This is a genomic window from Streptomyces sp. NPDC042364, assembly GCF_056437585.1.
The window spans coordinates 57,672-109,085 of sequence record NZ_JBWKAJ010000027.1; the positions used below are offsets into that span (position 1 = coordinate 57,672).

A 51,414-nucleotide genomic window follows, 5' to 3' on the forward strand; every position below is an offset into this window, starting at 1 on the left:
CACCGACCGGGCGTTCACGCTCATCGGCGACGGTCGTTACGAGGACGCGGGAGCGCTGCTGACCCGTGCCGCGGACCTGGAGCCGTGGCTGTCCGAGTCCTGGTTCAACCTCGCCCTGCTGCACAAGTTCCGGCACGACTGGGAGCAGGCCAGAGCGGCCGGGCTCAGGGCCGTCGCGCTGCTCGACCGGGAGACCGGGGCGCCCGACTGGTGGAACGTGGGCATCGCCGCCACCGCCCTGCAGGACTGGCCCCTCGCACGCCGCGCCTGGCAGGCCTATGGACTGCGGATGCCCGGCGGCTCGGGCCGGCCGAAGCCCGGGGGTGCCGCGGACACCGGTGAGCCGGTCGGCATGGACCTGGGCAGCGCGGCCGTACGGCTCTCACCGGAGGGCGAGGCCGAGGTCGTGTGGGGGCGCAGGCTAGACCCGGCGCGTATAGAGGTGCTCTCCATTCCGCTGCCGTCGTCCGGGCGGCGCTGGGGCGAGGTCGTCCTCCACGACGGCGTACCGCACGGAGAGCGGACCACGGCCGCCGGACACGCGTACCCGGTGTTCGACGAGATCGAACTGTGGGCACCGTCGCCGGTGCCCACCTGGGTGGTGCTGCTGGAGGCCGCCACGGAGTCCGACCGGGACGCGCTGGAGCGGCTCGCGGCCGACGCGGGCTTCGCCGCGGAGGACTGGTCGTCGTCGGTGCGGCTGTTGTGCCGGCTGTGCTCGGAGTCCCGGATGCCCTCCGTCGAGGGCGACGGGGACCACATGGACCCGCACGATCACAGCGAGCCGGGGCATCCGGGGCCGCTGGGGCACGTCACGGACGGACAGTTGTGGGTGCCCGAGCGGGAGTGCGGCATCGCCGCGCCGGCATCGCTGGTCCGGGGGCTGCTGGACGGCTGGGTCGCGGACAGTCCGGACTCCCGGGACTGGCGCGATCTGGAAGAGGTCTGTTAGGAGGCCGCGGGGTCGTGCGCCGGGCCACGCGCCGTCGCCGGCCGGTCACGCGGTCGGCCACGCTCCTCCTCCGCGCTGCCCGTACCCTGTATCAGCAACTCACCCCTTGTTCTTTGAGGAAGGCGTACGTCTGTCATGGCTCAGCAGGACACCGAACAGCAGCACGTGGGCGTGCTCCCCGTCGATGACGAGGGGTTCGTCGTCGACACGGAGAACTGCGAGGAGCGCGAGCAGGCGTACCGCGAGCGCGGCACTTCGCGGCCCATCACCGTCGTCGGGAACCCGGTGCTGCACAAGGAGTGCAAAGACGTCACCGAGTTCGACGACGAGCTCGCCGAGCTTGTCAACGACATGTTCGCCAGCCAGCGCACCGCCGAGGGCGTGGGCCTCGCCGCCAACCAGATCGGCGTCGACCTCAAGGTGTTCGTGTACGACTGCCCGGACGACGAGGGCAACCGCCACGTCGGCGTCGTCTGCAACCCGAAGCTCGTCGAACTGCCCGCCGAGACGCGCCGCTTGGACGACAGCAACGAGGGCTGCCTGTCGGTGCCGACCGCTTACATGCCGCTGGCCCGGCCCGACTACGCCGAGGTGACCGGCCAGAACGAGAAGGGCAACCCGATCAAGGTGCGCGGCACCGGGTACTTCGCGCGGTGCCTCCAGCACGAGACCGACCATCTGTACGGCTACCTGTACATCGACCGCCTCTCCAAGCGCGACCGCAAGGACGCGCTGCGGCAGATGGCCGAGAACGAGCCCCGCTACCCCGTCGTCGCGAACGACTGAACCACCGGACCTACACCCCGGGCGCGCGCCGGGCGGCTGCGGTCCGCCCGCACGCGCGCCCGGCGTCGTTCTCAGGCGGCGGCCTCCGGGCCCCGGAAGGTGCGGCGGTAGGCATGCGGGGTGGTGCCCAGGGACCGTACGAACTGATGGCGCAGGGTGGCCGCCGTGCCGAAACCGGTGCGCCAGGCGATCGTGTCCATCGTCTCGTCCGTAGCCTCCAGCAACCGCTGTGCCAGCAGCACCCGTTGACGCAGGATCCAGCGGTACGGGGTGGTCCCCGTCTCCTGCTGGAAGCGGCGGGCGAACGTACGCGGCGCCATATGGGCGCGCTCCGCGAGCTGCTCCACGGTGACCTCCTGATCGAGATGGCGCTCCATCCACGCCAGCACCTCACCGACCGTGTCGCACTGCGAGCGCGGCAGCGGGCGCTCGATGTACTGGGCCTGGCCCCCGTCCCGGTGCGGCGGCACGACCATGCGCCGGGCGATCTTGTTGGCGACCTCCGGCCCCTGCTCCTTGCGGACGATGTGCAGACAGGCGTCGATGCCGGCCGCCGTGCCCGCCGAGGTGATCACCGGGTCCTCGTCCACGTACAGCACGTCCGGCTCCACCACGGCGCGCGGATACTGCCGGGACAGCTCGTCGGAGTGCCGCCAGTGCACCGCGCAGCGCCGGCCGTCCAGCAGTCCGGCCGCACCGAGCACGAACACCCCCGAGCACACGCTCAGCACCCGGGCGCCCCGATCGGCGGCCCCGCGCAGCGCGTCCAGCAGATCCGCCGGATAGATCCGCCGCACATAGCTCTCTCCCGCCGGGACGACGATCAGGTCGGCCTCGTCGAGCCGGTCCAGTCCGTACGGCGTCGAGATCGTGAATCCGGCGTGTGTGCGCAGGATCGGGCCCTCCGCCGACGCGACCGCGAAGTCGTACACCGGCAGGCCCTCGTCACTGCGGTCCAGACCGAAGACCTCGCAGACGACGCCGAGTTCAAAGGGGTGCACGCCGTCCAGGAGGACGGCCGCCACGTTTCTGAGCATGCCCCCAGTGTGCCTCGGAAGTGGCAGTAATTGGAGGGCGTGCGGCAGTACTGCCACTGTTTGTCAGGAGTGTTCCGCGTGACAGTGGTGTCCATGAACGCCACACAGTTGCAAGCGCTCATCGGAACACTGGCCGTACTCGCCATGCTCGCTCTGGTCGCGCTGCCCGCCGTCATCGGTGTCGTCCACGACCGGCGCGTGGACCGGCAGCTCAGGGAGGCGGCGGAGCGCCAGGCCGCCGTCGAGGGGGTGCGGCCCGAGCGGCGTACCCGCGGCTCCGCCTGGCGCCGCATCGCCGGCACGGCCTGATCGCATATCTCTACGACGCCTCTCTCCTCCCGTGTGTAGCCTCTCCCCGACCACAAAGGGGAGGAACATGAGACACGGAACGCGCCCCGCACACGGCCGCAGCCTGGCCGTGGCGGGCGGGGCGGCGGCCCTGGTGCTGCTGGCGGCGACGGGGGCCCAGGCGGAGGGGAAGGGCGACGTCCGGGTGACGAAGACGGTCGTCAACGGCGGCGGGAACGTCATCGTGGGGACGTCGAAGACCATCACGTACCCGATCGCCGTCACCGTCAAGGACAACTCGGGCGTCAAGAAGATCACCGATCTGAGCACCTTCAACCGGTCCAACGGCTACGGGTTCATCACCTGGGACGACGACTCGTCCTGCAAGAAGAAGAGCGCGACGACATCGGTGTGCACAGGAACGATGAGGGTCGACCCCGGCTGGATCGCCGACAGCGACGACATCGACTCCAATCGCGTCGCCGGGGTCTGGCAGGTCAACGCCACCGTCAAGGCCAACGACGGCGACTACTGGATCTCCGACAACATCGCCCGGTACAAGGTCAAGCGTGCCTCGAAGCTGACCACTGCCATCGCGCCCGACAAGGTCGCCAAGGGCTCGAAGGTCACCGTCACCGGCGCGCTGTCCCGCGCCAACTGGGAGACCCTCAAGTACCAGGGATTCAAGGGGCAGTCGGTCCGGCTCCAGTTCAAGAAGAACGGCGCCGCCCGCTACACCACCGTGAAGACGGTGCAGTCGGGCAGCGCCGGACGGCTCAGCACCAGGGTGACCGCCGACGCGGCGGGCAGCTGGCGCTGGTACTTCCCCGGCCTGACGTCGACCGCGCGGTTCGCCTCGGCCGGGGACGCGATCACGCTCAAGTGACCCCGGCGGGCCGGAGTCGGCCGATCAGCCGGTCCTAGAAGTCCTCGTCCAGGTCGACGGTGCCCTCCACCGCGACCTGGTACGCGGACGGACGCCGCTCGAAGAAGTTGGTCAGCTCCTGGACCCCCTGCAACTCCATGAAGGAGAAGGGGTTCTCCGAGCCGTACACCGGTGCGAAGCCGAGCCGGGTCAGCCTCTGGTCTGCGACGCACTCCAGGTACTGCCGCATGGAGTCGGTGTTCATGCCCGGAAGGCCGTCACCGCACAGGTCGCGCGCGAACTGCAGCTCGGCCTCCACCGCCTCCCGCAGCATGTCCGTCACCTGCTGCTGGAGATCATCGTCGAAGAGGTCCGGCTCCTCCTTGCGGACGGTGTCGACCACGTCGAACGCGAAGCTCATGTGCATCGTCTCGTCCCGGAACACCCAGTTGGTGCCCGTCGCCAGACCGTGCAGCAGGCCCCGGCTGCGGAACCAGTAGACGTACGCGAAGGCGCCGTAGAAGAACAGGCCCTCGATGCACGCCGCGAAGCAGATGAGGTTGAGCAGGAAGCGACGGCGGTCCGCCTTGGACTCCAGGCGGTCCAGCTTCTCCACCGAGTCCATCCACGTGAAGCAGAACTCTGCCTTCTCGCGGATGGACGGGATGTTCTCCACGGCCGCGAAGGCCGCCGCCCGGTCCTCCGGGTCGGGGAGATAGGTGTCCAGCAGCGTCAGATAGAACTGGACGTGGACGGCCTCCTCGAAGAGCTGACGTGACAGATACAGCCGCGCCTCGGGGGAGTTGATGTGCTTGTACAGCGTCAGCACCAGGTTGTTCGCGACGATCGAGTCGCCCGTCGCGAAAAAGGCGACCAGACGGCCGATCAGGTGCTGCTCGGCGGGGCTGAGCTTCGCGAGGTCGGTGACGTCCGAGTGGAGGTCGACCTCCTCCACGGTCCAGGTGTTCTTGATGGCGTCCCGGTAGCGGTCGTAGAAGTCCGGGTAGCGCATGGGGCGCAGAGTCAGCTCGAAGCCGGGGTCGAGAAGGTTCTGGGTGGTCATCGCAGTCGGCGCGGAGCGCCGTCCTCCAGGAGTGGTGGTCGGGTGGCGGGCGGGAGTTACTGGCAGGCTTCGCAGGACTCGGGGTTCTCCAGGGAGCAGGCGACGGCATCGGGATCGGCCGCCTGCTGGACGGGGATGGTCTTCTCGGGCTGGGCGGGCGGCTGTGCCTGGCCCTGGCCCTGGGCGGCGCGGGCGATGCGCGTCGCCGGGCGCGAGCGCAGGTAGTACGTCGTCTTCAGCCCCGACTTCCAGGCATACGCGTACATCGAGGAGAGCTTGCCGATGGTCGGCGTCTCCAGGAACAGGTTCAGCGACTGGGCCTGGTCCAGATACGGGGTGCGGGCGGCGGCCATGTCGATCAGACCACGCTGGGGGATCTCCCAGGCCGTGCGGTACAGCGCCCGGATGTCGTCCGGGACCCACGCGAAGTCCTGAACCGAGCCGTTCGAGTCGCGCAGCGCCTCACGGGTGCGTGCGTCCCAGACGCCCAGCTCCTTGAGGTCCTTCACCAGATAGGAGTTGACCTGGAGGAACTCACCGGAGAGGGTCTCGCGCTTGAAGAGGTTGGAGACCTGCGGCTCGATGCACTCGTACACACCGGCGATGGAGGCGATGGTCGCCGTGGGCGCGATGGCGAGGAGCAGCGAGTTGCGCATGCCGACGGCCGCGACGCGCTCGCGCAGGGCCGCCCAGCGCTCCGGCCAGGTGAACTCGACGCCGTAGTGGTCGGGGTGCAGCACACCGCGGGCCGTACGGGTCTTCTCCCAGGCCGGCAGCGGGCCGTTGCGCTCGGCGAGGTCGGTGGAGGCCTCGTACGCGGCGAGCATGATGCGCTCGGCGATCCGGGTGGACAGGGCCTTCGCCTCGGCCGAGTCGAAGGGCAGACGCAGCTTGAAGAAGACGTCCTGGAGGCCCATCGCGCCGAGGCCCACGGGGCGCCACTTGGCGTTCGAACGACCCGCCTGCTCGGTCGGGTAGAAGTTGATGTCGACGACCCGGTCCAGGAAGGTCACGGCGGTGCGGACGGTCTCGTCCAGCCGCTGCCAGTCGAGGTCACCGGTCGCCGGGTCGACGAAGGCGCCCAGGTTCACCGAGCCCAGGTTGCAGACCGCCGTCTCCCCGTCGTCCGTGACCTCCAGGATCTCCGTGCAGAGGTTGGAGGAGTGGACGACGTGGCCCGGTTCGGCCGTCTGGTTGGCGGTGCGGTTGGCGGCGTCCTTGAACGTCATCCAGCCGTTGCCGGTCTGCGCGAGCGTCCGCATCATGCGGCCGTACAGGTCACGGGCCGGGATGGTCTTCCGCGCCAGCCCGTCCGCCTCCGCCTTGCGGTACGCCGCGTCGAACTCCTCGCCCCACAGGTCGACCAGCTCGGGCACGTCGGCCGGGGAGAACAGCGACCACTGCTCGTCCGCGTTGACCCGGCGCATGAACTCGTCCGGGATCCAGTGGGCCAGGTTCAGGTTGTGCGTACGGCGGGCGTCCTCACCGGTGTTGTCGCGCAGCTCCAGGAACTCCTCGATGTCGGAGTGCCAGGTCTCCAGGTAGACCGCGGCCGCGCCCTTGCGCCGGCCGCCCTGGTTCACGGCGGCGACCGAGGCGTCCAGGGTCTTCAGGAACGGCACGATGCCATTGGAGTGCCCGTTGGTGCCACGGATCAGCGAACCGCGCGAACGGATGCGGGAGTACGACAGCCCGATGCCGCCCGCGTGCTTCGAGAGACGGGCCACCTGGTGGTAGCGGTCATAGATGGAGTCCAGCTCGTCCAGCGGGGAGTCGAGGAGGTAGCAGGACGACATCTGGGGGTGCCGCGTACCCGAGTTGAAGAGGGTGGGGGAGGAGGGCAGGTAGTCGAGGCGGCTCATCAGCCCGTAGAGCGCGGCGACCTCGTCCACGGACCGAGCGGTGTCGTCCTCCGCGAGACCGCTCGCCACCCGCAGCATGAAGTGTTGCGGCGTCTCCACGACCTTGCGGGTGATCGGGTGCCTGAGGAGGTAGCGGCTGTGCAGCGTGCGCAGCCCGAAGTAGCCGAAGCGGTCGTCGGCGGCAGGGTCGACGAGCGCGTCGAGACGCTCGGCGTGCAGGCGCGCGAATTCCGCCGTGCGGTCGGCGATGAGCCCTTCCCGGTGGCCCACGGCGACGGACTCCGTGAACGTCGTGACGCCCTGGGAGGCGGCCTCGGCGCGGATGGAGATCGTCAGCAGACGGGAGGCCAGCTTCGAGTAGGCGGGGTCCTCGGAGATGAGGCCGGCGGCCGCCTCCGTGGCCAGCTCGCGCAGCTCCGTCTCGTCCGCCCGTGCGGACCGGCCGCGCAGCGCGGCGGCGGCGACCCGGCCGGGGTCGGCGTCGGGGAGGTCGGAGGTCAGCTCGGTCAGGGTCCGCAGCAGGGCGGCACCGGGACCGTCGGTCTCCGTCGCCGGGGTGGCGGAAGCCGGTCCGGCGTGGGCCGGGGCGGCTGAAACCGGGTCGGCTGGCGCGATGGTCACGTGGGGGCTCTCCCTCGCTCGGCACGGGGCCCTGCGGAGGGCAGGCAGCAGCACACGAGCGCACGGGGGCGTCGCGTCCACCGGCCCACTCCACGAGGCCCGGACGTCAGGGCACCCGGACCGGACGGCCGGGCGCACTGTCGGCAGGTCCTCGGACTGGACTCGCGTGCGAACGCACGCAAGTACACCGTTGCGGGACAGTTCCGGATTCGCACCGGATTCCCCTGCGGCGACAGCGAGCATGAGCATACATCTTGTGTTGGGCTGCCGCTCCACCCCCAGATGTTGTGTCGTGGTGACTTCGGAGCGTGTCATGGCGTCAACTCATAGGTGAGCATCGTGAGGTCCGGGAAGTGCGGGGCCCGCACCGGGGCCTCGCCGATGCCACGGCCGTGGGCCGCGTGGTCGCCCGCCGGGATCGGGATCTCGGCCTCGCCCGCGGCGGCGATGTCGGCCATGGCGCCTCCGGCCGGGACGAAGGTCACGCCTCCGGCCACCCGTCCGTCCGTCGCGGGGACGAGCACCTCGGCCGCGGCGGCCCGCTTCGCCACGTCCCGAAGCTCCCCGAGGTAATCGTCGCTCTCGCCGAAGTCCAGCAGTCCGTCCGGGAGGTGGGCCTGGGTGGTGATCTCGCCGAGGTCGGCGTAGGCGTCGGGGGAGATGTACCTGATCGTGATGTCCATGGATCGCAGTCTGCACGAGGGGCCGGTCGGCAGGTCTGCGGTTGTCCACAGGGACGGTTGATCTTGTGATTGTCGGCGCGGGTGGGTCTGTGACGCCGCGTGAGGTGTTCGGACCGGGCGGCCGTTCGGACCGGGTGGGTCGGTCAGGCCACCGCCGGCCAGTGCGGCAGCGTCGTCACGAAGTGCTCGCTGAAGTCGTGGGGGCCCGGGCCGAGGGCGACGCGGCCGGTGGCGCGGAGGCGGGCGGTCAGGGCGGGGGACTCGGAGTAGTAGATCCGCCGGGCGTCGGCGGGCACGAACACGGTCTGGCCCCGAGTGAGTTCGCTCGCACACTCCACCACCACGGCCCCTTCGGCGGTCGTCACGAACGCCTCGTCCCCGCACACCCCCACGGCCAGCGGATCGTGCAGCGGACACGTACCGTCCCCGCCGTGACGGGTGTAGGCGTTCATGTACGTCCGCATCAGCCGGGCGGCGAGGGCTGCGCCGGGCCCCGCCGCCTCCAGTGCCGCGAGGTCCGCGGGGCGGAACAGCCGGCCGTGGGATGCGTCCAGGTCGACCATGGTGAAGGGGATGCCGGAGGAGAGCACGATCTCGGCGGCGTCCGGGTCGGCCCAGATGTTGAACTCGGCGACCGGCGTGAAGTTCCCCGGCACCTGCGCGGCGCCGCCCATGAACACGAACTTCCCGACGCGGCGGGCGAAGCCGGGATCCTCCAGCAGCGCGATCGCGACGTTCGTGAGCGGGCCGGTGGCGCAGACCGTCAGCTCGCCCTCGTACTCGCGGGACAGGCGCAGCAGGGCCTGCGCGGAGGACTCCGGGGCGTGCGGGGCGGTGGAGTCGGGCAGCGATTCCTCGCCGAGGCCGGCCGGGCCGTGGAAGGCGGATGCCTCGCGGTAGGGGAGGCGGGAGAGAGGGCGGCCCGCGCCTCGGTGCACCGGGACGTCGGTGTCGATGCGGAGGGCGCGGGCCAGGGCGCGGGCGTTGCGGTAGGTGGCGTCGGCGGGGAGGTTGCCGCCGACCGAGGTGTAGGCCTTGAGGTCCCACAGGCCCGTGCCGAGCAGGTACTGGAGGGCTACGGCGTCGTCGATACCGGGGTCGCTGTCCAGGACGATCGGTGTGCGGACGGTCACGGGGTCAGGGTAGCCGGGTGCGGGTTCGCCGTGGTTGTTCGCGCAGTTCCCCGCGCCCCTTTCGGGCCTTCGGCCCGTCGCGGGGCCTCTGCCCTGCGGAAGGCCTCGGCCCGGCACACGGGCTTCGGCCTTTCCCGGGGGCGCGGGGTCCTTCACGTCCTATGGATCAGTGGCTCGAACCCGCTGTCGCCGGAGGCAGTTCCACCTGGACGCCCGCGTCACCCGCGTCGGCCGTGTAGTCGCTCGGCTTGGTCTCGTCGATACCGTCGGGGGCCTTGGCCGCTCGCAGGACGAAGGTGAGGACCACGGTGACGACGGCATTGAGGACGAAGGCGGTGAGGCCGATGTAGCCGATCTCACCGATGCCGGGGATCTCCGCCGAGGAGCCGCCGAAGTGCTTCTGGGTCGGCGAGGAGACGTTCCACGCGGCGACCGTCCCGTAGATCATGCCGACCGCCCAGCCGGCGAGGAGTGCCCAGCGGTGGCACCAGCGGGTGAAGAGGCCGCCGACGAGGGCCGGGAAGGTCTGGAGGATCCAGATGCCGCCGAGGAGCTGGAAGTTGATGGCGACGGTCTTGTCCATCGTCAGGACGAAGACCAGCGCACCGACCTTCACCAGGAGCGACACCAGCTTGGAGACCTTGGTCTCCTGCGCGGGCGTGGCGTCCGGCTTGAGGAAGTCCTTGTAGATGTTGCGGGTGAAAAGGTTCGCCGCGGCGATGGACATGATCGCCGCGGGAACCAGGGCGCCGATGCCGATCGCCGCGAAGGCCACGCCCGCGAACCAGTCCGGGAACATGGTCTCGAACAGCTGCGGGATCGCGAGCTGGCCGTTCTGCACCTTGACGCCGGCCGCGATCGCCATGAAGCCCAGCAGGGCGAGCAGGCCCAGCATCAGCGAGTACAGCGGCAGGATCGTGGTGTTGCGACGGATCACCTCACGGCTCTTCGAGGACAGCGTCGCGGTGATCGAGTGCGGGTACATGAAGAGCGCGAGCGCCGAGCCGAGGGCCAGGGTCGCGTACGTCCACTGGTTGGCGTCGCCCGGGACCAGTGCCCCGCGGGGCGCGCCCGTCGCGGGGTTGGTCTGGCCGTAGGCCTCGCTCGCCTTGGCGAAGATGTCGTCGAAGCCGCCCAGCTTGATCGGGATGTAGATGATCGCCACCGCGATGACGATGTAGATCAGGGTGTCCTTCACGAACGCGATCAGCGCGGGGGCGCGCAGGCCGGAGGAGTAGGTGTACGCGGCCAGGACGCCGAAGGCGATCAGCAGCGGCAGGTCCTTGATGAACCAGTTGGTGTTCTCGCCACCGCCCACGCCCATCACGTCCAGCACGGCCTGGATGCCGACGAGCTGGAGGGCGATGTATGGCATCGTTGCCAGAATGCCGGTCAGGGCCACCGCCAGCGACAGGCCCTTCGAACCGAACCGCCCGCGGACGAAGTCCGACGTGGTCACGTACCCGTGCCGGTGCGAGACCGACCACAGCCGGGGCAGGAAAGTGAAGATCAGCGGGTAGACCAGGATCGTGTAGGGCACCGCGAAGAACCCGGCCGCGCCCGCCGCGTAGATCGCCGCCGGGACGGCGACGAAGGTGTACGCGGTGTAGAGGTCGCCGCCGAGCAGGAACCAGGTGATCCAGGTGCCGAACGACCGTCCGCCCAGGCCCCATTCGTCCAGGCTGTGCTCGTTCTCGGCCTTGCGCCAGCGGGCGGCCATGAAACCCATGACCGTGACGGCCAGGAAGAAGAAGATGAAGACGGCGAGTGCCACGCCGTTCACGCCGTCCTTCACCGCGCGACACCCCCGTCCTCGGACGTCTGGGACTTGCGGGCTCGCTGGTCACGCTGCCATAGCGCGTAGGCGGCGGCCGTGAGCGCGGTGGAGATCAGCACCCAGGCCATCTGGTACCAGTAGAAGAACGGGATGCCGATGAACGCCGGGTCCGTCTTGGCGTACGAACCGACCCAGAGCATCGCCACGAACGGGGCGAACAGGCACAGGGCGATGACCACTCTGACAGGTGTCACCGCCGGTGTCTCCGGTGATTTCACGTCGGGCGCATTGGACATACCAGGGCTCCGTCCCCTCACTGATCACCTGAGTAATGCGCAGGAAATCTAAGGGACCGCCCCGCCGCACGTAACCCCTGTTCGCATAACGGATGTGGGGAGACGCCGCGTCCCGTGCGTCACCCGTGGCGCACGGGACGGCCACCGTTGTGGACGGTTCGTGTGGTCGGCTGCCGCCGTGAACAGCCGGTGGCCGCGGACCGGTCAGTCCTGCGGACGCTTCAGCCGCGCCACGAACTTGTAGCGGTCGCCCCGGTAGACGGACCGCACCCACTCCACCGGCTGTCCCTCCTTGTCCACGGAGTGACGGGAGAGCATCAGCATCGGCAGGCCCACGTCCGTGCCGAGCAGGCCGGCCTCGCGCGGGGTGGCCAGCGAGGTCTCGATGGTCTCCTCCGCCTCGGCGAGATGGACGTCGTACACCTCGGCGAGCGCGGTGTAGAGGGACGTGTACTTGACCAGCGACCTGCGCAGGGCCGGGAAGCGCTTGGCGGACAGATGGGTCGTCTCGATGGCCATCGGCTCGCCGTTCGCCATACGGAGCCGCTCGATGCGCAGCACCCGACCGCCCGCCGTGATGTCCAGCAGTCCGGCGAGGGTGTCGTCGGCGGTGATGTAGCCGATGTCCAGCAGCTGGGAGGTCGGTTCGAGGCCCTGGGCGCGCATGTCCTCGGTGTAGGAGGTGAGTTGCAGGGCCTGCGAGACCTTCGGCTTGGCGACGAACGTGCCCTTGCCCTGGATGCGCTCCAGACGCCCCTCGACCACCAGTTCCTGCAGTGCCTGTCGCACGGTCGTGCGCGAGGTGTCGAACTCGGCGGCAAGGGTCCGCTCCGGCGGGACCGGTGTGCCGGGCGGCAGGGTTTCGGTCATGTCCAGCAGGTGCTTCTTGAGGCGGTAGTACTTGGGCACGCGTGCGGTACGGACGTTCGCCCCGTTCTCGTTCTCCGCACTGCTGACGTCGGTGCTCATGCTCCGCCTTCCCGGCTCCTAGTGGCGTGATCCTTCTGTATACCCGCACAGCCCCTGCTGGTCTAGTCCATGGAGGGGGCTCCGCTGGTCTACCCCGGGAAGGTGCAGTGGTCTACCCGAAGAGTGTGACTCAGCCGCTCGGTTTTCGCTGCCTTCTTACATAAAGGTTCTTGCATATGTAGGTCACATAACGGCTGGTGAGAGCGGGTTCGCGCACCCTTGACACACCGATTGGTCTGAGCCAAGCTCCGGCGTACTGGTCTACACCATTGGTCCAGGTCCCGGCCCCATGGGCGGTACGTCTGTCACCGCGGGGAGCAGGGGGGTTTGTGGCATCCCTGAGGAATGGCATCCCTGAGGAGGGTGGCGTGAAGCGCAAGCTGACAACCGCGATTTGTGTCGTGGGCATGATGGTCTCCATCGCGGCGTGCGGGGGCGAGAACGGGGGCTCGGACAAGGCGGCGGACACCAAGGAGCTGACCGTCTGGCTCACGGTGGACGCACAGAACAACTGGCCGGAACTGGTCAAGGCCGCGGACGCCGCGGTCAAGAAGAAGCACCCCGGCATCAAGATCAAGCACGAGTACTACGGCTGGCCCGACAAGAACGCCAAGCTGGACGCCGTCCTCGCCACCGACAAGGCCCCCGACGTCGTCGAGATGGGCAACACCGAGATGCTCGCCTACATGGTCAAGGGCGCTTTCGCCCCCCTGGACCCGGCGAAGTTCGACAACTCCGGCGCCTGGCTCGACGGCCTCAAGGCTTCCGTGACCTACGAGGGCAAGACGTACGGCGTCCCGTACTACGCCGGTGGCCGCGTCGCCAACTGGCGCAAGGACGTCTTCGCCGCTGTCGGCGTCAAGACTCCGCCGAAGACGTACGACGAGCTGACCGCCGCCCTCGACAAGGTCCAGAAGAAGCAGGGCGACAAGTTCAGCGCGTGGTACCAGCCCACCCGTGACTGGTACGCGGCCATGTCCTTCGTCTACGACGCGGGCGGCTCCATAGCCGTCGAGTCGGGCGGCCAGTGGAAGGCGAACCTCTCCTCCCCGGAGTCCGTCAAGGGCCTGGAGGAGTTCCAGAACGTCGTCGACGGCTATATGCACGGCGACAAGACCAAGGACGAGTCCGACCGTTACATCGTCTACGGCCAGGGCAAGTCCGGCATGATCTTCGCCCCCGCCTGGGAGGGCGCGACCGCCGCGGCCAAGGAGAACGACAAGACCGGCAAGCTCGCCGGCAACGTCGAGAACTTCGTGATGCCCGGTCCGTCCGGCAAGAGCCTGCCCGTCTTCCTCGGCGGCTCGGACCTCGCCGTCCCCGTGAAGTCCGACGCGCAGGGTGTCGCCGCCGAGTGGATCAACGCCTTCACCGGGCCCGCCGGCCAGAAGGGTCTGATGGAGAAGGGCAACCTGCCCAACAACAAGACCGACCTCGCCACCCTGAAGGACGACCCGGCGACGGCGGTCCCGGCCACCGCGGCCGAGTCCAACTGGTTCGTCCCGATGGCGCCCGGCTGGGGTCAGGTCGAGAAGGCCCAGATCCTCCAGACCATGCTGCAGAACATCGGCACCGGCAAGAAGACGGTCGAGAAGGCCGCGAAGGACGCGGACGCCGCGATCGACAAGGTCATCAACACCAAGTGACGGTCGACCCCGGTCGGGCCCGGCCACGGCGCCGGGCCCGACCGGGGGTGCCACAGAGCCCGGCCGGCGGGTGCCACGAGTCGAGCCGGTGGGCGGATCACGACAGTGCCGCGACGGGGCATGGGGTCGCCGCCCGTGCGTCGTGGCTGGTCGCGCGGCTCCCCGCGCCCCTCCTCGGGTGCATCACCGGCCGGCTCCTGACGGGGCGAGACCGGCGGGGTGCTGATCGGCCCCTCTTCATTTGCCTTAGGAGCGCGCGATGAGTGCCGCAGACACGACCACTCCGACCAAGGTGCCGCCACCGCGGCAGGTGCCGCATGGGCCGCCTGCCGCCCTCGGCAGGCCCTCCGGCACGAAGCGTTCCGGCGGAACCGCGGTTCCTTGGGCGCTGCTCGCACCCTGCCTGCTGATCCTCGCCGTCGTTCTCGGCTATCCGCTGGTCCGTCTGGTCACCCTCTCCTTCCAGAACTTCGGCCAGTCCCAGCTGTGGGGCTTCCAGCCGGCGGAGTCGGCCGGCTTCGACAACTTCGCGAAGGTGCTGGGCGACGGCGAGTTCTGGACGGTCGTCGTACGGACCATCGTCTTCGCCGCCACCTGCGTCGTCTTCACCATGGTCATCGGCATGCTGATCGCGCTGCTGCTCCAGCGGGTCTCCGGCTGGGTGAAGACCCTCATCAACATCGCGCTGGTGGCGAGTTGGGGCATGCCCATCATCGTGGCCACCACGGTCTTCAAGTGGCTCTTCGACTCCGACTACGGCATCTTCAACGCGCTCCTCAGCAGGCTTCCCGGTGTCGACATGATCGGCCACAACTGGTTCGCCAGCGGCCCCGAAGGACTCGCCGTCATCACACTGCTGGTGGTGTGGGGCGCCGTGCCGTTCGTCGTCATCACCCTCAGCGCCGGACTCACCCAGGTGCCCAAGGAGTTGGAGGAGGCCGCCCGCCTGGACGGCGCCGGCGCCTGGGGCGTCTTCCGCTATGTCACCCTCCCCATCCTCAAGCCGATCGTCGTGATGCTCACGACCCTCTCGGTCATCTGGGACATGGGCGTCTTCCCGCAGGTCTTCGTGATGCGCAACGGCCACCCGGAGGCCGAGTTCCAACTGCTCACCACCTATTCGTACGACAGGGCCTTCGTGGTCAACGACTACGCGCAGGGCTCCGCGATCGCACTGCTCACCGTGCTGTTGCTGCTGGGAGTGATCGGCGTCTACATGCGCCAGATGCTGAAGATCGGAGAGGTCGAATGAGCACAGCAGTCTCCGGTCGCCGCGGGTCCCGGCTCGGCTGGAACCTCCTCGGCCTCCTCGTCTTCGTCACGGCCGGCTTCCCCGTCTACTGGATGCTGAACACCGCGTTCAAACCGGCGAAGGACGCCATCGACCCCGACCCCAGCCTCCTGCCGACCTCCCTCACCTTCTCCAACTTCGGCCGCGCGCTGGACATCGCAGACTTCTGGGGCCCCGTCGGCCGCAGCCTCGTGGTGTCCCTCACGGTGGTCGTGATCGGCATCGTCGTCGGCATGCTGGCGGCCCTCGCCATCTCCCGCTTCGCCTTCCGAGGCCGGAAAGTGGTGATCGTCGGCATCCTGGCCGTCCAGATGGTCCCGCTGGTCGCGATGATCATCCCGGTCTTCCTGCTCCTGAACGACCTGGGCCAGTACGACCGTCTCACCGGCCTCATCATCACCTATCTGACCTTCATCCTCCCGTTCACGGTGTGGACCCTGCGCGGCTTCATCGTCAACATCCCGCGCGAGCTGGAGGAGGCCGCCATGGTCGACGGCTGCTCCCGCACCACCGCCTTCCTCCGTGTGGTCTTCCCTCTGCTCGCGCCCGGCATGGTGGCGACCTCGGTCTACGGCTTCATCCAGGCGTGGAACGAGTATCTGTACGCCCTGATGCTGATGAGCCAGCAGAACCAGACCGCCACGGTCTGGCTCGGCAACTTCACCACCAAACACGGCACCGAATACGCCCCGATGATGGCCGGCTCCACCATGATGGCCGTGCCGATCGTCGTCCTCTTCCTCCTCGTCCAGCGCAAGATGGCCGCGGGCCTCACCGCGGGCGCCGTGAAGGGATAACCACCGATGACGACATTCGCCACCGGCTCGACGGGCTCCCACTCGGGGCAGGACGGCCTCACACGGGACGCGCTGACGGTCCTCCAGCCCGGATTCACGGGCACCACCGCCCCCGACTGGCTGCTGCGCCGCCTCGGCGAGGGCCTCGCCTCCGTCGGCCTCTTCGGCCGCAACGTCACCTCCCCCGAACAACTCTCCGCGCTCACGGCCCAGTTGCGCGCCGAGCGTGAGGACGTCCTGGTCGCGATCGACGAGGAGGGCGGCGACGTCACCCGCCTGGAGGTCCGGACCGGCTCCTCCTTCCCCGGAAACCACGCTCTGGGCGCCGTCGACGACGCCGACCTCACGCGGGACGTGGCCTTCGCCCTCGGCCGCCGTCTCGCCGCATGCGGTGTCAACTTCAACTGGGCCCCCTCGGCCGACGTGAACTCCAACCCGGCGAACCCCGTCATCGGCGTGCGCTCCTTCGGCGCCGAGCCCGACCTGGTCGCCCGCCACACGGCCGCCTATGTCAGCGGTCTTCAGGCCGCCGGGGTCGCCGCCTGCACCAAGCACTTCCCGGGCCACGGCGACACCGCCGTCGACTCCCACCTGGCCCTGCCCCGCATCGACGCGGACCGCCCCCTGATCGAGGCGCGGGAACTGGCGCCCTTCCACGCCGCCATCGCCGCCGGCACCCGCGCGGTCATGAGTGCCCACATCCTCGTCCCCGCCCTCGACCCCGACCGTCCCGCGACGCTGTCCCACGGCATCCTCACCGACCTCCTCCGCGGCGAACTGGGCTATGACGGCCTCATCGTCACCGACGGGATGGAGATGCGGGCCATCGCCGGTACCTACGGCATCGAACACGGCAGCGTCCTGGCCCTCGCCGCCGGCGCCGACGCGATCTGCGTGGGCGGCGGCCTCGCCGACGACGACACCGTGCGCCGTCTGCGCGACGCCCTGGTCGCCGCCGTACGTTCCGGCACGCTCCCCGAGGAGCGCCTGGCGGACGCGGCGAACCGAGTCCGGGCGCTGGCCGAGTGGACCAGGGGAGCGGCGACCCGGGAAGCGGAGGCCGGAGGCGCGGAACTCGGGGAGATCGGCCTCGTCGCCGCGCGACGCGCAGTGGAGACGGTCTTCGCGCAGCTGCCGTACACGCCCCCTGTCCAGCCCCTGTATGTCGCGGCCTTCACTCCGGTGGCGAACATCGCCGTCGGCGACGAGACCCCCTGGGGCGTCGGCGCGGAACTCGCCCGTCTCCTCCCCGGTACGGAGACCGGCACCTTCGCGGGTGACAGCGCCGGCGTCTCCGCCCTCGCGGTGGCCGGCACGCGCCGCATCGTGGCCGTGGTCCGCGACGAGCACCGCCACCCCTGGATGACCGACGCCCTCGACGTCCTCCTGGCCACCCGGCCCGACACGATCGTCGTAGAGATGGGCGTCCCCCAGTCCCCGCCCCGCGGCGCCCTCCACATCGCCACCCATGGAGCGGCAAGGGTCTGCGGAAGAGCGGCGGCCGAGGTCATCATGAGCGTCCGGTAGCGCGCCGCGCCGCCCGACGGCCCCGGAGCGGGAGGGCGGGGGAGACACCCCCCGCCCCCCCACCCCGAAGGCAGGGCACGCAGGCCGCATCCGTACGACACAGAGGCGCCACAGCCCCTCCTTCCCAGGCCGTGGCGCCTCTGCGCATCCCCAGCCGCGTCAGATCCCCTGCCAGTCGGGCTTGTTCGTGTAGGTGTGCCGGAAGTAGTCCGCGAGCTTGAGCTTCGACGCCGCTCCCTCGTCCACCACCACCGTGGCGTGCGGGTGGAGCTGCAGCGCCGATGCCGGGCACACCGCCGCCACCGGTCCCTCCACGGTGGCCGCGACGGCGTCCGCCTTGCCCTCGCCGGTGGCCAGCAGCACGAGGTGGCGTGCCTCCAGAATCGTGCCTATGCCCTGCGTGATGACGTGGTGCGGCACCTGCTCGATGTCCCCGTCGAAGAACCGCGCGTTGTCGATCCGCGTCTGCTGGGTGAGCGTCTTGATCCGGGTCCGGGAGGCGAGGGACGAGCACGGCTCGTTGAACCCGATGTGTCCGTCGGTCCCGATCCCGAGCAGTTGCAGATCCACGCCGCCCGCCTCGGCCAGCGCCCTGTCGTACGCCTCGCACGCCCCCGGTATGTCCTCGGCGGTGCCGTCCGGCCCCATGAACGCGTCCATGCCGAGCCCCAGCGGCTCCAGCACTTCCCGGCGCAGCACCGAGCGGTACGACTCGGGGTGGTCGGCCGGCAGCCCCACGTACTCGTCGAGCTGGGCGATCCGCGCCCGCGAGGCGTCCACGGCGCCCGAGCGCACCTTCGCCGTCAGCGCCTGGTAGATGGGTAGCGGGGTCGACCCCGTGGCGACGCCGAGCAGCGCGTCGGGCTTCCGTCGGAGCAGCTGCGCCATCGCCTCAGCTATGAGTTCGCCACCCGCCTTGGCATCCGGAACGATGACAACTTCCACGCTGGGCCTGCCGATCTGGGAAGAGGGACTCGACTGGGAGTCGGAAGAACTGTGTGGTTTAGACCAATCTAGCAGAGCGGGCCCTGTGCGGATGTGGCCCACATCACGCCCATGCGACCTCATTCCCCCGGCGGCCCCGCCCTTACGTCAGGGAGCCTCCCGTGGCGTCCACCCAGCTCCCCGTCACCCATCTGCTCTCGTCGGACGCCAGGAACGCCACCACGTCCGCGATGTCGTCCACCGCTCCCACCCGGCCCAGTGCCGATATCTCCTCGGCCGTCGCGCGGCCCGCCTCGGTGCCCAGGAACTCGGCGGTGTTGTCGGTCGCGGTCAGGCCCGGTGCCACCGAATTCACCGTGATACCTCGCGGGCCGAGCACCTTCGACAGGTCGCGGGAGAAGATGTCCAGCGCGCCCTTCGTCATCGCGTATGCCATGTTGTGCGGCATCACGGCGGTCCGGGCGAGCCCCGACGAGATGTTGACGACGCGGCCGCCGTCACGCAGTCGGGTCATGCCGTGCTTGACGAGGAAGAGCGGTGCCTTCACGTTCACCGCGAAGAGCCGGTCGTACTCCTCCTCGTCGATCTCCTCGATGGGGCGGGAGCTGCCGATGGCCGCGTTGTTCACCAGGATGTCCAGTCCGTCCGCCTGTCGGTCGAACTCCTCCCACAGGGCCTCGACATCCCCCGGCCGGCCGAGCTCGGCCCCCAGGGTGAAGGCGGAGCCGCCCGCGGCCTCGATCGCGGCCGCCGTCTCCTTCGCGGCCGCCTCGTTCCTCCCGTAGTGCACCGCGACACGTACGCCGTCGCGGCCCAGCCGCTCGGCGATGCCTCGTCCGATGCCCCTGCTCGCGCCTGTGACAAGTGCCGTCCTTCCGGTGAGCACACCCATGTCGACGCCCCCTCCATTTTTTCTAGCGGTCGCTACAAAAATGACCGTAGAGCAGCCCGCTGACAGTTGTCTAGTGCCCGCTATAAAATCCCCCGCATGGTGACCAAGGAGAGCAAGCAGCGCGGCCGTCCCCGCTCCTTCGACCGCGAGACCGCCCTGGAGAAGGCGATCCTGGCGTTCTGGGAGAACGGATACGAGGCCACCTCGGTCGCCGATCTCACCCGCGTCATGGGTATCGGCGCCCCCAGCCTTTACTCGGCGTTCGGGGACAAGCGGGCCCTCTTCGACGAGGTGGTCCGTGAGTACGGCAGCCGCTACGGCTCGTTCACCGACCGGGCCCTGGAGGAGGAGCCCACCGCACGGGCCGCCGTCGAACGGATGCTGCGCGAGGCCGCCGTCGAGTACACGGACCCCGCCCACCCCCACGGCTGTCTGGTCATCCACGCGGCGACCAACTGCACAAGCCGTGAGGTCGAGGAATCCCTCCGCGCCCGGCGCAACGCGTGGATCGCCGTCTTCGAGAGCCGCATAAGAGCGGATATCGCGGCCGGTGAACTGCCCGCCGGTACGGACGCCTCCGCACTCGCCCGTCACACCGGTGTGATCATCCAGGGCATGTCCCAGCAGGCGCGGGACGGCGCGACCAGGCAGGAGCTGGAAGCGGTCGCCGAACTCGCCATGACGATCTGGCCCCGGTCCGACCGCACCCTCGGACCGGCTCGGACCTGAACCCTCCAGCACACCGCGCCCGCAGGGCCACCCGCCCCGGCGCAGCGCGCGACCCGATGCCGGCTTTTCCCGGTATCCGGCCTGCCCCGGTATGCCGAACCCCGGAAGCGTCCTGCTCCGGAGTTCCGGCCCGCGGCACTCGCGAACCGGGCTACTCTGCGTGCAAGGGCCTCCACGTCCTCGCCCCACCTCGCCGGACGGCGGGGGAGGGAACAGCAACAAACATCCGCCAACGCATGGACACACGCAGTGGTCTAGTCAAGAATGGCGTGGTAGGTCATCTGATCGATCAGCGCTACGTCACTGGCGATCACTTGTGAACAACACAGGCCTCCGTCTTCCCCGCACAGGAAGGCGGACCGAGGAACCGGTGCTCTCTGCCCTGACTGCTCCGGCTCCTCATCCTTCGGTCGCTGGGACCGCACACCCCACGGCCGATGTTGCTCCGGGCTGCGGTGCCGGGAGGGTTGAGGGTCCCTCTCAGGCGCCGCGGCCCGCGGGTGTTCTCGGGGGCGTGGCCGTTGTCCCCGGGGCGCGGTCCGGAAGGGCGCAGCCCGCCGTTTCCGGGCATGTCCGTACCGCCAGGTACGCTCGCACACGTGCCCTCCATGAACGAACTCGTCCGCCAGCACACCGCTCTCAGCGACTCCGACCTGGAGTGGCTGCATCTGCTGGTGTCGGAGTGGCAGCTCCTCTCCGACCTCTCCTTCGCCGACCTCGTCCTCTGGGTCCCCACCCGTGACGGCACACGCTATGTCTCCGTGGCCCAGATGCGCCCCAACACCGGCCCCACCTCCTACCAGGACGACATGGTTGGCCACCTGGTCCCGCGTGGCCGCCGGCCCCTCCTGGACGTCGCGCTCGACGAGGGCCGGATCGTGCGCGAGGGCGACCCCGAGTGGCGCGAGGAAGTCCCCGTACGGGTCGAGTCCATCCCCGTCCGCAGGGAAGGCCGGGTTCTCGGGGTCATCGCGCGCAACACCAACCTGCTGACCGTCCGTACCCCGAGCCGGCTGGAGCTCACCTACCTCCAGAGCGCGTCCGACCTGGCTCAGATGATCGCCGTCGGCGCCTTCCCCTTCCCCGACCAGCAGGTCGACATGGACGCCTCGCCGCGTGTCGGGGACGGGCTGATCAGGCTGGACGCGGACGGCATCGTCCAGTACGCCTCCCCGAACGCCCTGTCGGCATACCACCGGCTGGGGCTCGCTGCCGACCTCGTGGGCTGCCACCTCGGCCGTACGACCGCCGAACTCGCCCCGTCCCGCGGTCCGGTGGACGAGGCGCTGGCGAAGGTGGCGAGCGGATGGGCGCCACGGGAGTTCGAGATCGAGTCGAACGACGGAGTGATCCAGTTCCGTGCCATCCCCCTCAAACCCAAGGGCCCGCGCATCGGTTCGCTCGTGCTCCTTCGTGACGTCACCGAACTGCGCCGTCGTGAACGCGAGTTGATCACCAAGGACGCGACCATCCGGGAGATCCACCACCGGGTGAAGAACAACCTGCAGACGGTCGCCGCGCTGCTGCGCCTCCAGGCCCGGCGCATCGAGTCCGAACGCGGTCGCGAGGCCCTCGAAGAGGCCGTGCGAAGGGTCGGATCCATCGCGATCGTGCATGAGACGCTGTCCCAGAATCTGGACGAGCGGGTGGAGTTCGACGAGATCGCCGACCGGGTTCTCGCCATGGTCGCCGAGATCTCACCGGGGAAGGTCACCGGCCGGCGCACCGGACGCTTCGGCATCCTCGACGCGGAGGTGGCCACCCCGCTGTCCATGGTCCTCACCGAGATCCTGCAGAACGCCCTCGAACACGGCTTCCGCGAGGGGGACACCGGCACCGTGGAGGTGTCGGCCGTACGCGGCGGGACCACCAAGGAGACCCGTCTCCTCGTCACCGTCCAGGATGACGGCGTGGGCCTGCCCGAGGACTTCGACCCGCACCGCTCCGGCAACCTCGGCCTGCAGATCGTACGGACGTTGGTGGAGGGCGAGCTGGGCGGCACCTTCGACATGGTCCCTGCCCCGGACCAGGGCACCCGGGTCATCCTCGACATTCCGGTGCGCGCCCAGAAGTAGGAGCGTGCGCGGGGCCGTACGCCGTCGGGGGCGTTCGTTCCGGCAGGCGCACGGAGAGGAACACCGGGCGCGGTGCGACCCATGGCGAACAGCACTGAGCCCCGGACCATCGTGTGGTCCGGGGCTCAGTGTCGTCGCTGATTAGGCGCACCGGGGGCACTGCGCGCTGCGGCTCGGGGGCGGGAGATGCGTACTCGCTGTACGCGCCGCCAAGCTCAGGCTATTGCTGGGTGGGATTGTCAGGCGGAGGCCTGACGGGCCCGGTTGCGGGCGGCGCGGCGCTTCATGGCGCGGCGCTCGTCCTCGCTGAGACCACCCCAGACGCCGGAGTCCTGGCCGGACTCAAGCGCCCACTGCAGACACTGCTCGATAACCGGGCAGCGGCGGCAGACAGCCTTGGCTTCCTCGATCTGCAGCAGCGCAGGACCGGTGTTGCCGATGGGGAAGAAGAGCTCGGGGTCTTCCTCGCGGCAAACGGCGTTGTGACGCCAGTCCATGGCTGCTACCTCTCCTTGGTATTACATGCACGTTGCTTGTGAATGTGAACGCTTTCACGAATCCCTCAACAAGTGAAGGGCCGATCACCAGGCGGACTGGTGTGGTCCTGTGATTTGAGGAGGGGTTCTGGCGCTTGCTTGAGCCGGTGTTGCGGGCTGTCCCGAGCGCCACGTAGAGACTCGCAAACCTCAGCGGCGGATACAACCCCTTCCGGAAAGTTTTTTTTGATTCCTCGGTGTCGACTGTGTCACAGCCGTACTTCCATGGGGTGGACCCTGGCCTAAACGTTCGAGTGGAAGGACTTTTGCCCGTTCCGCTCACACAATCACACGCAGTGCACGGCGTACGCCTGTGAACGTCACGCTCGTACGCAGCCCGAGGTGGTCGCCGTCCATCTGGAGGGGGAGGGGCACCTTCGAATGCAAGGTGAAGTCGGTCAAGTCGTGCACGGTGGTGGCGTGCTTGCCGTGAGGCCCCCGCTCGGGGGACGAAGTGAGCAACTGCGTGGCATAACGGGCAAGTGCGGCCGTCGACATCCGGCTGAGACCAAGCACGTCGAGACCTTTATCGAACGAGGCCTTAGGTGACGCGTACACCGGGCGATTGCCGAGAAACGTCCAGGGGGACGTGTTGCAGACTATGGACAGCACAAGATCGGAAATCGGTTCCTCGCCGGCCCGCTCCAGGGTGATCGTGCCGTTCCTGCGGTGCGGCTCTTCCAGGAACTGCCGGAAAGCCTGACGCAGGTAAAGGGCGTGTGTGGATTTCCGTCCGCGCTCGCGCTGTTGCTCGACCCGGCCGATCACACCGGCGTCGAAACCGAGGCCGGCGCAGAACGTGAACCAGCGGGACGGCACCGCCTCGTCCTCCGTGCCCGGGGTGCCCGAGGCCATACCCAGACCGACCGTGCGCTCGCGGTTCTCCCGGAGTGCGTCCAGGAGGACGCCGGTTGCCTCCACGGCGTCGTTGGGCAGGCCCAGGGCGCGTGCGAACACATTGGTGGAACCGCCGGGAACCACGGCGAGGCGGGGGAGGCGGTCCGGGGCGGGCCCGTGGTGCAGCAGGCCGTTGACGACCTCGTTGACCGTGCCGTCACCGCCGAGCGCGACGACCAGCTCGATGTCGTCCTTGCCCTCGGCCGCCTGGCGGGCGAGGTCCTTGGCGTGGCCGCGGTACTCGGTGGTGACCGCCTCGAGCTTCATCTCGCTCGCCAGCGCGTGGATCAGGACATCGCGCGTACGTGCGCTTGTGGTGGTTGCCGCCGGGTTGACCACGAGAAGTGCACGCATAGGTTGCAGCGTACCTACTGAGCGGTACTCGTCCCATACCGAGGTGCGGATCAAGGGGGAGATCGTGTAGTGACGACGAGCACGTGGAGGCGTGCAGGGGGCCGGAGCGCGTCCGGGCGCCGGGGCTACCCTTCAGGGGTGAGTCCTCAGCAGAACCCCACGCCGGACACCTCCGACGCCGAGCCCCGTCCCGGGCGGCTGACCGCCGCGGCGGCACTGACCGCGCTGGAGGGCATCGCCCTGCTGGCCGGCGGCGGCGCCATGCTCGTCCTGGGCCTCATCGGGGACTCCGGGGACCTCGGCACCGGAGTCACGGGGGGCGTCACCCTCATCGCGCTGGCCCTGCTGCCGCTGGTCGCCGCGCGCGGACTGCTGCTGCGGCGCAGCTGGAGCCGGGGGCCCGCGGTCATCACGCAGGTCATGGCGCTGCCGGTGGCGTACAACCTGCTCCGGGCGGACAGTGTGGCGATCCCGGCGGGGATCGTCCTGGCCGTGGTCGCGATCGCGGCGCTGGTGCTGCTGCTCAACCCGGCGACGACCCAGGCCCTCGGGATCCAAGGGCCTGGCCGGGCGGAACAGACGAAACACTAGGGCTCTTCTCACGGATCTCCGCGGCGTCGCGGCCCCCGGAGATCCATCAGAAGAGATCCACCAGAAGAGCCCTGGCGCTGGGCACCCGCGGAGCTCTACCGGAAGGGATCTCGGGAGCTACTCCTCCACCAGCAGCTTCTCCCGCAGCTGGGCGAGCGTGCGGGCCAGCAGACGTGAGACGTGCATCTGGGAGATGCCGACCTCCTGGGCGATCTGCGACTGGGTCATGTTGCCGAAGAACCGCAGCAGCAGGATCCGCTTCTCGCGCGGCGGAAGGTCTTCGAGGAGCGGCTTCAGGGACTCCCGGTACTCGACGCCCTCCAGCGCCTCGTCCTCGGCGCCCAGGGTGTCGGCGACGGCCGGTGACTCGTCGTCGGTGTCGGGGACGTCCAGCGACAGCGTGGAGTACGCGTTGGCCGACTCCAGGCCCTCCAGGACCTCCTCCTCCGAGATGGCCAGCTTCTCCGCCAGCTCGTGCACCGTCGGGGAACGGCCGTGCTGCTGGGACAGCTCAGCCGTGGCCGTGGTCAGCGCCAGGCGCAGCTCCTGCAGACGGCGCGGAACGCGCACCGCCCAGCCCTTGTCGCGGAAGTGCCGCTTGATCTCGCCGACGACCGTCGGGGTCGCGTACGTGGAGAACTCCACCCCGCGGTCCGGGTCGAAGCGGTCGACCGACTTGATCAGGCCGATGGTGGCGACCTGCGTCAGGTCGTCCAGCGGCTCACCACGGTTGCGGAACCGGCGCGCGAGGTGCTCCACGAGGGGCAGATGCATCCGGACCAGCTGATTGCGCAGCTCCGCGTACTCCGCACTGCCCTCCCGCAGGGAGCGCAGCCGGACGAACAGGGCTCGCGCCCCGCTGCGGTCATGAGGATCGTGCTGCGTGCTGCGCACGATCTGCGCGTCCGGCTCGTCGTGTCGCTCGTGCTCGCTCATAGTCCCGCCCGCCGTCACCGTTCCCCCAGCTCTCGACCGTGCTCGAGCGGGGGAGGCCCCAGTCCGCCCTCGTGAGGACGTGGTGCTCCGTGCGGCATCCTCCGGTTCCGGTCGCCCGTCGGAGGACGCCTGGTCCCCTTCGTCGGCCGGCTCCGTCCACCGAGAGGACGTGGCCGCCGTCGAGGAGTCGTCCTCCGGGTGCGGCCGGGCCTGCTCGGGGATGCCGTCGACGCCGTCCGTCAGGTGTGCCGGCCCGCCGGGGCCGACCTCTTTCGCGGGAAGTCCCCGTGTGCCGCGTTCTTCGTCCCGCACCGGCCCGTCCCCGTTCCTCACGCCGGCCCGGGTCCCGCGCCGCGCTGTTTGTAGAGGCTGATCGAAACGGTTTTGTCGTCGGCGACCGCGGAGGAGACCTTGCCCGCCAGGGCCGACAGCACGGTCCAGGCGAAGGTGTCGCGCGAGGGGGCGTGGCCGTCCGTGGTCGGGGCCGAGACCGTGACCTCCAGCGAATCGTCGATGAGGCGGAAGACACAGCTGAGCACCGAGCCGGGCACGGCCTGCTGGAGCAGGATCGCGCAGGCCTCGTCGACCGCGATGCGCAAATCCTCGATCTCGTCGAGGGTGAAGTCCAAACGGGCCGCGAGGCCGGCCGTCGCCGTACGCAGCACCGACAGGTAGGCACCCGCGGCCGGCAGCCGGACTTCCACGAAGTCCTGGGTCCCGGGCTCGCCTGCGATCTGGGACACCCTCACCTCCAAGGTGGTACAAGCTTTTTCAGGGGCCGAGGGTCGCCCCCCGGGTAACGCGCCATGTGGTTCAGCGGTGACGCTATCGCGCCCCCGAGCGCCGTGTCCTCGGGGTCCGGGCGACCCAGCCCCACGCTGTCACTCATAGTAAGCACATGAACACGCTCTGTGGCTAGGGGTCTGTGGGCCTCAAATCGGAAGAGCGCGCGCCGGATTGACGTACCCAGGCGTCCGACCGCCGAACCTCGTCACACGAGTACGTCGACGTGCCAGGGGGTGACTTGGTTCCGTTGTCCGAGGTCGTGGACGTGTTCATCGGGGTTCTGTTCGTTTTCCCGCCCTCATACGAGCACGTGGTCGAGGAAGCACCAGCGCCAGTTCTCGCCCGGCTCGAAGGTGCGCATCACGGGATGGCCGGTCTCCTTGTGGTGTGCGGTCGCGTGCCGCATCGGCGAGGAGTCGCAGCAACCCACGTGCCCGCACTCCAGGCATTTCCGCAGTTGCACCGGGTGCGTCCCGGCGGCCGCGCACTCCGGGCAGGTCTCGGTCAGGGGGGCCGGTTCGGGGTGCGGCAGTGCCTCCGCGTGCGTGCACTGTTTCATGATTGCCAGGTTACGACGGGCGCGTGGAACCTCGCGCGGAAAACGAAGGCGGCGGAAAGCGATGCACTTCTTGCCTTTGCTGTTGCTGGTCGCCGGTAGCGCGACGGTCGCCGGTGCCGCCCGGCGGACACCGGTACCCGCCCCGTTGCTGCTGGTCGCCGCCGGGCTCGCGGTGTCGTACGTGCCCGGGGTGCCGAACTACGAACTCGACCCCGAGATCGTCCTGCCGCTGATCCTGCCCCCGCTGCTGTACACCGCCGCCACGGAGAGCTCGTACCTCGACCTGCGGGCCCAACTGCGGCCGGTGGCGCTGCTGTCGGTCGGTTATGTCCTGTTCGCGACCCTCGCCGTCGGCTGGGCCGCCTATCTGATCGTCCCGGGGCTCCCGCTGACGGCCGCGCTGGTGCTCGGCGCGGTGGTGGCGCCCCCGGACGCGGTCGCGGCGACGGCGGTCGCCCGGCGGGTGGGGCTCCCGTCGCGGATCACCACCATCCTCCAGGGCGAGTCCCTGGTGAACGACGCGACCGCGATCACCGCGTACCGGGTGGCCCTCGCCGCCACGATCGGGGAGGGCGCGAGCTGGGTGGGCGGGATCGTCGAGTTCCTGGTGGCGGCGGTCGGCGGCGTCGCGGTGGGGCTGCTGCTCATGATGCCGATCCACTGGCTGCGCACCCACCTGAAGGAAGCGCTGCTCCAGAACACGCTCTCCCTGCTGATCCCGTTCGTCGCGTACGGGCTGGCCGAGTGGGTGCACGCCTCCGGAGTGCTCGCCGTGGTCGTGGTCGGCCTCTATCTCGGCTACCGCAACTGGCAGGTCGACTTCGCGACCCGCCTCCAGGAGGAGGCCGTGTGGAAGATGGTCGCCTTCCTGCTCGAATCGGCGGTCTTCGCGCTCATCGGACTGCAGCTGCCGGTCGTGCTGGAAGGGCTGGGCGAGAACGAGGGGCTGCGTGCCACCTGGTACGCCCTGGCCGTCTTCGCGACGGTGGTCGTGTCCCGGTTCGTCTGGGTGTACCCGGCGACCTTCCTGCCCCGGATGCTGTCCGCGCGGATCCGTGAACGGGAGGAGAACCCGACCTGGAAGGGGCCCTTCGTCATCGGGTGGGCCGGTATGCGGGGCGTCGTCTCACTGGCCATCGCGTTCTCGATCCCCCTCACCGTCCACGGCGGGGACGACTTCCCGGGGCGGAACCTGATCCTGTTCCTGACCTTCACGACGGTGATCGGCACACTCGTCATCCAGGGCCTGACGCTGCCGCCGCTGATCCGGGCCCTGCGGCTGCCGGGACGCGACACGCAGGCCGAGACCCTCGCCGAGGCCAATGCCCAGGCCCAGGCGTCCCGGATGGCGGAGGCGCGCCTCGACGAACTCCTGGAGGACGAGCGCAACGCCCTGCCCCCGCCGCTGGTCGACCGGCTGCGCACGGTCCTGGAGCGGCGCCGCAACGCCGTGTGGGAGCGGCTCGGGGCCGTCAACCCGGTGACCGGGGAGACCAGCGACGACACCTACAGTCGGCTCTCCCGGGAGATGATCGGTGCCGAGCGTGAGGTGTTCGTCAAACTCCGGGACGGGCGCTACATCGACGACGAGATGCTGCGGACGCTGCTGCGCAGACTGGACCTGGAGGAGGCCGCGGCCTACCGGGAGGGTTCCTAGGCCGTAAGCGGAAGGTTCACCGGTCGGCGGCGCCCGGCATGGCAGCAGGTCGTCCGCGGAGTCCGCCGGCCTCGCCGCCACGATCCACGGCTCACGTGGAGAGCGGGCTTCCCGTGACCACCGCGGCGATCCTAGACCCGCGGGAGAAGGCGCCTTCCGTCGCCAGGGAGACAAGTCCGTAGAGCAACTTGGCGACATAGAGACGTTCCACGGGCAGTCCGTGGCGGGCCTCGAAGTCGGTGGCGAAGGCCTCCAGGTCGGGGGTGGTGCGGGCGTAGCCGCCGAAGTGGAAGCGGTCGTCGAGGTCCCAGTGGCCGCGCCGGCCGCCGAATGCGCTCTCCTGCAGCCGGCGTATCTCCGGCTCCAGGAAGCCGCCCTTGAGGACGGGTACCCCGAGGGCGCGTTGGCCGGGGGCCAGTCCGGCGGCCAGACCGGCGAGGGTGCCGCCGGTGCCGCAGGCGACGGCCACGACATCGGCCCGGTCCCGCAGTTCCGTGCCGAGCTCCCGGCAGCCTCGTACGGCGGCGGTGTTGCTGCCGCCCTCGGGGACGACGTAGGCGTCCTCGGCTCCGGCTGCCCGGAGGACGGCGGCCAGGACGGCGGGGTCGGTCTTGCGGCGATACGTCGACCTGTCGATGAAGTGCAGGCGCATGCCGTCCGCCAGACAGCGGGCCAGTGACGGGTTGAGGGGGCGGTCGGCCAGTTCCTGGCCGCGGACCACGCCGACGGTGGGCAGACCGAGGAGACGACCGGCGGCGGCCGTGGCCCGGAGGTGGTTCGAGTACGCGCCGCCGAACGTCAGGAGGGAACGACCGGCCGCCGCGCTCAGGTTGGGCACGAGCTTGCGCCACTTGTTGCCGATGAGCTGCGGGTGGATCAGGTCGTCGCGTTTGAGGAGCAGCCGGACGCCGTGCCGGGCGAAGCGGTCGTCCTCGATCTCCTGGAGCGGGGACGGCAGCCGGGGGTGCAGGGCGGTGGCGGGGTCGGGGCTGCTCACGCGGCCATTGTCGGACATCTGTCCGGGAGTGGCCGCCCGCCCGGCCCCGATGCCGGTGCGGGCCCGCCGCGACGGGGCGACGCGCCCGCGGGACAGGGGCTACCGGAGGCGGTCGCGGATACGGCTTCTCATGGAGGCCATGGTGAAGCCGCGCGGGTCGACCTTGCCGGGCTGCCATTCGAGATGGCCGATGACGGAGCGTTCTGTCCATCCGTGATGGCGGCAGATGGCGGCGGAGACCCGTTCGATCGCTTCGAGCTGGCGCTCGGGCCACGGGTCGAGGCCGTCGCCGAGGTTCTCGCACTCGAAGCCGTAGAAGTGGCGGTTTCCGTCGGTGTTCGCCTCGTTGTCCGCGGGCAGGGCCGTCTCGGCGATCACGGCCCGCAGGACGTCGTCGTCGCCGCTGCCTGCGTGGTTGGCGCGGCCGTAGCCGACGAGATGGACACGGCCGTCCTTGGTGATCACACCGTGACAGAGCGGGCCCGGCAGCCCCGAGTAGCCGTCGCGGCAGATGCGGACGGTGCGCTCGCTGCCGGAGGTGACCGTGTGGTGGATCATCACGCCGTGTACGGGGCCCCACGGCCCCTTGTGGTTGCGGTTGTGGTGCTCCCAGTCGCCGACCTCGACGACCGTGACGCCCTCGTTCTTGAGGATGGTGAGAAATCTGGCCGCGGACATGGGTGGGGCCATGACCGACTCCTTCGTACGGTGCGACAGCCGCTGGTCCGGCCGTCTCGTACGCGGCTTGTACCCATGTCTTCGGGCCGAGGTCAGGTGTCGCTGATACATGCGAGCCGATTCGGTCATCTCCGGAAGAGCCCGAGATGATGGACAAAGTCCCTCGATATGCCCAGTCTTCCTAAGATCCATTCCCGCTCTTTCGGGTAATAGCACCGGCACGCTCCGTGATGTCAGGCTGGATCGCGAGATCGGTGACCGCGATATCAGTGCACACCCGGAGGGGAAATCCGTATGTCGGTAGGCGAAGAGGTCCGTACGCAGACGGAACGGCCGCAGCAGAGTCTCGGCACGGCCGCTGCCCGGAACCTGGCCACCACCACGAAGTCCGCGCCCCAGATGCAGGAGATCAGCTCCCGCTGGCTGCTGCGCATGCTGCCATGGGTGAACGTGCAGGGGGGCACGTACCGGGTGAACCGACGACTCACCTACGCGGTGGGCGACGGCCGTATCACCTTTGTGAAGACCGGCGACCAGGTCGCCGTCATCCCCGCGGAGCTGGGTGAACTGCCGGCCCTGCGGACCTACGAGGACCTGGACGTGCTGGGCGAGCTGGCTCAGCGGTGCGAGCAGCGGGAGTTCGCGCCGGGCGCCGTGCTGGCCGAGTTCGGCAGCCCCGCGGAGGAGGTGTTCCTGCTCGCGCACGGCAAGGTCGAGAAGATCGGCACGGGCCCCTACGGCGACGACGCCGTGCTCGGTGTACTGGCAGACGGGGCCTACTTCGGGGAACAGACGCTGCTCGACGCCGACGCGATCTGGGAGTACACGGCCCGCGCGGTCACCGCGTGCACGGTACTCGTCCTGCCGCGCCAGGCCGTCGAGCAGGTCGCGGAGCGCGCCGAGACGCTCGGTGAGCACCTGCGCCGACTGCGCTCCATCCCGGAGCAGCGCACCAACAAATACGGCGAGAAGGAGATCGACCTCGCCGCCGGCCACAGCGGTGAGCCGGACATCCCGCACACCTTCGTCGACTACGAGGCCGCGCCCCGCGAGTACGAACTGAGTGTCGCCCAGACCGTCCTGCGCATCCACACACGGGTGGCGGACCTCTACAACCAGCCGATGAACCAGACCGAGCAGCAGGTCCGGCTCACCGTGGAGGCGTTGAAGGAGCGCCAGGAGCACGAACTCATCAACAACCGGGAGTTCGGACTCCTCCACAACTGCGAGTACGACCAGCGGCTCCAGCCGCACGACGGCGTGCCCGGCCCGGACGACCTGGACGAACTGCTCAGCCGCCGCCGGGGCACCAAGCTGCTGCTCGCCCACCCGCGCGCGATCTCCGCGTTCGGCCGTGAGCTCAACAAGCGCGGACTCGTCCCGGAGACGATCGACATCGCCGGCAACCGCATCCCCACCTGGCGCGGTGTGCCGATCTACCCGTGCAACAAGATCCCGGTGACCGAGGCGAGGACCACCTCGATCATCGCCATGCGTACCGGAGAGGAGGACCAGGGAGTCATCGGCCTGCGCGCCGCGAACATCCCGGACGAGATCGAGCCCAGCCTGTCGGTGCGCTTCATGGGCATCAACGAACAGGCGATCATCAAGTACCTCGTGACGGCCTACTACTCGGCCGCGGTCCTCGTCCCCGACGCGCTCGGCGTCCTGGAGAACGTCGAGATCGGCCGCTGGCGGTGATCTCACCGAACCGCCACCGTCCGCAGCCTCCTCCGAGGCGATCCCATGGGTGAGTTCATGACGCAGACGCAGCAGAGCCCGGTCGAGACCTCGGAAGGCGGCGCTCCGGACGGCGGGATCCCGGAGAGGCGGAGACACATCACGAGGCCTCCGGACCCGAGGGGAGACCCGGACCGCACGGGGGCGGCGAGCCCCGCCGGTGGCGGGGGCGGACCCGCACGGCAGGGCGCGGCCGGTCCGTCCGCCGGGCAGGAGGCGGCCGAGATCCTGGAGCGGACGCGGCAGTCGGTCGATCCCGAACTGCGCCGGGCGGTGCAGTCGTTGCCCGGTTCGATGCGCCGGGTGGCGTGTTACCACTTCGGCTGGGAGCACGCGGACGGCACTCCGGCCGAGGGCAACGCGGGCAAGGCGATCCGGCCCGCGCTGGTGCTGGCCGCGGTCCAGGCGCTCGGCGGGCACGAGTCCGCCGCCGTCCGGGCCGCCGCCGCGGTGGAGCTGGTGCACAATTTCACGCTGCTGCACGACGACGTGATGGACCGGGACACCACACGCAGGCACCGGCCCACCGCGTGGACCGTGTTCGGGGTGCCCGACGCGATCCTCGCCGGGGACGCGCTGCAGGCCCTGGCGATGCGGTTGCTCGCGGAGGATCCGCATCCGGCGTCGGCCGCGGCCTGCGCGCGGCTCGCCTCCTGTGTCGTCGAGCTGTGCGCGGGCCAGCACACCGACACGGAGATGGAGGAGCGCCGGCCGGAGGAGGTGACCCTGCCCGAGGTGCTCGCCATGGCCGAGGCCAAGACGGGAGCGTTGCTCGGCTGCGCCTGTGCGCTCGGGGCGTTGTACGCGGGAGCCGGTGAGGAGGAGGTCCGGGCTCTCGACGCGTTCGGGCGGGAGGCCGGGCTCGCCTTCCAGCTCATCGACGACGTGATCGGGATCTGGGGCGACCCGGGCCGTACCGGCAAGCCGGCCGGCGCGGACCTCGTCGCCCGCAAGAAGTCCCTGCCGGTGGTCGCCGCGCTCGCGTCCGGCACGCCGGAGGCGGCCGAACTCGCCGAGCTGTACGGGGCGTCGTACGAGGAGGGCGAGCTGGAACGGACGGCGCTCGCGGTCGAGAGGGCCGGCGGGCGGGACTGGGCGCAGATCCAGGCGGCTGACCGCATGGCCCGGGCCATGGACGAGCTGTCCCGGGCGGTTCCGGATCCGGCGGCCGCGGGAGGTCTGCTTGCGCTGGCCGAGTTCGTGACACGTCGCAGCAGCTGAGAAGCCCCGGAGGTGTCGGCACCGTGCCGACCTGACCCCGCACGGTGTCGGTGCCTCCGGTCGGACGCGGGTCCCGCACATCCCCACGGTGTGCGGGGCCCGCCCATGCTTGCAATCACTACAACTGAAGTACTATAAATGGAGTGGTTACCAGGGCGGCATCAGGGAAAGAGGCAGGTTTGCGCAAGCTCACGTATGTCATCGCTTGTTCGATCGACGGGTTCATCGGGGACCCGAAGGGCGACGCGGCCTTCATGTACCCCTACGTGGTGGGGGAGTTCGCCGAGTACCTCAAGACCGAGCACCCGGACATCAACCCGACCCATGTGCGTCGGCTCATCGGGACCGACCACCTCCCGAACCAGGCGTACGACACGGTCATTCAGGGGCGCGTCAGCTACGACGTGGCGCTTAAGGAGGGCATCACCAGCCCGTTCTCGCATCTGCGGGAGTACGTCGTCTCGCGCACGCTGAAGGAGTCGCCCGACCCGAACGTCCAGATCATCTCGACGGACCCGGTCGGCAAGGTCAGGCAGCTCAAGGCGGAGGACGGGGGCCTCGGGATCTACCTGTGCGGGGGCTCTGCCCTCGCCGGGGAACTGATCGACGAGATCGACGAGCTGGTCATCAAGACGTACCCGATCGTGCTGGGGTCGGGGATGCCGATGTTCGGCTCCGGCTTCGACGTCACCGAGTTCGTGCTGGGCGAGGTCCGTGCCTTCGACAACGGGGCGGTGGTGCGGACATACACCAGGAAGCGGTGATCCCCGGGATAGGCGGCGTACGGCGGGGAGCGCCCGGCGGCCGTCGGCCATACCCTGAGGGCATGGGCACCGACGAACAAGTCTGCCCGGCCTGCGGGCAGCCTGTGGCCACGATCGTGCGGCGGCACAAGACGCTGGGCGCGTTCGTACCCGTGTGGGGTCCCGGTCCGTGCAGGAATCCGAAGTGTGAGGCGTACGTCGACAGGGGCGCCGAGGCCGAGGGAGCCGCTGCGCATAAGCCGCGGGCCGTGGCCCGGCGGCCACCTGGTGCGCACGGCTCGGCCGGTTCGCAGGGCCTCGGTACCGCTGAGGCCCCCGGGCAGGAGGCCGCGGAGCAGGTCGAGGACACCACCGAGGGGTGACGGGCTGCCCCGCCCCAGGTGTCGCCGTCCGGTGCCGGGTGGCGCCCCGACACGGTCCCCGACACGGCCGGGAGCGGTGCGTACTGCGGCATCTGCCCAGGCCGGGGAGCCCTCCGACGCGTTGCCGCACATGGCCTCGTAGTCGTACTTCATGAGTCCGCTCCTCGTCCACCTCGGTTCGGATCGCCGCGACGGGCCGCTCCCTGAGCGCGATCAGCGACGACCTCACCGGGACCGGCGAGATGCTCGACGGGCAGGGGCTGGCCGAACCCGCCCGCATCCGGTTCGTCACGCGAGGCGCCGACGGGGCCTCGCCCGCCTCCGCCCCGGCCCTCGTCCCGGGCCCGGTCGCTCACGCGGTCGGCAGTCCTCCGGATTCCGGGTCGCGGCCGGTGAGGCAGTACGTGCCGCCTGCCGGGTCCCGCATCACCGTCCAGTGGGGGCTGTCGGCCACAAAGGTGGCGCCCAGGTGTTCGTGGCGTGTGCGGGTGGTTCGGCGGTCGGCGCAGGCCAGGTCGAGGTGCGCTGACGCGGGGGCAGCGGCTCCGAGGCGCTGGAGGAGGATGCGGACGGGGAGGCCGGCGGGTGGGCGCAGGACGTGGAACTCCGGGAGCGAGCCGGCGTAGGACTCCCAGCCCGTCAGGGCTGCCCAGAACGCGACCTCGCGGTCGAAGGAGTCCGGCGCGTTGTCGAGGCACACCTGGTCCAGCCTGCTGCCGTCGACCACCGGCGGCCGGACCGTCTCCGCGTGCCACGGCACCGCGCAGAAGAGCTGCCCGGCGGGGGAGCGGAGCACCGCCCAGCCGTCGTGCGGGGTGACGACCTCGGCACCGAGGCCGACGCCACGGTCGACGAACCCGGGTACGTCCTCCACGGCGAAGTCGAGGTGGGCGCCGCCGTCGCCGACGGCCACCGCCTGGGCCTTCACACACGCGTCGCCCTTCTCGGGGAGCAGCGTCACGAACTCGCTCCGCTCACCTCGCGGCTCGGACAGCTCCGTCGCCGTCACCGCCGCCCAGAAGGCGCACGCCCGTTCGAAACCGGCCTCCGGCCGGTCCACGAAGGCATACGTCCACCGGACCGCCCCACCCGGCATCCCACCCATGCCACTCCTGCCTTCCATGTCGCGGCCACTCGGCCCAAGGCCACCTTCCCCGCTTGCCTTTGCTCCCTCTACTTCCGCGGCTCCATGAACCGCAGCATGTTGCCCGCCGGGTCGCGGAACGCGCAGTCGCGCACGCCGTAGGGCTGGTCCATGGGCTCCTGGAGGACGTCCGCGCCGGAGGCCTCGACCCGGGAGTAGAGGGCGTCGCAGTCGTCGGTGGTGAAGTTGACGCCGCGCAGGACGCCCTTGGCGAGCAGCTGGGCGATGGCCTCGCGGTCGGCGGGGGAGATGTCGGGGTCGGCGCCCGGGGGTTCCAGGACGATCTCGACATCGGGCTGGAGCGGGGAGCCGACGGTCACCCAGCGCATGCCCTCGAAGCCGACATCGCCACGGACCTCCATGCCGAGGACGTCACGGTAGAAGGCGAGCGCCTTGTCGTGGTCGTCGACCGCGAGGAAGCACTGGGAGAGCTTGATGTCCGTACCGGGGGCCCTGTTCGTATCCATGTGCCCACGCTAAGGGGTGTCCCCGCAGTCCCCGGCGGGCGCGCTGATCCACCGGGGATCACGGGACGACCCTTGGGGCGCCTCGTCCGGTTCCGCCGTACGTATCCGCCGGCGGGAGGGCCTCGTCAGCCGCTTCGCCACACAGGCCGGGATCGCGGCCCCCGACTCGTGCGGACGGGACCGGTAGGCGCTCGGGGTCTCGCCGATCAGCTCCGTGAAGCGGGAGCTGAACGAACCGAGGGACGTACAGCCCACCGCCAGGCACACCTCCGTCACCGTGAGGTCCCCGCGGCGCAGCAGAGCCTTCGCGCGCTCGATGCGGCGGGTCATCAGATACGCGTACGGCGTCTCCCCGTAGGCCGCGCGAAAGCTGCGCTGGAAGTGGCCCGGGGACATCAGCGCGGTCCGCGCGAGGGCGTCGATGTCCAGCGGTTCCGCGTACTCGCGGTCCATGCGGTCCCGCGCCCGCCGCAGCCTCACCAGATCGTCCCGGTTCATGTCTCCAGGATGGCACCCGCCACTGACAAGAGGGCGGGCGCGCGAGGACCGCGGCGGCGTTCCGCGGTGCTCAGCCCTTCACGGCGGAGCTGGCCACGCCCTGGACGAACCATCGCTGGAAGAAGGCGAAGACGATCAGGACCGGCAGGACGAGCAGGACGCCGAAGGCGAGGATCTGGCCCCAGTCCGGCGGCTGCTGGCCCTGGAAGACGCTCATCTCCAGCGGCAGCGGCCGTACCGACGGGTCGGAGACCATCAGCACCGGCCACAGGAACGAACCCCACTGGGTGAGGAAGGTCAGGATCGCGACCGAGGCGAAGGCCGGCTTCGACATCGGGACGATGATCGCGAAGAAGGTGCGCCAGGGACCGGCCCCGTCCAGCCGGGCGGCCTCCTCGATGCTCGGCGGGATGGTGCGGAAGAACGTGTGGAACTGGTAGACCGAGAAGGCGTTCGCGAGGAACGGGAGCGCCTGGATGAAGAGCGTGTTCCGCTGGTCGTTGAACATGTAGAACAGCGGCACCGCCACCGACTCGAACGGCACCAGCATCAGCAGCAGGACCAGGGTGAACACGGCCTCCCTGCCCCGCCACCTGAGCCGTGAGAGCCCGTACGCCGCCATCGAGTTGACGAACAGGCCGCCCGTGACCACCACGAAGGCCAGCAGCAGCGAGACGCCCATGAACTGCCAGAAGTAGCCGGTGCTGTCGGAGTTCAGGTTGTCCAGGACGGCGGCGTAGTTGTCGAAGGACAGATGGGTCGGGAGGAAGCCGGACAGGCCGTTCAGCACCTCGTCGGACGGCTTGAGGCTGCCGAGGAGGAGGTACAGGACGGGCAGCGTGAAGACGAACGCCAGGACGGAGAGGACGGCGTAGTCGAGGAAACGGCGCAGGGGCCCGCGGGAGAGACCGGTGGCGGTGCTCGTACTCATGGCTGAGTCAGTCCTCGTTGTCGGGCCGGACGATGCGGCGCTGGATCAGGGTCAGGACGACGACGATCAGGAAGAAGACGACGGTGATCGCGGACGCCTGCCCGATGTTGTTCTGGTCGAAGGCGGTGGTCACGGCCTGGTACATCACCGTCCGGGCCGCGTCCTCGTCGAGCCCCCCGCCCTTGACCAGGACGTACACCTGGTCGAACACCCGGAACGACAGCACCGACGTGAGCAGCGCGACGAACACGAGGGTGCCCCGGATGCCGGGCAGCGTGACGTGCCGGAACTGCTGCCAGCGGGAGGCCCGGTCTAGCTGGGCGGCCTCATAGCGCTCGTCCGGTATCTGCTGGAGCCCGGCGAGCAGGATCACCATCTGGAAGCCGACGCCCTGCCACACCGACAGCACGATGACCGAGGCCATCGCGGTCAGTCCGTCGCCGAGCCAGTCGAACGCGCCCCAGTTGCCGAGACTCACGGCGTCCAGGGCGGAGTTGAGCATGCCCTGCTCGCTGCGGGCGAGGATCAGCCGCCAGATCACGGCGACCAGGGCCATCGGGAAGACGACCGGCATGAAGAAGAAGGACCGGAAGAGTCCGATCGCCTTCAGCTTGCGGTTGAGCAGGATCGCGAGGCCGAGGGCGAGGCCGGTCTGGAGCGGTACGACGACCACGGCGAAGGTCAGGTTGTTCAGCAGGGCCCGCAGGAACGGGCCGGACAGATCGGGGTCGGTGAACAGCCGCCGGTACTGCTCGACGCCGAAGAAGGTGGGCTCCAGCGGGGAGCCGAGGCGCACGTTGTAGAAGGAGAGCACCACGGCGTAGCAGAAGGGGATGCCGACGAAGGCGATCAGCCCGGCGACGGCGGGCGCGGACATCAGCAGTCCGTGCAGCCACTCGCGGCTGCGGCGGGACGGACGGGCGGGCTTCGCGGGGGCGGGTGTCATGGGTGGCGCCTGGTCCCGGCCGGACGGCGCGGTGTGCGCGGGTTCCACGGTTTTCACGGGGTCCTCTTCCCGGCGGGGCGGGCGGCCGCGAGGGGCGCGCCCGCCCCGGTCGATGGGTCCGACAGGGCGCGTGCTTACGGGATCTCGTAGCCGGCGTTGTCCGAGAAGTCCCGGTCGATGGCGCGGGCGGCCTTGGCCAGGGCTTCCTTCGGGTCACTGCCGCCGTAGACCGAGTTCAGGGCCTGGCTGAACTTCTCCGTCACCACCGGGTATCCGGCGGTCACCGGGCGGGTGACGGCGACACAGGACTTGCTGATGTCACTGTCGCCGCACGGCTTGGCCAGCTGGTCGGCGAAGAGCTGGAGCGGGCCGCCCTGCTTGTACAGCTCGCTCGCGGCGAGTGCGGACTTGGTGGCCGGGGGCGCGCCGTTGGCCTTGGTCATCGCGGTGACGTTGGCGTCGTCGAGGAGGTAGTCCATGAACGCGCCGGCGGCCTTGGCGTTCTTGCTGTCGGCCCCGATGCCCCAGGACCACGAGCCCTGACCGGTCTTGGGACCGTCGCCGAAGTCGGGCAGCGGCAGCACGACCAGGTCCTCGCCGAGGGCCTCGCTGTAGGCGGGGTACATCCAGTGGCCGACCCAGCTGAGGGCGACACGGCCCTTGGCGAAGGCGTTGCCGTCGGTGTTGGGGTCGACGGTGCTCTTCCAGGACTGGAAGGTCTTCAGGGCCGACACCACGGCCGGGGTGTCGAGGGCGCCCTCCGCCTTGCCGTCCTTGAGGAGGGAGCCGCCGGCCGACCAGACGATCGGGGCGAATCCGTAGGTGCCCCACTCGTTGGCGAGGCCGTTGCCCTCCTGGATGTCGAGGACCTTGCCGTCGGAGTCCTTCGCCTTCAGCGCCTTCAGCGCGGCGTCGAACTCGTCCGCCGTCCACGCGTCGTCCACGCCCTTCGGGTACTTCACCCCGGCGGCGTCCAGCAGCTTCTTGCTGCCGTACATGCCGAGGCCCGAGTCGAACATGCCGAGGCCGTAGTGCTTGCCCGCTATCTCGCCCTGCGCCTTGCTGGCGTCGGTGGCGTTGGACAGGGTCTTCGCGGAGACGTAGTCGTCGATCGGGGCGAGCTTCTTGTTGAAGACGAAGTTCGCCATGGTCGGACCGTCGAACTCCAGGACGTCCGGCAGCTCCGACGCGTCGGTCGCGGTGATGGTCTTGGTGTAGTCGGTCTCGGGTATCAGCTTCAGCTCGACCTTGACCTTGTCCTGCGAGGAGTTGAAGGACTTCACCGCGTTCTGCAGCGCGGCGGCCTCGCTCTTCTGGCCCTGGTGGGCCCAGACGCTGATGGTGCCCTCACCACTGCCGGCCTCGGCGGAGGTGTCGGATCCGCCGCCCCCGCCGCAGGCGGCCAGCGCCGCCAGGGGAAGGACGAGCGCCAGGCCCGTGGAGGCGGTGCGGCGGAACCTTCTGCTGGTCGAGCGGTTGATGGAACTCATGGACTGTGCCTCCGTGCGGGACGAGGGTGCGGGGTGCGGGGGTGGGTTCTGGAAGGGGGAAGTGGGGGTGTGGGGCTTGTCGGGGGTCACTGCGGTCCCCGAGGGCGCGGCGGTGCCGTGGTCTCGCGCAGGACGAGGCGGATGGGCATCTCCACCCGGCCCTCAGGGACGGCGTCGGGCTCGTCGAGCTGCCGCAGCAGCAGCCGCGCGGCCTCCGCGCCCTGCCCGGCGACCGGTTGGGCGACGGTGGTCAGCCCGACCACGTCGGCGAGTTCGTGGTCGTCGAAGCCGACGACCGACACGTCGTCCGGCACCCGGAGCCGATGCCGCCGCAGCGCGCGCAACGCGCCCATCGCCATCTCGTCGGACTGCGCGAACACCGCGGTCGGCGGACGGGAGGCGGCCAGCAGCTCCGTCATCGCCCGCTCGCCGCCCTCCACGGTGTAGTCGCCGTCCGCCTCCAGCGCCGGGTCGTGCTCGATCCCGGCCTCGGCGAGGACGTGCAGATAGGCGGCGCGACGGTCGACGGGAGTGGTCCAGTGCAGGGGCCCGCTCGCCCCGGAGATCATGCCGATCCGGCGGTGGCCGAGGTTCACCAGATGCCGTACGGCACTCTCCGCGCCCGCCCGGTCGTCGATGCCGACCACCGTGAAGCCGGGGCGCGCACCGCCCACCGTGGAGGCCAGCGGCACGCCGAGCGAACGCAGCGCGGCAGACTCCTCCTCGTCGGGTATCAGCAGCGACAGCACCGCGTCCACGCGCTTGCGGACCGGCATCTTGGTGAAGAAGCGCTTGCGTGCCTCCGCCGACCCGAGGTTGTAGAGCAGCACGTCGTACCCGGCGGCGCTGAACACCTGCTCCGCCGCGTCGAGGACCGTGCCGAAGAACCACCGGCCGATGTACGGGGCGACGACCCCGATGGTGTAGGTCCGCCCGCTGGCCAGGCTGGACGCCGAGCGGGAGGCCGTGTAGCCGAGCTGCGCGGCGACGGCCGCGATCTGGGCGCGGACCTCGTCCGACACGCCCGGCCGGCCGCGCAGGGCGCGGGACACGGTGGACGCCGAGACCCCGGCGGCGCGGGCGACATCGGTGATGCTGACGGTCACGGCGGACTTCTCCCGTCGGTTGCACGTCTTCACGGCGGTGTGAGCTGTGGGTGACGTGACCGTAAACCCGACCTCGTTGTTGCGCAAGCGTTTGCGTTCAGTTTTACTTGGGCCGATTCTGAAGCGAGATCTAAAGGGTCCATGGTCAGCGCACGCGTTTGGGCGCTGCGAGTCGACAGGAACTTTGCATGCGATACGCCCCGCCCGGCCTCTGCGTGAACGACTTCGCCCTGCTGCGCGACGACGACGGCACCTATGCGGTGCTGCACCTCCAGGGGCCGTGGACCACGGAGTTCGACCACCTGAGGATGGAGACCTCCTACGGCAGGGCCACCTCGACCGACCTGGTCGACTGGCGGCCGCAGGGCACCGCCTTCGGCAACGGGCTTCCGGGCCGCTTCGACCAGCAGGCGGTGTGGACGATGCACCCGCTCCGGCACGGCTCCGGGATGGCGATGTTCTACACGGGCGTGAGCGGACTGACCCCCGAGGGCTGGCCGTTGCAGTCCGTCGGCCTCGCGTACTCCGACCGCACGGACGGCACCGGCTGGCGACGCCACGGCACGGCACCCGTCGTCGAGGCCGACCCCCGCTGGTACCGCACGGCCGACCACATGGGCTGGCGGGACCCGTTCGTGGTGCGGGACGACGAGGGCGACGGCTGGGCGATGGTGATCTGCGCGAGCGACGCCTCGCTCCCGGTGGAGGTCAGCGGCTGCGTGGCCCTCGCCACCTCGCCCGACCTGGAGCACTGGACCGTCCACCCGCCGCTGCTCTCCCCCGGCGACGTCGACGAACTCGAATGCCCGGTCCTGGAACGCCTCGACGACGGCAGCTGGCTGCTCCTCGGCTCCATCGGCGCGACCCGGGGCTTCGAGTCCTGGACGGCGCCCACCCTTCGCGGACCCTGGACCCGCCGCGGCCCCCTCGGCCCGACCGGTGCCTACGCGCCCCGTGTCGTCCCCGCCCCCGACGGCACCCGCGTGGTCCTCCACACCACGCCCCGCCGCGTCGGCCTCACCGACACCGGCGACCGCTGCCGGGGCATGCTCGCCCAGCCCAAGTCCCTGGTCGTCCCGGAGGATGCGGCACCCCGCCTGGAGTGGTGGCCGGGCCTGGACCGCTGGCTGGGCGCGGAGACGGACGGACCCGTCCTGCACGCGGTCGGCGACATCGCCGTCTCCGGCCGCCCGGTGGAGATCACCCTGCGCACGGACGCGCCCGGCTCCGCCCGCCCGGTCCTCACCCTCGGCTGCGACGGCAAGTACCTACGGGCCACGGGCCCCGACGGCACCCCCCTGGGCGAGGCGGTGCTGTCCGAGCCCCCGGCCGAGCTGCGCGTCCTGGCCGTCGGCGAGTACGTGGAGGTGTACGCCGACGGGGTCTTCGCCCTGACGACCCTGTGCTACTCGGGCCATCCCGCCCCCTGGACGGCGACCCGCGACGGCGTCACCCGCCCGATCCCGACCCGCCCCGTCCGCCTCCCCGACCCGAACCGCGACGACGCGTCGGCCGTCTGGCCGGGGCCGGAGGCCGGCTGAGCCGGGTCCTGGGGCGGGTGGGGCTGGGGCCGTCGATCGGTTGAGCCGGGGCGGGCGGCCGGCTGAGCTGAGCCTGACGGCTGGTTGCGGGGGGCGGTGGCACGTCGACCCGGGGCCGGCGGTCAGTGGAGCTGGTGCCCCGACGGCGGGGTGATCCGGGCCTGACGGCATGTTGCCCCGACGGCGGGGTGAGCCGGGCCTGACGGCATGTTGCCCCGACGGTGGTGACGCAGGCGCGAGGTCGACGGTCGGCTTGGCCGGGCGCGGGCCCCCCGCCTTCCTCGGCGCGTCAACCCACGCGGGGCCGGCCGGCCCCGCCCCCGGCGGCAACCTTTCCGGTCCGCCGGCAGTCCAGTGTGTGTCCCGGTGGGTGTTGTCGATGTGAACGTGCGAGGTCCCGTGGAGCGGCTGACGCGGATACCACAGATCCCGCGGCGGGGATCGCGGTCGGCGGCGGCCGGGTGGGGCGGACGTCCACGGGGACTGGCCGCCGCCGCACTGGCCGCCGTACTGGCCGCCGTACTGCTGGCGGGCTGCGGCTCAGCCCAGCGTCCGACCGCGGGCGCCGACGGAGAGGAGCGGCCTCCGGCCGCCGGTGAGAGCCGCGCGGAGCAGCAGCGGTCCCAGGGCGCCCTCCGGGGCGAGCGGCCAACCGCCGGACAGCCCTCCCAGCACCCCAGGCCGGAGGATCTCAACGGCGACGGCCACGACGACTTCGCCGCCGTGGTCTCGGGCGGAGGCCTGGTGGTGGTCTACGGCTCGGCGAGGGGACTGGATCCGCGCCGACGCACCGTGGTCCCTGGGGTCGGGGCCCGCGCCGGCACCGAGCCCGAGCAGACACGGCTCCTGCGTACCGACCTCGACCACGACGGCTACACCGATCTCGTGCGCGCCCCGCAGAGCGGCGGACCCACCGTGCTGTGGGGCGGGCCGCGCGGTGTGGCCGACCCGCGGCCGCTCACCGGGACGGCGACCAGCCCCACGGCCACCGGCGACTTCGACGGGGACGGCAACGCCGACCTGTTCCTCCCCGGCGGCACCGAGGGCCCCGAGGGAATCGTCTGGTACGGCCCCGTCCGGCGCGGAGGCGCACCCGCCCGCGTCCAGAAGCTCGGCAACGGCCGCCCGCCGGACTCGATTCCGGCGCGCTCCCTGGCCGGCGACTTCGACGGTGACCGGGCCACCGATCTCGCGCTCCGGTTCCACTGGACCGATCCGGACAGTGAGGGCGACGGCGAGGTGACGGTCAGCGGGCTGCAGTATCTGCGCGGCGGTCCGGAAGGGCTGAAGCTCGCCGAGCGCCGCGAGCGGCCGGACCTCGGCCTGGAGGGGCAGCCGGGGGACGTGAACGGCGACGGCATCGACGACCTGTACTCGGCGAGCTTCCTCGCCTCCCGGAGGCAACTGACCGCCGGATACCGGCTCAGCACCCGCTCCGGACCCGAGAGCGGCGAGCGGGGCGGCATGGTCACGGGCTCCCCGCCGGGCCTGAGGGACGCCCCGCAGTACGGAGGCACGGGCGGCACCGCCCTCGGCGACGTCACCGGGGACGGCAGCGCCGATCTGGTCACCTCGGCGACCGGCGCCAACGACAGCAACGGCGTCGTCTGGCTGGTCCCCGGTCTCCGGACGGCCACCGCCGACGCGGTCCGGGCGGTGACCCTCGACACGCCCGGGATCCCGGGAAGCGACACCCCCGCCGCCGGCCGGGGGCCGACCCGCAACCGCATCACCGTCGTCGGCCCGCTCCTCGACACCGACGGCGACCGGCACCTGGACGTGATCGTCGGCGCCCCCGGCTTCCTGGACGCCAGGAAACGCGGCCTGGACGCGTTCTGGGTGCTGCGCGGCACCGACGAGGGGATGACGTACCAGCGGCACTTCACCACCGAAGACCTCCTCTGATCGTCCCGACCGGGCGGCCCCCGGCTGTAACCCTCGCGCGGTGCCGGACACAGACAAGGTGAGGCCATCGCGCAGGGGAGGGCGGGTGTGAGCGGACCGATGGACGATCCCGGGCGGTTCGAGGAGGTGTACCGGCGGACGTACCTACCCGTGCTCAGGTTCCTGCGCAGGAGGCTGCCCCCGGCCGCCGCCGAGGACGCCGCGGCCGAGGTGTTCCTCGCCGCCTGGCGGAACCGGCACGGGCTGCGCGGCGGGGAACTGCCCTGGCTGTACGGCATCGCACGCCGCGTCGCCGCCAACGCCGTACGCGCCCGGGACCGGGCCGACCGGCTGGACGACCGCATCCGCGCCGACCACGAGGACGGGGCCGAACCGGCGGCCGAGGAAGAGGTCCTGCGACGACTCGGGGCGCGAGGAGTGCTGGACCGGCTCCCCGCGCGGGAGCAGGAGGTGCTGCTCCTCGTGGCGTGGGACGGGCTGGGCGTGCGCGACGCGGCCAGGGTCATGGGGTGCGGTGTCGGGGCCTTCAAGGTCCGTCTGCACCGCGCGCGCCGACTGCTGGAGGCGGCGGTGGCCGCGGACGAGGCCCGGCTTCCGGAGGACAGGCAGCCAGTGGACGGGAGGACGCGGTGAAGGGGGATCTCAGGAGGGTGCGGGAGCTGATGCCTCCCGACCCACAGGCCGGCTTCGGGCGCGACGACGCCCTCCCGGCACGGGCCGAGCGGGAACTGGCGGCGCTCCTGGCCACCGAGGCCGCGCCGGCGCCCCCGGCCCGAACGGGCATGTCCCGCAGGCGGGTCCTGCTGGCCGGCGGTGTCGTGGCCGCGGCTACCGCGGTCGCCGCCTCCGGTGAGCTGGGCCGGTTGCTCGGGGCGGGCGGGGAGGCACAGGCCATGGTGACGCCGCCCGTGCTGACCCTGCGGGCCATCCCGGGGACCTCGTCGCACGACGTGCTGGCCGAGTTGGCCGAGAAGGTGAGCGGGCTCGCGCCGGACACCGTGCGGGGCCCGTACCTCTACGTCAAGCGATGGGAGTGGTGGCTCAACACCGCGGGTGACGTGCCCGGCGGAGTCGCCAACGCCGCGGTGCCGACGGTCACCCAGCAGTGGATCAGGACGTCCGACGGGGCGGGCCGGGAGCGGAGGGCGTACGGCGCGCCGTACTTCCCGAACCCGGACCAGGAACGCGACGCCCGTGCGGCGGGGCTGGTCGAGGGCGGGGGCGTCCGGGACGAGCGGCACGGCCGCGGGTACTTCGCGCCGGACTCCGCATGGCAGGCGCTGCTCCCCTTCTCGACGGACCCCGACCGGCTGCTCACCCAGCTGAGGAAGGTCAACTGGGAGGGAGGGAGGCTGATCTGGGGCGTCTCCGCCATGCTGGACGAGGCCGGACGGGCCTCGGGCGGTACGGCCGAGCCCGCGCTGCGGGCGGCGGCGCTCCAGGTCCTCGCGAGGCGGACCGATGTGAAGGTGTCGACGACCACCACCTGGCACGGCCGGCAGGCACTCGCGATCACCCAGGAGGGCGGGCACAGGAAGGCTGTCTTCCGGGACTCGCTGCTCGTCGACCCGGCGACCGGCTGCCCGGTCGGCGGCGAGGAGGCGGTGCTGGGCGACCCGTTGAGCCTGGGGATCGCCGTGCCCGGGACGATCTCGGTGAGCGAGGTCCTGGCCCGCGGAACGGTGACGGACACCCGGAGCACGGTCTGAAGGGTCACGGACACCGGACGACCGCGGTCCGAACGGTGCCCCACCCGACCGGAGTCGGGGCTGCGGCCTCCCCCGAACACGACCGCACCCGGACCGTCATGGACGCCGTGCTCGGCGGCCTGCGGACCGGGTGCGGACGGGATGACCAGGCGACCGAGGAGGTCGCAGGGCCGGAAGGCGGGATCGGGCGATCAGGCCTTCTTGGTCTCCCAGAAGATCTTGTCGATCTGGGCGATGTAGTCGAGCGCCTTCTGGCCCGTCGCCGGGTCGGTGGAGGCCTTGGCGGCCGAGAGGGCCTTCAGGGCGTCGTTGACCAGCTGGTGCAGCTCCGGGTACTTCTCGAAGTGCGGGGGCTTGAAGTAGTCGCTCCACAGGACCGACACGTGGTGCTTGGCAAGCTCGGCGCGCTGCTCCTTGATGACGGTCGCGCGAGCCTGGAAGTGCGGGTCGTCGTTGGCGGCCATCTTCTCCTGCACGGCCTTCACCGACTCCGCCTCGATGCGGGCCTGGGCCGGGTCGTACACGCCGCAGGGCAGGTCGCAGTGCGCGCTGACCTTGACCTTGGGGGCAAACAGGCGGGAAAGCATGGAGCGTTCCTTCCTCGTGATCGTCTTCTCAGGTGGGACATTACTCCCTGCGTGAGAGGTTTTCTCGAGTGCCCCCATGGGCTTAGGACAAAAGTCCGGGGTCAGACTGGGACTGGTGGAGGATCGGACCGGGGAGGTGCCGCGGGATGCCGGAGCCGGCGCAGGAGAGCGAGCGGGCGAGTGCCGTTCTGCCCTTGGGGGTGGCCGAGGTGACGGGACCGTCGATGGTGCCGACGCTGCACCACGGGGACCGGTTGCTCGTCCACTACGGGGCGCGGCTGAGGATCGGTGACGTGGTCGTGCTGCGGCATCCCTTCCAGCAGGACCTGCTCGTCGTCAAGCGCGTGGCCGAGCGGAGGGACGGGGGCTGGTGGGTGCTCGGGGACAACGCGTACGCCGGCGGGGACAGCACGGACTACGGGACGGTCCCCGACGAGCTCGTGCTCGGCAAGGTCCGGTTCCGCTACCGGCCCCGGCCGGACGGTCAGCGCTCGCCGTTCGCCGTGGCCCGCTGGGTGTTCTCGGCGGCCCGGCCGGTGTTCTGCGACCGGTCCGCCTCCAGGCGTTTGCGGGCGCGGTAGGCCGCCACGTTGGCACGGGTCGCGCAGCGGTCGGAGCAGTAGCGCCGGGAGCGGTTGGTGGAGGTGTCGAGGTAGGCGTTGCGGCACGGCGCGGCCTCGCACAGCCCGAGCCGGTCCACGCCGTACTCGGTCAGATGGAAGGCGAGCCCCATCGCGGCGATGGCGGCGTAGCCGGCCGTCGCGTTGGAGGGGTGATCGGCCAGGTGCATGTGCCACAGCGGGCGGCCGTCGTCGTCCCGGAAGTCGTGGCCGGAGATCTGCGGGCTCACGGGGAACTCCAGCAGCAGCGAGTTCAGCAGGTCCACGGCGAGCGTCTCGTCGCCGCCGTCCGCCGCCTCGAAGACCGAGCGCAGCCGTGTCCGCACCGACCGGAACCGGGTGACATCGGCGTCCGTCGCCCGCCGGGCCGCCGACTGGTTGCCCCCGAAGAGGTCGCGGACGGCCTCCACCGAGGTGAGCGTGTCCTTGCCCCGGAGCGGTTCCTCGCTGTTCACGAGGCGCACGGCGTAATCCGAGTAATAGGCCAGTTCCACTTGTAGTCCTTACGGGGGCGCTCTATCGTCGTGGTGCGGGTCAGGTAACAGCTGATCGTGCTTTCAGGGTATTACGGTGTACCGCGAGAAGGGGCTCCCATGACGACGACCACCGGCACCGGCAGCGGAACCTCGTTCGGCACCGACTGGCAGGCCTGGCAGCGCAGCTGGGACCGGCAGCAGGAGTGGTACATGCCGGACCGCGAGGAACGGTTCCGGGTGATGCTCGACATGGTCGAGGCACTCGTCGGCCCCGAGCCCCGCGTCCTCGACCTCGCCTGCGGTACGGGATCCATCACGTCCAGGCTGTTCGCGCGGTTCCCGAAGGCCCTCAGCACCGGCGTCGACCTCGACCCCGCGCTGCTCACCATCGCCGAGGGCACCTTCGAGGGCGACCGCCGCGTCACCTTCGTCACCGCCGACCTCACCGACCCCGACTGGCCCACCCAGCTCCCGTACGACTCGTACGACGCCGTGCTGACGGCCACAGCCCTGCACTGGCTGCACAGCGAACCCCTCGCCGCCCTCTACGGTCAGGTCGCGGAGCTCGTCCGCGACGGCGGTGTCTTCATGAACGCGGACCACATGATCGACGAGACCACGCCCCGGATCAACGCGGCGGAGCGCGCGCACCGCCACGCCGGTATGGAACAAGCCAAGGCGCACGGTGTCGTCGACTGGGCCGAATGGTGGCAGCTCGCCGCCCAGGACCCGGTTCTCGCCGCGCCGACGGCCCGCCGTTTCGAGATCTACGGCGAGCACGCGGACGGCGACATGCCGTCCCCGGCGTGGCACGCGCGCGTTCTGCGGGAGAAGGGCTTCGCGGAGGCCCGCCCCGTCTGGTGCTCGCCCTCCGACACGCTGCTGCTGGCCCTCAAGTAGTCCTTCAGCAGGGCGATTTGAGGGCGACCGCATGGCCGTTATCTCGTATCCTCCAACGCGTGCTCCCCTGCAACCATCTGCGAGACGAAGGCCCGTACCGGCGTCAGTAGCCGAAATCTGCGGCCACGCGGTGTGCTTTGTGACTGGACGAACGACTGATCGACGAGTGCCGCCAGCACTTGGAGAGTGTCGGCGGCGCAGAGGTGGGGCTCGGCCGCCGCCTCTACGTCCGCCAGAGCAAACTCCCCTTCCCGCTCGGCGAGCTGACGCAGCAGCTGCTTCTCCTGCGCGCTGAGGCGGTCATATGCCCAGGCGAAGACAGAGGTGAGGGTCTTGTGCTGTGGCGATATGTCAAAGGTGGGATCCAACAGACAGTGCAGACCCGTGTCCAGCCGCTCGGCCAGTTCGCGGAGGGAGAGCACCCGCAGCCGGGCCGCCGCCAGTTCGATGGCCAGGGGTAGTCCGTCGAGATGTCGGCAGATCTCCGCGACCAGTGTCCGCTGTCCGGCGCTTACGCGGAAGCCTGGCGTCGCCTGTGCGGCCCGTTGCATGAACAGACAGGTGGCGGGTGTCTCCTCGTCCGCAACCGGCGTAGGCAGCGGGCCCAGCGGCCAGGTCACCTCTTCGCTGATCCGCAGCGGAGTCCGCGAGGTCGCCAGCACGGCGCTGCCCGGCTGGGAGAGCAGCCTTCGCGCCAGTATGGCCGAGTCTGGCAGGCGCTCGCAGCCGTCCAGGACGAAAAGGGTTTGCCCTCCGATGTCGTGGTCGGCCGGTGCGTCGAGAGAGGTGTTCCCGACGCCGACAGGGCCTATGACGGAGACCCCGTTCGTGAAGTGGGCGCCCAGTGCCCGGGCGGTGGCCAGGGCGAGCGCCGACTTGCCGCATCCGCCGGGACCCGTGACGGTCACAAGTCCGCCGCGCAGCGTGAGGTCGGCGAGCTCGGCATGTTCCCTCTCCCGGCCCACGACGGTGATGTACGGCCGCACGCCGTGCCACGGGTGCTGCGGGGGTGTCGCACTCCAGCCTGTTGCGGCACGTGCTCCGGTCCCCGTACCCGTTTCCACCCCGGCTTCCGCAAGGAACCGGCCGTGCAGTTCCCGCGACTCCTCTCCAGGCCCCACGCCGAGTTCACTGGTGAGGAAGCCGTGCAGCTCCTGGTAGGTCTCCAGCGCCTCCCTGGTGCGGCCGCACCTGTGCAGGGCCATCATCAGGCGAGCCCACCGCTGTTCTCGGAATGGCTCGGCCCTCACCAGCCGCTTGAACTGCGCAACGATGTCGACTTGGTCACCGGTGGCGAGATGCGCGTCCATCAATTCGTCCTCTGCGGACAGGCGTAGTTCCCGCAGCCTGACTGCCTCGTCCCGCAGGGGTTCCGTCAACTCGAGTGCTTCAAGGATGTCGCCCTGCCACAGGTTCGCTGCCGCGGCGAAGCCTCGCATGGCGTCCCATGGGCGGCTGGCGCGTGCGGCGGTGCGGGCCTCGGCGACGAACCGCTCAAAGACAGCCGCGTCGAGGTCCTCGGCCTCGACCGCAAGTCGGTAGCCGTTTGGCGTCGTCGTCAGCAGAGCGTCACCCAGCCGGTTTCGTAAGGTCGAGACATAGGCATGGAGATTGGCTCGCGCCGACGGTGGCGGTGCGTCCTGCCACAGCGCGGTGGTCAGCTCATCGAAGGAAACGGTACGGCCGTTGCGCAGAAGCAGCATGGCGAGCAGAAGACGCGGCTTGCGGCGTGGCAGTACAACCCGGTCACCTGTGTCCGTATAGGTGCGCAATTCTCCCAGAATATAGAACTTCATGAGTCGAACTCCCCGTGTTCAGTCGCGTCAGGCTACTGAACACGGGGAGTTCGAGCACCTGTACTAAAGTGCTGCAGGGCCCGGTACGGCTGCTATTTGAAGACCTTCGCGCAGACCTTGAGGGACTTGGCGAACGAGTCGTCGTAATGGTTCACGACTGCCGTGGCTGTCACGTCGGCCCGCAGGCAGATGCTCTTGCGCCCGGGATAGGGGCCGGCGTCCAATCCCTCCGGCTTGAACGTGGCAGGGCGCCCCGTGTTGAACTGGTAGTACTTTGCGCTGTTCTTGGAGAAGCTGGACGAGCGCTTGGCGGTCTTTATGCGGCCGCACTTATGGCTCGGCGTGACACCGACGGCGAAGGGGTAGCTCACGGTAATGGCCGTGGAAGTCTTGCACTTGTAGTCGTAGAACCGCTGCGACATCTTCGCGGCGGTCAGTTTGCGCGGTGCGCCATTGGCATGGCAGTTGCCCTTGACGATCATCTCCATCTGAGGCTTCTTCAGTCTGACTCGGTCGACCCATATGTCCTTGAGTCCAACAGTGTTGGGTTTGCGCCACCAGCGATACTCCATCGTCCCGCTGATGTTGACCGTGACGCATTTGTCAAGCGGATCGGACCAGGTCGAGAATCCGGCGGCGTATGGCTTGCTCGACCAGCGCAGGTCGACTGCTTCCGCCTGGGTATTCAGACCGACGACCATGGCCAGGGCCAACGGCACGATGGCCAACGTCTTCTTCATCGCCTTCATGCGTGCCTCTCTCGCAGGGGAGGGACGGCGATCACCGTCGCCGAACGCGACAGCCATGATCGGTCCGGACGCCATGCACCCCGCCACGCAGATTTGCATGGCGGGGTGCGGATGACTCCTACGTGGCGGGCGTGAAGTCGCGGCGGATGCTCCTATGGATGTCAAGCCGCAGGAGCGAGGTCGGTTTGCGTGATTGGTTCGGTTGGTGTGCTGGTGAGAGCGCGGTAGATCTCGCGG

The 51,414-nt window shown here is 70.1% G+C and carries 48 protein-coding genes, 2 pseudogenes and 1 riboswitch (1 of these 51 cut by a window edge); of the genes and pseudogenes, 22 read left to right on the forward strand and 28 right to left on the reverse strand.

Translation table 11 applies throughout. The features are described from left to right. Both AC067N_RS34850 and def read left to right on the forward strand, forming a co-directional pair. On the forward strand, nt 1–952 hold the 3' portion of the coding sequence (locus AC067N_RS34850; protein ID WP_478682942.1) for a tetratricopeptide repeat protein. The gene continues 53 nt to the left of window position 1, outside the view; only the last 952 of its 1,005 coding nucleotides appear in the window; the start codon falls outside the window, past its left edge; it ends in the stop codon at nt 950–952. A gap of 135 nt (nt 953–1,087) precedes the next feature. Further along, nucleotides 1,088–1,738, forward strand: coding sequence for a peptide deformylase (def, locus tag AC067N_RS34855; protein ID WP_478682943.1), 651 nt, complete (start codon nt 1,088–1,090; stop codon nt 1,736–1,738). A 71-nt stretch (nt 1,739–1,809) separates the two neighbouring features. On the opposite strand, the gene AC067N_RS34860 is transcribed toward def, so the two are convergent. Continuing rightward, nucleotides 1,810–2,775, reverse strand: coding sequence for a helix-turn-helix domain-containing protein (locus AC067N_RS34860; RefSeq protein ID WP_478682944.1), 966 nt, complete (start codon nt 2,773–2,775; stop codon nt 1,810–1,812). Nucleotides 2,776–2,868: 93 nt separating this feature from the next. On the opposite strand from AC067N_RS34860, the gene AC067N_RS34865 reads away from it, so the two are divergent. Both AC067N_RS34865 and AC067N_RS34870 read left to right on the forward strand, forming a co-directional pair. Further along, nucleotides 2,869–3,084 carry a hypothetical protein gene (locus tag AC067N_RS34865; RefSeq protein ID WP_478682945.1) on the forward strand — a complete coding sequence of 72 codons (216 nt, stop codon included), beginning with the start codon at nt 2,869–2,871 and terminating at the stop codon, nt 3,082–3,084. Nucleotides 3,085–3,151: 67 nt separating this feature from the next. Continuing rightward, nucleotides 3,152–3,949 carry a hypothetical protein gene (locus AC067N_RS34870; protein WP_478682946.1) on the forward strand — a complete coding sequence of 266 codons (798 nt, stop codon included), beginning with the start codon at nt 3,152–3,154 and terminating at the stop codon, nt 3,947–3,949. Nucleotides 3,950–3,983: 34 nt separating this feature from the next. On the opposite strand, the gene AC067N_RS34875 is transcribed toward AC067N_RS34870, so the two are convergent. The 7 genes and pseudogenes from AC067N_RS34875 to AC067N_RS34905 all read right to left on the reverse strand — a co-directional run bounded on the left by AC067N_RS34875 (nt 3,984) and on the right by AC067N_RS34905 (nt 12,332). Further along, nucleotides 3,984–4,991 carry a ribonucleotide-diphosphate reductase subunit beta gene (locus AC067N_RS34875; RefSeq protein WP_478682947.1) on the reverse strand — a complete coding sequence of 336 codons (1,008 nt, stop codon included), beginning with the start codon at nt 4,989–4,991 and terminating at the stop codon, nt 3,984–3,986. A 56-nt stretch (nt 4,992–5,047) separates the two neighbouring features. Continuing rightward, nucleotides 5,048–7,474 (reverse strand): ribonucleoside-diphosphate reductase subunit alpha, encoded by a 2,427-nt coding sequence (locus tag AC067N_RS34880; protein WP_478682948.1) that lies wholly within the window; start codon nt 7,472–7,474, stop codon nt 5,048–5,050. 125 nt (nt 7,475–7,599) lie between these two features. Beyond that, nucleotides 7,600–7,723: riboswitch (cobalamin riboswitch) on the reverse strand. 110 nt (nt 7,724–7,833) lie between these two features. Beyond that, a pseudogene (locus tag AC067N_RS34885) lies at nt 7,834–8,157 on the reverse strand (GNAT family N-acetyltransferase); the annotation flags it as partial. A 143-nt stretch (nt 8,158–8,300) separates the two neighbouring features. Continuing rightward, nucleotides 8,301–9,290 (reverse strand): nucleoside hydrolase, encoded by a 990-nt coding sequence (locus AC067N_RS34890; RefSeq protein ID WP_478682949.1) that lies wholly within the window; start codon nt 9,288–9,290, stop codon nt 8,301–8,303. Nucleotides 9,291–9,456: 166 nt separating this feature from the next. Continuing rightward, nucleotides 9,457–11,085: a monocarboxylate uptake permease MctP gene (mctP, locus tag AC067N_RS34895; protein WP_478682950.1), complete on the reverse strand. Its 1,629-nt coding sequence runs from the start codon at nt 11,083–11,085 to the stop codon at nt 9,457–9,459. Then, nucleotides 11,082–11,363 (reverse strand): DUF3311 domain-containing protein, encoded by a 282-nt coding sequence (locus AC067N_RS34900; RefSeq protein ID WP_478682951.1) that lies wholly within the window; start codon nt 11,361–11,363, stop codon nt 11,082–11,084. Before AC067N_RS34900 ends, mctP begins: the two co-directional genes overlap by 4 nt. A 204-nt stretch (nt 11,364–11,567) precedes the next feature. Continuing rightward, nucleotides 11,568–12,332 carry a GntR family transcriptional regulator gene (locus tag AC067N_RS34905; RefSeq protein ID WP_468105067.1) on the reverse strand — a complete coding sequence of 255 codons (765 nt, stop codon included), beginning with the start codon at nt 12,330–12,332 and terminating at the stop codon, nt 11,568–11,570. A 368-nt stretch (nt 12,333–12,700) separates the two neighbouring features. On the opposite strand from AC067N_RS34905, the gene AC067N_RS34910 reads away from it, so the two are divergent. The 4 genes from AC067N_RS34910 to AC067N_RS34925 all read left to right on the forward strand — a co-directional run bounded on the left by AC067N_RS34910 (nt 12,701) and on the right by AC067N_RS34925 (nt 17,593). Next, nucleotides 12,701–13,978 carry an extracellular solute-binding protein gene (locus AC067N_RS34910; protein WP_478682952.1) on the forward strand — a complete coding sequence of 426 codons (1,278 nt, stop codon included), beginning with the start codon at nt 12,701–12,703 and terminating at the stop codon, nt 13,976–13,978. A 259-nt stretch (nt 13,979–14,237) separates the two neighbouring features. Beyond that, a complete protein-coding gene (locus tag AC067N_RS34915) occupies nt 14,238–15,230 on the forward strand; it encodes a carbohydrate ABC transporter permease (RefSeq protein ID WP_478682953.1) in 993 nt (330 codons plus the stop codon). Continuing rightward, on the forward strand, nt 15,227–16,066 hold the full coding sequence (locus AC067N_RS34920; protein ID WP_478682954.1) for a carbohydrate ABC transporter permease: 840 nt from the start codon (nt 15,227–15,229) through the stop codon (nt 16,064–16,066). Before AC067N_RS34915 ends, AC067N_RS34920 begins: the two co-directional genes overlap by 4 nt. Before the next feature lie 6 nt (nt 16,067–16,072). Further along, a complete protein-coding gene (locus AC067N_RS34925) occupies nt 16,073–17,593 on the forward strand; it encodes a glycoside hydrolase family 3 protein (protein WP_478682955.1) in 1,521 nt (506 codons plus the stop codon). 159 nt (nt 17,594–17,752) lie between these two features. Here the strand turns inward: AC067N_RS34925 and nagB are convergent, their stop codons facing one another. Both nagB and AC067N_RS34935 read right to left on the reverse strand, forming a co-directional pair. Continuing rightward, nucleotides 17,753–18,538 (reverse strand): glucosamine-6-phosphate deaminase, encoded by a 786-nt coding sequence (nagB, locus tag AC067N_RS34930; RefSeq protein WP_478682956.1) that lies wholly within the window; start codon nt 18,536–18,538, stop codon nt 17,753–17,755. Nucleotides 18,539–18,680: 142 nt separating this feature from the next. Beyond that, nucleotides 18,681–19,430: an SDR family oxidoreductase gene (locus AC067N_RS34935; RefSeq protein ID WP_478682957.1), complete on the reverse strand. Its 750-nt coding sequence runs from the start codon at nt 19,428–19,430 to the stop codon at nt 18,681–18,683. 96 nt (nt 19,431–19,526) lie between these two features. Between AC067N_RS34935 and AC067N_RS34940 the strand changes: the two genes are divergently transcribed. Beyond that, nucleotides 19,527–20,159 (forward strand): TetR/AcrR family transcriptional regulator, encoded by a 633-nt coding sequence (locus tag AC067N_RS34940; protein WP_478682958.1) that lies wholly within the window; start codon nt 19,527–19,529, stop codon nt 20,157–20,159. Between the two features lie 599 nt (nt 20,160–20,758). Next, nucleotides 20,759–22,234 (forward strand): sensor histidine kinase, encoded by a 1,476-nt coding sequence (locus AC067N_RS34945; RefSeq protein WP_478682959.1) that lies wholly within the window; start codon nt 20,759–20,761, stop codon nt 22,232–22,234. 239 nt (nt 22,235–22,473) lie between these two features. Here the strand turns inward: AC067N_RS34945 and AC067N_RS34950 are convergent, their stop codons facing one another. Beyond that, nucleotides 22,474–22,731 carry a WhiB family transcriptional regulator gene (locus AC067N_RS34950; RefSeq protein ID WP_003992873.1) on the reverse strand — a complete coding sequence of 86 codons (258 nt, stop codon included), beginning with the start codon at nt 22,729–22,731 and terminating at the stop codon, nt 22,474–22,476. A 318-nt stretch (nt 22,732–23,049) separates the two neighbouring features. Next, complete coding sequence (locus tag AC067N_RS34955; protein WP_478682990.1) at nt 23,050–24,021, reverse strand: diacylglycerol/lipid kinase family protein; 972 nt, start codon at nt 24,019–24,021, stop codon at nt 23,050–23,052. 138 nt (nt 24,022–24,159) lie between these two features. Between AC067N_RS34955 and AC067N_RS34960 the strand changes: the two genes are divergently transcribed. Beyond that, entirely contained in the window at nt 24,160–24,612 is a 453-nt protein-coding gene (locus tag AC067N_RS34960) for a hypothetical protein (RefSeq protein WP_478682960.1), read from the forward strand. Between the two features lie 117 nt (nt 24,613–24,729). Here AC067N_RS34960 and AC067N_RS34965 read toward each other — a convergent pair whose 3' ends face one another. The 3 genes from AC067N_RS34965 to AC067N_RS34975 form a co-directional block, all read right to left on the reverse strand. Continuing rightward, entirely contained in the window at nt 24,730–25,881 is a 1,152-nt protein-coding gene (locus AC067N_RS34965; protein WP_478682961.1) for an RNA polymerase sigma factor SigF, read from the reverse strand. Continuing rightward, entirely contained in the window at nt 25,878–26,291 is a 414-nt protein-coding gene (locus AC067N_RS34970; RefSeq protein ID WP_478682962.1) for an ATP-binding protein, read from the reverse strand. The genes AC067N_RS34965 and AC067N_RS34970 overlap by 4 nt, the downstream gene beginning before the upstream one ends. A gap of 341 nt (nt 26,292–26,632) precedes the next feature. Continuing rightward, nucleotides 26,633–26,893, reverse strand: a complete 261-nt coding sequence (locus tag AC067N_RS34975; protein ID WP_478682963.1) for a UBP-type zinc finger domain-containing protein — start codon at nt 26,891–26,893, stop codon at nt 26,633–26,635. A 61-nt stretch (nt 26,894–26,954) separates the two neighbouring features. On the opposite strand from AC067N_RS34975, the gene AC067N_RS34980 reads away from it, so the two are divergent. Then, a complete protein-coding gene (locus AC067N_RS34980; RefSeq protein WP_478682964.1) occupies nt 26,955–28,550 on the forward strand; it encodes a Na+/H+ antiporter in 1,596 nt (531 codons plus the stop codon). Between the two features lie 91 nt (nt 28,551–28,641). Here the strand turns inward: AC067N_RS34980 and AC067N_RS34985 are convergent, their stop codons facing one another. Both AC067N_RS34985 and AC067N_RS34990 read right to left on the reverse strand, forming a co-directional pair. Further along, entirely contained in the window at nt 28,642–29,565 is a 924-nt protein-coding gene (locus AC067N_RS34985; protein WP_478682965.1) for a 1-aminocyclopropane-1-carboxylate deaminase/D-cysteine desulfhydrase, read from the reverse strand. A gap of 81 nt (nt 29,566–29,646) precedes the next feature. Further along, on the reverse strand, nt 29,647–30,237 hold the full coding sequence (locus AC067N_RS34990; protein WP_478682966.1) for an N-acetylmuramoyl-L-alanine amidase: 591 nt from the start codon (nt 30,235–30,237) through the stop codon (nt 29,647–29,649). A 282-nt stretch (nt 30,238–30,519) separates the two neighbouring features. On the opposite strand from AC067N_RS34990, the gene AC067N_RS34995 reads away from it, so the two are divergent. The 4 genes and pseudogenes from AC067N_RS34995 to AC067N_RS35010 all read left to right on the forward strand — a co-directional run. After that, entirely contained in the window at nt 30,520–31,926 is a 1,407-nt protein-coding gene (locus AC067N_RS34995) for a family 2B encapsulin nanocompartment shell protein (RefSeq protein WP_478682967.1), read from the forward strand. 45 nt (nt 31,927–31,971) lie between these two features. After that, on the forward strand, nt 31,972–33,186 hold the full coding sequence (locus AC067N_RS35000) for a family 2 encapsulin nanocompartment cargo protein polyprenyl transferase (protein ID WP_478682968.1): 1,215 nt from the start codon (nt 31,972–31,974) through the stop codon (nt 33,184–33,186). Nucleotides 33,187–33,365: 179 nt separating this feature from the next. Further along, nucleotides 33,366–33,950, forward strand: a complete 585-nt coding sequence (locus AC067N_RS35005) for a dihydrofolate reductase family protein (RefSeq protein WP_478682969.1) — start codon at nt 33,366–33,368, stop codon at nt 33,948–33,950. A 565-nt stretch (nt 33,951–34,515) separates the two neighbouring features. After that, nucleotides 34,516–34,620 (forward strand): annotated as a pseudogene (locus AC067N_RS35010) (YciI family protein); the annotation flags it as partial. Between the two features lie 44 nt (nt 34,621–34,664). On the opposite strand, the gene AC067N_RS35015 reads toward AC067N_RS35010, so the two are convergent. The 7 genes from AC067N_RS35015 to AC067N_RS35045 all read right to left on the reverse strand — a co-directional run bounded on the left by AC067N_RS35015 (nt 34,665) and on the right by AC067N_RS35045 (nt 40,894). After that, nucleotides 34,665–35,417, reverse strand: a complete 753-nt coding sequence (locus tag AC067N_RS35015) for a VOC family protein (RefSeq protein WP_478682970.1) — start codon at nt 35,415–35,417, stop codon at nt 34,665–34,667. 68 nt (nt 35,418–35,485) lie between these two features. Beyond that, nucleotides 35,486–35,923, reverse strand: coding sequence for a VOC family protein (locus AC067N_RS35020; protein WP_478682971.1), 438 nt, complete (start codon nt 35,921–35,923; stop codon nt 35,486–35,488). A 9-nt stretch (nt 35,924–35,932) separates the two neighbouring features. Then, nucleotides 35,933–36,421, reverse strand: a complete 489-nt coding sequence (locus tag AC067N_RS35025; protein WP_478682972.1) for a helix-turn-helix transcriptional regulator — start codon at nt 36,419–36,421, stop codon at nt 35,933–35,935. Nucleotides 36,422–36,491: 70 nt separating this feature from the next. Then, a complete protein-coding gene (locus AC067N_RS35030) occupies nt 36,492–37,352 on the reverse strand; it encodes a carbohydrate ABC transporter permease (protein WP_478682973.1) in 861 nt (286 codons plus the stop codon). A 7-nt stretch (nt 37,353–37,359) separates the two neighbouring features. Further along, a complete protein-coding gene (locus tag AC067N_RS35035) occupies nt 37,360–38,355 on the reverse strand; it encodes a carbohydrate ABC transporter permease (protein ID WP_478682974.1) in 996 nt (331 codons plus the stop codon). A 77-nt stretch (nt 38,356–38,432) separates the two neighbouring features. Beyond that, nucleotides 38,433–39,788, reverse strand: a complete 1,356-nt coding sequence (locus AC067N_RS35040; protein WP_478682975.1) for an ABC transporter substrate-binding protein — start codon at nt 39,786–39,788, stop codon at nt 38,433–38,435. A gap of 86 nt (nt 39,789–39,874) precedes the next feature. After that, complete coding sequence (locus AC067N_RS35045) at nt 39,875–40,894, reverse strand: LacI family DNA-binding transcriptional regulator (protein WP_478682976.1); 1,020 nt, start codon at nt 40,892–40,894, stop codon at nt 39,875–39,877. A gap of 188 nt (nt 40,895–41,082) precedes the next feature. Here AC067N_RS35045 and AC067N_RS35050 point away from each other — a divergent pair, with 188 nt between their 5' ends. From AC067N_RS35050 to AC067N_RS35065, 4 genes are all read left to right on the forward strand, one after another. Then, nucleotides 41,083–42,435: a glycoside hydrolase family protein gene (locus AC067N_RS35050; RefSeq protein WP_478682977.1), complete on the forward strand. Its 1,353-nt coding sequence runs from the start codon at nt 41,083–41,085 to the stop codon at nt 42,433–42,435. Between the two features lie 381 nt (nt 42,436–42,816). Then, nucleotides 42,817–44,340, forward strand: coding sequence for an FG-GAP repeat domain-containing protein (locus AC067N_RS35055; RefSeq protein ID WP_478682978.1), 1,524 nt, complete (start codon nt 42,817–42,819; stop codon nt 44,338–44,340). Nucleotides 44,341–44,427: 87 nt separating this feature from the next. Beyond that, nucleotides 44,428–44,973, forward strand: a complete 546-nt coding sequence (locus AC067N_RS35060) for an RNA polymerase sigma factor (protein ID WP_478682979.1) — start codon at nt 44,428–44,430, stop codon at nt 44,971–44,973. Nucleotides 44,974–45,002: 29 nt separating this feature from the next. Next, nucleotides 45,003–46,049 (forward strand): hypothetical protein, encoded by a 1,047-nt coding sequence (locus AC067N_RS35065; RefSeq protein ID WP_478682980.1) that lies wholly within the window; start codon nt 45,003–45,005, stop codon nt 46,047–46,049. A 191-nt stretch (nt 46,050–46,240) separates the two neighbouring features. Here AC067N_RS35065 and sodN read toward each other — a convergent pair whose 3' ends face one another. Further along, on the reverse strand, nt 46,241–46,636 hold the full coding sequence (gene sodN / locus AC067N_RS35070; protein WP_020123534.1) for a superoxide dismutase, Ni: 396 nt from the start codon (nt 46,634–46,636) through the stop codon (nt 46,241–46,243). 146 nt (nt 46,637–46,782) lie between these two features. On the opposite strand from sodN, the gene sodX reads away from it, so the two are divergent. Next, nucleotides 46,783–47,217 carry a nickel-type superoxide dismutase maturation protease gene (gene sodX, locus AC067N_RS35075; protein WP_478682981.1) on the forward strand — a complete coding sequence of 145 codons (435 nt, stop codon included), beginning with the start codon at nt 46,783–46,785 and terminating at the stop codon, nt 47,215–47,217. Here sodX and AC067N_RS35080 read toward each other — a convergent pair. Next, complete coding sequence (locus tag AC067N_RS35080; protein ID WP_478682982.1) at nt 47,121–47,750, reverse strand: CGNR zinc finger domain-containing protein; 630 nt, start codon at nt 47,748–47,750, stop codon at nt 47,121–47,123. The two genes, sodX and AC067N_RS35080, sit on opposite strands and share 97 nt — an antisense overlap. A gap of 99 nt (nt 47,751–47,849) precedes the next feature. Here AC067N_RS35080 and AC067N_RS35085 point away from each other — a divergent pair, with 99 nt between their 5' ends. Beyond that, nucleotides 47,850–48,632 (forward strand): class I SAM-dependent methyltransferase, encoded by a 783-nt coding sequence (locus AC067N_RS35085; RefSeq protein ID WP_478682983.1) that lies wholly within the window; start codon nt 47,850–47,852, stop codon nt 48,630–48,632. 38 nt (nt 48,633–48,670) lie between these two features. On the opposite strand, the gene AC067N_RS35090 is transcribed toward AC067N_RS35085, so the two are convergent. Then, nucleotides 48,671–50,428: an AfsR/SARP family transcriptional regulator gene (locus AC067N_RS35090; protein WP_478682984.1), complete on the reverse strand. Its 1,758-nt coding sequence runs from the start codon at nt 50,426–50,428 to the stop codon at nt 48,671–48,673. 92 nt (nt 50,429–50,520) lie between these two features. Beyond that, the gene (locus AC067N_RS35095) at nt 50,521–51,177 is read right to left on the reverse strand and encodes a hypothetical protein (RefSeq protein ID WP_478682985.1); all 657 of its coding nucleotides are present in this window, start codon (nt 51,175–51,177) and stop codon (nt 50,521–50,523) included. Nucleotides 51,178–51,414: the final 237 nt, after the last annotated feature.

Coding starts and splice junctions, on each gene's coding strand:
- AC067N_RS34975 (WP_478682963.1), bottom strand. CDS start 26,893: ATGAAACAGTGCACGCACGCGGAGGCACTGCCGCACCCCGAACCGGCC.
- AC067N_RS35015 (WP_478682970.1), bottom strand. CDS start 35,417: ATGGGTGGGATGCCGGGTGGGGCGGTCCGGTGGACGTATGCCTTCGTG.
- AC067N_RS34875 (WP_478682947.1), bottom strand. CDS start 4,991: ATGACCACCCAGAACCTTCTCGACCCCGGCTTCGAGCTGACTCTGCGC.
- AC067N_RS35000 (WP_478682968.1), top strand. CDS start 31,972: ATGGGTGAGTTCATGACGCAGACGCAGCAGAGCCCGGTCGAGACCTCG.
- AC067N_RS35095 (WP_478682985.1), bottom strand. CDS start 51,177: ATGAAGGCGATGAAGAAGACGTTGGCCATCGTGCCGTTGGCCCTGGCC.
- AC067N_RS34870 (WP_478682946.1), top strand. CDS start 3,152: ATGAGACACGGAACGCGCCCCGCACACGGCCGCAGCCTGGCCGTGGCG.
- AC067N_RS34920 (WP_478682954.1), top strand. CDS start 15,227: ATGAGCACAGCAGTCTCCGGTCGCCGCGGGTCCCGGCTCGGCTGGAAC.
- AC067N_RS34900 (WP_478682951.1), bottom strand. CDS start 11,363: ATGTCCAATGCGCCCGACGTGAAATCACCGGAGACACCGGCGGTGACA.
- AC067N_RS35030 (WP_478682973.1), bottom strand. CDS start 37,352: ATGAGTACGAGCACCGCCACCGGTCTCTCCCGCGGGCCCCTGCGCCGT.
- AC067N_RS34935 (WP_478682957.1), bottom strand. CDS start 19,430: ATGGGTGTGCTCACCGGAAGGACGGCACTTGTCACAGGCGCGAGCAGG.
- sodX (WP_478682981.1), top strand. CDS start 46,783: ATGCCGGAGCCGGCGCAGGAGAGCGAGCGGGCGAGTGCCGTTCTGCCC.
- AC067N_RS34860 (WP_478682944.1), bottom strand. CDS start 2,775: ATGCTCAGAAACGTGGCGGCCGTCCTCCTGGACGGCGTGCACCCCTTT.
- AC067N_RS35050 (WP_478682977.1), top strand. CDS start 41,083: ATGCGATACGCCCCGCCCGGCCTCTGCGTGAACGACTTCGCCCTGCTG.
- AC067N_RS34990 (WP_478682966.1), bottom strand. CDS start 30,237: ATGGCCCCACCCATGTCCGCGGCCAGATTTCTCACCATCCTCAAGAAC.
- AC067N_RS34925 (WP_478682955.1), top strand. CDS start 16,073: ATGACGACATTCGCCACCGGCTCGACGGGCTCCCACTCGGGGCAGGAC.
- AC067N_RS34865 (WP_478682945.1), top strand. CDS start 2,869: ATGAACGCCACACAGTTGCAAGCGCTCATCGGAACACTGGCCGTACTC.
- AC067N_RS35020 (WP_478682971.1), bottom strand. CDS start 35,923: ATGGATACGAACAGGGCCCCCGGTACGGACATCAAGCTCTCCCAGTGC.
- AC067N_RS34915 (WP_478682953.1), top strand. CDS start 14,238: ATGAGTGCCGCAGACACGACCACTCCGACCAAGGTGCCGCCACCGCGG.
- AC067N_RS34905 (WP_468105067.1), bottom strand. CDS start 12,332: ATGAGCACCGACGTCAGCAGTGCGGAGAACGAGAACGGGGCGAACGTC.
- AC067N_RS34955 (WP_478682990.1), bottom strand. CDS start 24,021: ATGCGTGCACTTCTCGTGGTCAACCCGGCGGCAACCACCACAAGCGCA.
- AC067N_RS35065 (WP_478682980.1), top strand. CDS start 45,003: ATGCCTCCCGACCCACAGGCCGGCTTCGGGCGCGACGACGCCCTCCCG.
- def (WP_478682943.1), top strand. CDS start 1,088: ATGGCTCAGCAGGACACCGAACAGCAGCACGTGGGCGTGCTCCCCGTC.
- AC067N_RS34980 (WP_478682964.1), top strand. CDS start 26,955: ATGCACTTCTTGCCTTTGCTGTTGCTGGTCGCCGGTAGCGCGACGGTC.
- AC067N_RS34985 (WP_478682965.1), bottom strand. CDS start 29,565: ATGTCCGACAATGGCCGCGTGAGCAGCCCCGACCCCGCCACCGCCCTG.
- AC067N_RS35085 (WP_478682983.1), top strand. CDS start 47,850: ATGACGACGACCACCGGCACCGGCAGCGGAACCTCGTTCGGCACCGAC.
- AC067N_RS34940 (WP_478682958.1), top strand. CDS start 19,527: ATGGTGACCAAGGAGAGCAAGCAGCGCGGCCGTCCCCGCTCCTTCGAC.
- AC067N_RS35025 (WP_478682972.1), bottom strand. CDS start 36,421: ATGAACCGGGACGATCTGGTGAGGCTGCGGCGGGCGCGGGACCGCATG.
- AC067N_RS35090 (WP_478682984.1), bottom strand. CDS start 50,428: ATGAAGTTCTATATTCTGGGAGAATTGCGCACCTATACGGACACAGGT.
- AC067N_RS34995 (WP_478682967.1), top strand. CDS start 30,520: ATGTCGGTAGGCGAAGAGGTCCGTACGCAGACGGAACGGCCGCAGCAG.
- sodN (WP_020123534.1), bottom strand. CDS start 46,636: ATGCTTTCCCGCCTGTTTGCCCCCAAGGTCAAGGTCAGCGCGCACTGC.
- AC067N_RS35040 (WP_478682975.1), bottom strand. CDS start 39,788: ATGAGTTCCATCAACCGCTCGACCAGCAGAAGGTTCCGCCGCACCGCC.
- AC067N_RS34950 (WP_003992873.1), bottom strand. CDS start 22,731: ATGGACTGGCGTCACAACGCCGTTTGCCGCGAGGAAGACCCCGAGCTC.